Here is a 57,671-nt window from a genome sequence, read left to right on the forward strand (position 1 = left end):
TGATCCGACGCCATCGCGAGCAGGCTCGCTCCCACAGCGGGCCTGCGGTGAAACGCCAATTTCGTGAACGCCGGAAACAACTGTGGGAGCGTCAGAGTTCGCCGAGGCCGTCGATCAGCGCCTGGTTCTGCTCCGGTGTGCCAATGCTGATTCGCAGGAACTGGGCGATCCGTTCCTGCTTGAAGTGCCGCACGATCACGCCCTGCTCGCGCAGCTTCGCCGCTAACCCGGCGGCATCGTGCCGAGGATGACGGGCGAAGATGAAGTTGGCCGCCGAAGGCAGCACCTCAAACCCCTTGGTCTCCAACTGCGCCACCACCCATTCGCGATGCTCGATGACCAACCGGCAGGTCTGCTCGAAATACGCACGGTCGTCGAACGCCGCCGCGCCGCCGACGTTTGCCAGGCGATCCAGCGGGTAGGAGTTGAAGCTGTTCTTGATCCGCTCCAGCGCTTCGATCAGGTCAGGATGGCCCACCGCCAGGCCCACCCGCAGCCCCGCCAGCGAACGGGACTTGGACAGCGTCTGGGTGACCAGCAGGTTCGGGTAACGGTCCACCAGGCTGATGGCTGTTTCGCCGCCGAAATCGATGTAGGCTTCATCGACCACCACCACCGAATCCGGACTGGCCTTGAGGATCTGCTCCACCGCCTCCAGCGCCAGCAGGCAACCGGTCGGCGCATTCGGATTGGGGAAGATGATCCCGCCGTTCGGCTTGGCATAGTCTGCGGGGGCGATCCGGAACTGCTCATCCAGTGGCACCGCGTCGAACCGGATGCCGTACAGCCCGCAGTAAACAGGGTAAAAGCTGTAGCTGATGTCCGGGAACAGGATCGGCTGGTCGTGTTGCAGCAGGCCATGGAAGATATGCGCCAGCACTTCATCCGAACCGTTACCGAGGAACACCTGGTTACCCTGCACGCCGTAATAGCGGGCCACCGCGTTTTTCAGCTGGTCGCTGTTGGGATCCGGGTACAGGCGCAGGTTGTCGTTCAGCTCGGCCTGCATCGCCGCGAGCGCCTTGGGCGAGGGTCCGTAGGGGTTCTCGTTGGTGTTGAGCTTGACCAGCCGGGTCAGCTTCGGCTGTTCACCCGGCACGTAAGGCACCAGGTTCTTGACGAACGGGCCCCAGAATTTACTCATGTCAGTTCCCCTGCCCGTCAATCGACGGCTCATCAAGAATGCGGTACTCGGCGCTACGGGCGTGGGCGCTCAGCGATTCGCCACGGGCCAGCACCGAAGCCGTCTTGCCCAACTCGGACGCGCCCTGCTCGGAGCAGAAGATGATCGACGAACGCTTCTGGAAGTCATACACCCCCAGCGGCGAGGAGAAACGCGCGGTACCGGAAGTCGGCAACACGTGGTTGGGACCTGCACAGTAATCGCCCAGGGCTTCACTGGTGTGGCGGCCCATGAAAATTGCACCGGCGTGACGGATCTTCGGCAGCCAGGCCTGCGGATCGCCGACCGACAACTCCAGGTGCTCCGGTGCGATGCGGTTGGCAACCTCGATCGCCTGCTCCATGTCATCGACCTTGATCAACGCGCCACGGCCATTGATCGACGTGTTGATGATTTCGGCGCGATCCATGGTCGGCAGCAGCTTGTCGATGCTGGCGGCGACCTTGTCGAGAAACTCCGCGTCCGGGCTGACGAGAATGGCCTGGGCGTCTTCGTCGTGCTCGGCCTGGGAGAACAGGTCCATGGCGATCCAGTCCGGGTCGGTCTTGCCATCACACACCACAAGGATCTCCGACGGGCCGGCAATCATGTCGATACCCACCTGGCCGAACACGTGACGCTTGGCCGTGGCGACATAAATGTTGCCCGGTCCGACGACCTTGTCGACCCTCGGCACGCTTTCGGTGCCGTAAGCCAGGGCGGCCACGGCCTGGGCACCGCCGATGGTGAAAACCCGGTCCACACCGGCGATGCAGGCCGCAGCCAGTACCAGTTCGTTGATTTCACCGCGCGGGGTCGGGACGACCATGACCACTTCGGTCACGCCGGCGACCTTGGCCGGGATAGCGTTCATCAGCACCGAGGATGGGTAAGACGCCTTGCCGCCTGGCACGTACAGGCCGGCGCGGTCCAGGGGCGTGATTTTCTGGCCCAGCACCGTGCCGTCTGCCTCGGTGTAGCTCCAGGAGTCCTGCTTTTGCCGTTCGTGGTAGTCGCGCACCCGGGAGGCGGCTTTTTCCAGCGCTTCACGCTGGGGCACGGTGATCCGGGTCAGGGCCAGTTCCAGGCGCTCGCGCGGCAGAATCAGGTCGGCCATGGACGCCACCTGCAGGCCGTCGAACTTCTGGGTGAATTCCACCAACGCGGCATCGCCGCGCTCGCGCACGGCCTTGATGATGTCCAGCACCCGCTGATTGACCGAGTCGTCAGACACACTTTCCCAGCTCAGCAGATGATCCAGATGATGGGCGAAATCCGGATCGGCAGCGTTGAGTCGGCGAATCGAAGTGGGAGCGGTCATAGCGAGGGCCTCATTAATGGCAAATGCTCAGGCGCCCTAAGCTACCAGTCCATTCGCGTGGGCACCTGAGAAATTGGCTATGACACGGATAGACGGGCGCGACCGGAGTCGCGCAGGTGTATCAGCCGCGGTGTCGCGATTCCACTGCCTTGCGCAGGGTATCGATCAAAGCCTGGATACGGGCGTGCTGCATTTTCATCGAAGCCTTGTTGACGATCAGCCGGGAGCTGATATCGGCGATGAAATCCTGGGGCTCCAGGCCATTGGCCCGCAGCGTATTGCCAGTGTCGACCACGTCGATGATCTTGTCCGCCAGGCCGATCAGCGGCGCCAGCTCCATCGAACCGTACAACTTGATGATGTCGACCTGACGACCCTGTTCGGCGTAGTAACGCTTGGCGACGTTGACGAACTTGGTCGCCACCCGCAGACGCCCCTTGGGTTCGGTCGCACCGACTTTACCGGCGGTCATCAGCTTGCAGCGGGCGATCCGCAGGTCCAGCGGCTCATACAGGCCCTGGCCACCGTATTCCATCAGCACGTCCTTGCCGGCAACACCCAGGTCGGCGGCGCCGTGTTCAACGTAAGTCGGCACATCGGTGGCACGCACGATCAGCAAGCGCACATCGGCCTGGGTCGTGGGGATGATCAGCTTGCGGCTCTTGTCCGGATTCTCGGTCGGCACGATGCCCGCTTCAGCCAGAAGCGGCAGGGTGTCGTCAAGGATGCGGCCCTTGGACAGTGCGATGGTCAACATGGAAGACGTCAGTCCTTATCAAGGTACTCATGCCCGGTCGCAAACGGCGCCGAACAGACATCGAGGGTGCAAAGACACCCTCGATCTGAAACGAAATCAAGGCACATCCTTGTGCCCATGCAGCCAGGACTAGCCCGGTACGCGGCGGATCTTGGCGCCGAGCATCTGCAGTTTTTCTTCGATGCATTCGTAGCCACGGTCGATGTGGTAGATGCGGTCGATCAACGTGTCGCCCTCGGCAATCAGGGCCGAGATCACCAGGCTGGCCGAGGCCCGCAGGTCGGTGGCCATGACTGGCGCGCCCTTGAGCTTTTCGGTACCGGTAACGATGGCGGTGTTGCCTTCGACCTGGATCCTGGCGCCCATGCGGTGCAGTTCGTACACGTGCATGAAGCGGTTTTCGAAGATCGTCTCGATCACCGCGCCCGTGCCTTCGGCAATCGCGTTGAGGGAGATGAACTGGGCCTGCATGTCAGTCGGGAACGCCGGGTACGGAGCGGTCCGCACGTTGACGGCTTTTGGCCGCTTGCCGTGCATGTTCACTTCGATCCAGTCTTCGCCGCAGGTGACTTCGGCACCGGCTTCCTTGAGTTTTTCAAGAACGGCTTCAAGGATGGTCGGATCGGTGTCCTTGACCTTGACGCGACCACCGGTGACGGCAGCGGCCACCAGGTAGGTGCCGGTTTCGATCCGGTCCGGCATCACTTTATAGGTGGCTGAATGCAGGCGCTTGACGCCGTCGATGGTGATGGTGTCGGTGCCGGCGCCTTTGATCTTGGCGCCCATGGCGATCAGGAAGTTCGCCAGGTCCACCACTTCAGGCTCGCGCGCGGCGTTTTGCAGCACGCTGCGGCCTTTGGCCAGGGCCGCGGCCATCATGATGTTCTCGGTGCCGGTCACGCTGACGGTATCGAAGAAGAAGCTCGCGCCGCGCAAACCGCCTTTTGGCGCCTTGGCCTTGATGTAGCCGCCTTCGACATCGATCACCGCCCCCATGGCCTCCAGGCCGCGGATGTGCAGGTCCACCGGACGCGAGCCAATGGCGCAACCGCCCGGCAAGGCGACTTCTGCTTCACCGAAACGGGCGACCATCGGCCCCAGTACCAGGATCGACGCACGCATGGTTTTCACCAGTTCGTACGGCGCGACCAGGGTCTTGATGGTGCGCGGGTCGATTTCGACGCTGAGCTTCTCGTCGATCACCGGCTCGATGCCCATGCGACCGAACAGCTCGATCATCGTGGTGATGTCATGCAGGTGCGGCAGGTTGGCCACTGTCACCGGGCCATCGCACAGCAGGGTTGCAGCCAGGATCGGCAGGGCGGAGTTCTTTGCCCCGGAAATACGGATTTCGCCATCAAGACGAACGCCGCCGGTAATAATCAGTTTATCCATAAGAATCTCGACGCCCTTGGGCTCAGGTGCGCTCGGCCCAGGCCGCGCTGCTGAAAAATTTCATAGTGACCGCGTGGATGCTGCCATCGGTGATCCATGGGTTCAAATGGGCATAGACCCGCTGCTGGCGCTTCACCGGGCTCAACGCCGCCAGTTCGTCGCTGATCACGTTCAGCTGAAAGTTGCAGCCTTCACCTTCAACTTCCACCTGCGTATCCGGCAGTTTTTTTTCAAGGAAGCTCTTAACTTCTACAGCCTGCATGCTCAACCTCAATCGGCGCCCTGTGCGCGCGGGTCGCACATCATACAAAAAAGCCCCGCGCCTGCGAACCCCGCATGGCAGGACTCTGACAGGGGGCTTTTCCCAGGATGTGGATCAGGGGTGCGCCAACAGCTCGGCCAGCTCGCTGACCTGGGCTATTTCGCGCATGTCTTCGGGCATCTCGCGGATGCTCCACGTCTTGCCGGCCGCCTGGGCGTCCCGAATGAAGCACAGCAGCAGCGACAGGCCGACGCTGCTGGACTTCTGCACCTGCGAGCAATCGATGACCACTTCAGCGGCACCGATTGACTTGATCAGCGCCTGGCCCTGTTTGCGCAGGGCCGGGCCGGTGCGATAGTCGAGCACGCCGCTGAGCATCAGCTCGCCGGCTTCCCCCAGACAAACGACCGATTCACTCATTGCTGCTGCTTCTCTTGGGCGTCTACAGCGACTTCCTTGGCCTTGGCCACTTCACCGGCCCAGCTATCGATGGTCTTGTCCAGGTTGTTGCCATTGCGCTGCATGGCGTCGGCGAACTGATCGCGGAACAGCTTGCCGATATTGATGCCATTGATGACCACATTGCGAACCTTCCACTCGCCATTGATTTTTTCGAGTGTGTAGGACACTGGATAGACCGCGCCGTTGTTGCCCTTGACGGTCATGCCGACGCTGGTGCGCTCGCCCGACTCGTCCTTGGCAGGATCAACCGTGATGCCCTGGTTGTTATATTCCAGCAAGGCGTTGCCATAGAATTGGAACAGGCTGCGCTTGAAATTCTCCTGGAAGCGGGTCATTTGCGCCGGGGTAGCCTTGCGGGAGTACTTGACGGTCATGATGCTCTTGGAAATGCCGTCGGCGTCCACCACGGGACCGACGATACGATTCAGTGATTCGTAGAATGCGCCCGGGTCCTTCTTGTACTGCTCTTTGTTGGCGGAAAGATCCGCCAGCAACTGGTCGGTGGTGGTCTTGATGATTTCGTGGGCCGAAGGCGCGGCCACGGCGTTAGCCATCAACGGCAGCGCCGCGAGCAACACCAACAGGCTGCGTCGCAAGATAGAGATCATTCAGAAGCTCCTCATTTAGCGTCTTTGCTAACGGTATTGAGCAGGAATTTACCGATCAGGTCTTCGAGCACCAGCGACGACTGCGTGTCGTGGATGGTCCCGCCGTCCTTGAGCACGGTATCTTCACCGCCCACGCTGATACCAATGTACTTCTCGCCTAACAACCCGGCCGTGAGGATAGATGCAGTAGAGTCAGTCGGCAGATTATCCACGCGCTTTTCCAACTGCAGGGTCACCCGGCCGGTGAAGTCTTCGCGATTCAGATCGATTGCCGTGACCTTGCCGATGGTGACACCGGCCATGGTTACCTTGGCTCTGACCGTCAAACCGGCGATATTGTCAAAGTTGGCATAAAGTTTATAGGTATCGGTGCTTGCAGTTGGTGCCAGCCCACTGACCCGCAGGGCCAGCAACAGCAAGGCCAGGATGCCAGCCAGCAGGAAAAGGCCGACACCGACTTCCAGGGTGCGGTTTTGCATCAGAAATCTCCAAACATCAAGGCGGTCAGAATAAAGTCAAGGCCCAGGACCGCCAGCGAGGCGTACACCACGGTCTTGGTTGTGGCACGGCTGATTCCCTCGGACGTGGGCTCACAGTCATAGCCTTGAAACACGGCGATCCAGGTCACCACGAAGGCGAATACGGCACTTTTGATCACACCGTTGAGCACATCGTCGAGGAAATTGACGCTGTTCTGCATGTTCGACCAATAGGAGCCTTCGTAGACCCCCAGCCAGTCGACGGCCACCCACGAGCCCCCCCAGATCCCGACGACGCTGAAGATCATCGCCAGTACCGGCAGGGAAATGAAGCCGGCCCACAGGCGCGGGGCAACGATGTACTTGAGCGGGTCGACACCGATCATTTCCAGGCTGGACAGCTGTTCGGTGGATTTCATGTTACCGATCTCGGCCGTCAGCGCCGAACCGGCGCGCCCGGCGAACAGTAGCGCGGTCACCACCGGCCCGAGTTCGCGCAGCAACGTCAGGGCAACCATCTGCCCGACGGCCTGCTCCGAACCATAGCTGGACAAAATGCTGAAGCCCTGCAGCGCCAGCACCATGCCGATGAAGATCCCGGAGACCACGATGATCACCAGGGACATCACCCCCACCGAATGCAGTTGCCTGACCAGCAGGCCAAAGCCGCCGCCGGTCGAGTTGCGACCCAGCAGCGCGTGCATCAGGAACAGCGTAGAACGCCCCAGCACCGCCACCACGTCGATACCCGATCGGCCAAACAGGCGGATTCTTTCCAGTAAAGATTTCTTGCGCATCAGCGCTTCCCCAACAGATCGGTACGGTAATCCGTGGCCGGAAAATGGAACGCCACCGGACCGTCCGGATCACCCTTCATGAATTGGCGAATGCGCGGGTTGTCCGAGTCCTGAAGCTCCTGGGGCGTACCCTGCCCCAGCACCTGACCATCGCCGACCACATAGATGTAGTCGGCAATGCTGGCGGTTTCGGCCAGGTCGTGGGAGACCACGATACTGGTAATGCCCAGCGCATCGTTGAGCAGGCGGATCAGGCGCACGAGCACGCCCATGGCGATCGGGTCCTGCCCGACGAAGGGCTCGTCGTACATCAGGATCTTCGGATCGAGGGCAATGGCCCGCGCCAGCGCGACCCGGCGCTTCATGCCACCGGACAGCTCGTCCGGCATCAGGTCAAGGGCACCACGCAGCCCGACGGCCTGCAACTTGAGCAGGACGATGTCGCGGATCATCTCTTCCGGCAGGTCGGTATGGACACGCAGGGGAAAGGCCACGTTCTCGAATACGTCCAGGTCGGTAAACAGCGCACCACTCTGGAACAACACACCCATGTGCTTGCGTGCATCGAACAGATCGCTGCGCGACAGCAGGGGAAGATTCTGGCCATTGACCCAGACTTCGCCGGCACTGGGGCGCAGCTGTGCGCCCATCAGGCGCAGCAATGTGGTCTTGCCGCACCCGGAAGGCCCCATGATGCCGGTCACCTTGCCGCGTGGAATGCGAATATCGATGTCATTGAAAATGCTGCGCGTCCCTCGCCTGAAGGACAATCCCTTCAGCTCGACCGCGTAGGCGTTGTCGGCACTCATCTAAACTCCTTGCGATGCAGCCTCACATTCGAACGCCCCGGCCAGCCGACCAACGCCGGTACCGCCGGACATCCGAACCGGCGGCGAACTATATCACTGCAACCGTCCTGCGCCCAAGGCCCATGCCAGCGGCCAATCAGACCGCTGCCGGTTTAAAGAACACCGCTTGTGTCAAGCCCCGCGACTCATTCACACAAAGCATGACGAACTTACGTGAGGGAATTGTTCATTGCCGCTATAATCGGCGCCTTTTCATCGGGCTATACGATTTCTGACATGAGCCAATCCAGCGACCTGATTCAATCGGCACAACGCACCATCCGCCTCGAACTTGAAGCCGTACAAGGCTTACTGCCCCATATCGACGCTGATTTCGTGCGCGCCTGTGAGATTATTCTGGCCAGCAAGGGCCGTGTGGTCGTGGTTGGCATGGGCAAGTCCGGGCACATCGGCAACAAAATTGCCGCCACCTTGGCCAGCACCGGCACCACGGCATTTTTCGTCCATCCGGCCGAAGCCAGCCACGGTGACATGGGCATGATCACCCGCGACGACATCATCCTCGCGCTGTCCAACTCCGGCACCACCAATGAAATCATCACGCTGTTGCCGCTGATCAAGCGCCTGGGCATCCAGTTGATCAGCCTCACTGGCAATCCGGATTCACCGCTGGCCAAGGCCGCCGAAGTGAACCTCAACGTGCATGTCGAACACGAAGCCTGCCCGCTGAACCTGGCACCGACCTCCTCCACCACCGCCGCTCTGGTCATGGGCGATGCCCTGGCCGTGGCGCTGCTGGAAGCCAGGGGCTTTACCGCCGAAGACTTCGCTTTCTCTCATCCCGGTGGCGCCCTCGGCCGTCGCCTGCTGCTGAAAGTCGAAAACGTGATGCACGCAGGTCAAGCGTTGCCGCAAGTGCAGCGCGGCACGCTGCTCAAGGACGCGCTCATGGAAATGACCCGCAAGGGCCTGGGCATGACCGTGGTCCTGGAAGCCGATGGCAAACTGGCCGGGATCTTCACCGACGGTGACCTGCGCCGCACCCTGGACCGTACCGTCGATATCCACAGCGCAACCATCGACCAGGTCATGACGCCCCACGGCAAGACGGCCCGTGCCGAGATGCTCGCCGCCGAGGCCTTGAAAATCATGGAAGACCACAAGATCAGCGCCCTGGTGGTCGTCGACGACGATGACCGTCCGGTGGGCGCCCTGAACATGCACGATTTGTTGCGTGCGGGAGTCATGTAAATGAGCACAGATCTGTTGCAACGCGGCAAGGCCATCAAGCTGGCCGTATTCGATGTGGACGGCGTGCTGACCGACGGTCGCCTGTATTTCCTCGAAGACGGCAGCGAGTTCAAGACCTTCAACACCCTCGACGGCCAGGGCATCAAGATGCTCATGGCCGCCGGCGTGCAGACCGCCATCATCAGTGGCCGCAAGACCCCAGTGGTCGAGCGTCGCGCGAAGAACCTGGGCATCCCTCACCTTTACCAGGGGCGCGAAGACAAGCTCGTCGTCCTGGACGAGCTTCTGGGTCAGCTCAACCTGAGCTATGAACAGGTGGCCTACCTCGGTGACGACCTGCCGGACCTGCCGGTGATTCGCCGGGTCGGCCTGGGCATGGCGGTCGCCAATGCGGCCGGTTTCGTACGCGAACATGCCCACGGTGTGACCACGGCTCGCGGCGGCGAAGGTGCGGCCCGCGAATTCTGTGAACTGATCCTGCGCGCCCAGGGCCGTCTCGAAGCGGCCAACGCCGCGTACCTGTGAGCCATTTATGCTGAGCAAGAAAATTCGCACTATCGTGGTATTTGCCTGTATCGCGGCGATTTTTGCCGCAGTGGGCTACTGGAACATCAGCCCGGAACGGTTTCTCGACCAACCCGCGGCCGTGGTCGAGGAAAAAATCGACTGGTATGCCACCAACACCCATACCCTGCAGTACCTGCCCGACGGCAAGGTGCAGTACGAGATGACGGCCGACAAGGTCGACCATGTCAAGGCGACGGATATTACGCTGGTCACCACGCCAGACCTGAACATGTTCCGCGGCACCGCGTTTCCATGGCATGTGCAGAGCGAGCACGCCGAGGTCAACTCCGGCGGCACCGAAGTGGAACTGATCGACTCGGTGCGCGTCGCCCGGACCGATGAGAAAAACCGCACGACCATCATCACCAGCACACGCATGACCGTGTTCCCGCAGCAGCAATATGCGCAGACCGAGCAACCCGTTAGAATCGACGGTGCCGGCGGTGTATCGACCGGCACGGGCATGAAAGCGTATTTGAAGGAAAGCAGGATACACCTGCTATCGAACGTAAGAGGACAGTATGAAGCTCGCTAAAACCCTCCCTATTTTGCTCAGTCTGGGCGCAGCACTGGGAAGCGCGAGCGCCTGGGCTCTTCCCAACGACCGCGACCAACCTATCCGTATCCAGGCCGACGACGCCCAGCTGGACGACAAGAACGGCGTGGCCACCTATAAAGGTGACGTGATCATCACCCAAGGCTCGATGAAGGTGACCGGCAACACCGTCACCATCACCCGCACCCCAAATGGTGACATTGATGTGGTGACCTCGGTGGGCAACCTGGCCTACTTCGAGCAGTTGCAAACCGCCGGCGACACCAAGCCCGTGCAGGGCTACGGCGTGACCATCCAGTATCACGCGTCCCAGGACCGCGTCGTCCTGATCGACCGGGCCAAGGTCATCGACAAGGACAACAACGTCACCCAGGGCGAGAAAATCGTCTACGACACCAACAAGAAACTGGCCAGCGCCGGTCGCGCCACCGGCAGCAAGGTGACCGAGCAGCGTCCACGGATCGACATGGTGATCCAGCCTAAAAAGAAAACCGAGCAGAAGGCCCAGTAATGGCAACTCTGAAAGCTCAGCACCTGGCCAAGAGCTACAAGAGCCGTCAGGTCGTGCGTGATGTCAGCCTGTCCATCGACAGCGGCCAGATCGTCGGCCTGCTCGGCCCCAACGGCGCGGGCAAAACGACCTGCTTCTACATGATCGTCGGCCTGGTCCAGGCCGACCAGGGTCGTGTGCTGATCGACGACCTGGACGTCAGCCATCAGCCGATGCACGGTCGGGCCAAGGCGGGTATCGGCTATTTGCCGCAAGAAGCGTCGATCTTCCGCAAACTGTCGGTGGCCGACAACATCATGGCGATCCTCGAGACCCGCAAGGAACTCGACAAGGCCGGTCGTCGCCAGGAACTGGAAAGCCTGTTGCAGGAATTCCACATCAGCCACATTCGCGACAACCTGGGCATGAGCCTGTCCGGTGGCGAACGGCGCCGCGTGGAGATTGCCCGCGCGCTGGCCACCGCACCGAAGTTCATCCTGCTCGACGAACCCTTCGCTGGCGTGGACCCGATCTCGGTGGGCGATATCAAGCAGATCATCCACCACCTCAAGGCCAAGGGGATCGGCGTGCTGATCACCGACCATAACGTGCGCGATACCCTGGACATCTGCGAAACCGCCTATATCGTCAATGACGGCCAGCTGATCGCCGAGGGCGACTCCGCTGCCATCCTGGCCAACGACCTGGTCAAGGAAGTGTATCTGGGCCATGAGTTCCGCCTGTAAGCCAAAAATGCCTGGCGAAGCGCTGCGGGCATCGCCGATTTTATTATGGTGATGCCCTAGGCAAACACTTCAGTTTCAGGCATATAATTTGCTTAAGTTAGGCGCTCCGGCGCCCTGTAGTGGATGGCGCATGTGCGCCGGCGAATAAGGTGTTAAGCCCCTGCCATGAAACCATCGCTAGTCTTGAGAATGGGCCAGCAGCTGACGATGACGCCGCAGCTGCAACAGGCCATCCGCCTGCTCCAATTGTCGACCCTGGACCTGCAACAGGAAATCCAGGAGGCCTTGGAGTCCAATCCGATGCTCGAACGCCAGGAAGAAGGCGACGACTTCGATAATACCGATCCACTGGCCGACAACGTCGAGCAGAAAACCAACACCGAAATCCCTGAACCGTCGTACCAGGAGGCCGCCCCAACGGTGGATAACCTCGAGGAGGGCGAATGGAACGAGCGGATTCCCAACGACCTGCCCGTCGACACGGCCTGGGAAGACGTCTACCAGACCAGCGCCAGCAGCCTGCCGAGCAGCGATGACGACGAGTGGGACTTCACGACCCGGACCTCCGCTGGCGAGAGCCTGCAAAGCCACCTGCTGTGGCAGTTGAACCTGGCGCCGATGTCCGATACCGATCGCCTGATCGCCGTCACCCTGATCGATTGCATCAACAACCAGGGTTATCTGGACGAGACGCTCGAGGAAATCCTCGAAGCCTTCGACCCTGAGCTCGACATCGAGCTGGACGAGATCGAAGCCGTTCTCCACCGCATCCAGCAGTTCGAGCCGGCCGGCATCGGCGCCCGCAACCTGGGTGAGTGCCTGCTGCTGCAACTGCGCCAGTTGTCCGCCAAGACGCCCTGGCTGGCCGAGGCCAAGCGCTTGGTCACTGACTACATCGACCTGCTGGGCGGACGCGACTACAGCCAACTGATGCGGCGCATGAAGCTCAAGGAAGACGAACTGCGCCAGGTCATCGAGCTGGTCCAGAGCCTGAACCCGCGACCCGGCTCGCAGATCGAGTCTACCGAACCCGAATACGTGGTGCCTGACGTCATCGTGCGCAAGCACAACGACCGCTGGCTGGTGGAGCTGAACCAGGAGTCGGTGCCCAAGCTGCGGGTCAACCCCCAGTACGCCGGTTTCGTCAGGCGCGCCGACACCAGCGCCGACAACACCTTCATGCGCAACCAGTTGCAGGAAGCGCGCTGGTTCATCAAGAGCCTGCAAAGCCGCAACGAAACCCTGATGAAAGTGGCCACCCAGATCGTCGAGCACCAGCGCGGCTTCCTGGAGTACGGCGACGAAGCGATGAAACCGCTGGTCCTGCATGACATTGCCGAGGCGGTAGGCATGCACGAGTCGACGATTTCCCGGGTCACCACCCAGAAATTCATGCATACCCCACGGGGCATCTATGAATTGAAATACTTTTTCTCCAGCCACGTCAGCACCTCCGAAGGCGGCGAATGCTCGTCCACGGCCATCCGCGCGATCATCAAGAAACTGGTGGCGGCGGAAAATCAGAAAAAGCCGTTGAGTGACAGCAAGATCGCTGGTTTACTGGAGGCACAAGGCATTCAGGTGGCCCGCCGTACCGTCGCCAAATACCGCGAATCCCTCGGGATCGCACCTTCGAGCGAACGCAAGCGGTTGATGTAACAGGCCATGTCACAGCGTTCCAGTGGTAGGCATTTCTGCCTGCCGCTTTATGCACTGGCAACGAAGGAGAAGCTGTATGCAAGTCAACATCAGTGGACACCAATTGGAAGTGACCGAACCCCTGCGGACCTACATCGGCGAAAAACTCGACCGATTGGAAAGGCATTTCGACAAGATCACCAACGTGCAGGTCACGATGAACGTCGAGAAGCTGCTGCAGAAAATCGAAGCCACGTTGCATATTCCCGGCGGAGAGGTGGTTGCCAATGCGGAGCACACAGACATGTATGCCGCGATTGACCTGCTGACCGACAAGCTGGATCGCCAACTCAAAAAGCATAAGGAAAAGACCCAGAGCCTCCTCCAGGGCGCCACCGGTCGTTAACCCCCCCAATCCATGATCCGACTAGAAACCATCCTGACCCCCGGCCGTTCCCTGGTGAACGCGCCGGGCGGCAGTAAGAAAAAAGCCCTCGAACAAATTGCCAACCTGATCCACCGTGAAGTACCGGATCTGGAGATGCAGGACGTATTCGAGGCCCTGGTTGCCCGTGAAAAACTCGGTTCCACCGGTTTTGGCAACGGCATCGCCATTCCCCACTGCCGCCTGAAAGGATGCGCCTCGCCGATCAGCGCGCTGCTGCACCTTGAAGCGGCTATTGATTTTGACGCCATCGACGGCGCCCCGGTCGACCTGCTGTTCGTACTGCTGGTACCAGAGGCGGCGACCGATGCGCACCTTGAGCTGCTGCGCCAGATTGCCAGCATGCTGGATCGCAAGGAAGTGCGCGAAAAACTGCGCAGCGCACCGAGTAACGACGCCTTGTATCAGGTTGTCCTGGACGAGCAGAACGGTCATTAAACATGCGCATGATCATCGTCAGTGGTCGCTCCGGCTCCGGTAAAAGCACGGCCCTCAACGTACTTGAAGACAGTGGCTACTATTGCATCGACAACCTGCCCGCCGGCCTGCTGCCGGAACTGGCCGAGCGTGCGCTGATCCATACGGAGCTGGCGCAGCCGCTGGTGGCGGTGTCCATCGACGCGCGCAACCTGCCCAGTCATCTGTCGCGTTTCCCGGCACTGCTCGAAGAGGTGCGCAGCCGGCATATCCAGTGCGATGTCCTGTACCTGGATGCCGACGAAGAAACCCTGCTCAAGCGTTTTTCCGAAACCCGCCGGCGTCATCCGCTGAGCAACGCCAATCGCTCTTTGGCCGAAGCCATCGAGGATGAAACCCAGTTGCTGGGGCCGATCGCCGACCTGGCCGACCTGAAGGTCAATACCACGCACCTTAACCTGTATCAGTTGCGCGACACCATCAAGTTGCGCCTGCTGAACCAGCCGGAGCCAGGCACGGCGTTTCTGGTGGAATCGTTCGGTTTCAAACGCGGCATGCCCGTGGACGCCGACCTGGTGTTCGATGTGCGCTGCCTGCCCAACCCTTATTGGAAACCGGAATTGCGCGAGCAGTCCGGGCTCGACCAGCCGGTGATCGACTACCTGGCCGCACAGCCGGATGTCGAGGAGATGTACCAGGACATTTCCAGCTACCTGCTCAAGTGGTTGCCCCGCTTTGCCGCGAGCAGCCGTGCCTACGTCACGATTGCCATTGGCTGCACCGGTGGTCATCACCGCTCCGTCTACCTGACCGAACGCCTGGGTCAGCTCCTGCAACAATCCCTGAAGAATGTCCAGGTTCGCCACCGCGACCTCAGCTAAAGGATTCACATCGCGATGCCTGCTCGGGAAATAGAAATCATCAACAAGCTGGGCTTGCACGCCCGGGCTTCCGCCAAGTTTGTCGGCGTGGCGGGCCGGTTCAAGGAAACGACCATCCGCGTCGGACGGGCGCCCGAAACCGAAACCATGATCGACGGCAAGAGCATCATGGCCATGATGATGCTCGCTGCGGGCAAGGGCACAACGATTTACCTGGAAACTGAAGGCGAAGAGGCACAGGAAGCGATGGACGCCCTGGAGGCCTTGATCAACAACTATTTCGACGAAGGTGAATAACCCCCCTGCCATGTCGACTTGAGACTGGCTTTTGTGGCCCGAGACTTGTGGGAGCAAGCTTTGCTCCCACAGCTTTTTATCCGATGAAGATCAGCTACCTGCCACTGTCATCCGCTCGATCAGCACCGAACCGGTGCGGATGTTGCTGCGCAGTTCCAGGTCGTTCCCCACGGCAACGATCTGCTTGAACATGTCGCGCATGTTACCGGCGATGGTCACTTCCTGGACCGGGAACTGGATCTCGCCATTCTCGACCCAGAAACCTGCCGCGCCACGGGAATAGTCCCCGGTGACCATGTTCAGGCCATGGCCCATCAACTCAGTCACCAACAGGCCCCGGCCCATCCGCCGCAGCAGAGCGGCCTGGTCTTCTTCGCCATGGGTCACGAACAGGTTGTGCACGCCACCGGCATTGGCGGTGCTCGGCATGCCGAGCTTGCGGCCCGAATAGGTGCCGAGGATGTAGGACACCAGCTCACCGTCCTCCACGAATGGCTTGGCGTAGGTCGCCAGGCCATCGCCGTCGAACGCCGAGCTGCCCATGGCTTGCATCAGGTGCGGACGTTCGTCGATGGTCATCCATTCCGGGAACAGTTTCTGGCCCAGAGCGCCTTCCAGGAACGACGATTTGCGGTACAGGTTGCCGCCGGACACCGCCGACAGGAAGCTGCCAAACAGCCCACCGGCCAGCTCGGCGGAAAACAGCACCGGCACTTCGCAGGTCGGCACCGGCCGTGCGCCCAGGCGGCTGGCCGCTCGTTGGGCGGCTTTCCGGCCGATGCTCACCGGGTCTGCCAGCAAGGTGCCCTGGCGGCTCACGTCGTACCAATAATCGCGCTGCATCTGGCCATTGGCTTCGGCAATCATCACGCAGCTGAGGCTATGGCGCGTCGAGGCATAGCCGCCGATGAACCCGTGGCTGTTCCCATAGACGCGACAGCCCTGGTGGGTGTTGAGTGTCGTGCCATCGGCGTTCTTGATTCGCGCATCGGCCTCGAACGCCGCCGCTTCGCAACGCAGCGCCTGCTCAATGGCCTGTTCAGGGGTGATGTCCCAGGCGTGGAACAGGTCAAAGTCCCGCTGCTCCTTGCACATCAGTGCGGCATCGGCCAGGCCGGAGGCCTCGTCTTCGGAGGTGTGCTGGGCAATCGCCAGTGCCGCAGCGACGGTTTCCCGAATGGCGTCCGGGCCGCTCGCCGAGGTACTGGCCGACCCCTTGCGCTGGCCGACGTACAAGGTGATGCCGAAACCCTGGTCGCGATTGAACTCGACGGTTTCCACCTCGCGCTGGCGTACTGATGTCGACAAGCCCTGCTCCAACGACACCGCCACTTCACAGGCACAGGCGCCCTGGCGCTTGGCCTCGGCGAGGATCTGCTCGACCTGTTCCTGCAGGGCCGGCAACGCTTGCGGGCCGACACTCTGAACTGCACTCATTGGTTTTCTCCATCAAATTCTGCTTTCGGTAAGGCCTTCGAGCGACCGGGCCGGACAAGCGGCCCCCGACTGGTTATCATGGCGGCGTTTCTTTGCGGACTGCCACCATGGTTGATTCTTACGACGACTCCCTCTATGAGGGTGAAAAAAGCAAATCCCAGGTCAAACGCGAGCTGCATGCTCTGGTTGACCTCGGCGAGCGCCTGACAACACTCAAGCCTGACTTGCTGGCCAAACTGCCCCTGACCGACGCGTTGCGCCGGGCCCTGGCCGATGCGCCCAAGCACACCGCGAATATCGCGCGTAAACGGCACCTGCAATTCATCGGCAAACTGATGCGCGACCAGGACACGGACGCCATCCTGGTGCTGCTCGATCAACTCGACGCCTCCACCCGGCAGTACAACGAACGCTTCCATGGCCTGGAACGCTGGCGCGATCGTTTGATCGCAGGCGACGACGGCACCCTGGAAAAATTCGTCATCGACTACCCGGAGGCCGATCGCCAGCAACTGCGCTCCCTGATCCGTCAGGCCCAGCACGAAGTGGCGCAGAACAAGCCACCGGCCTCGAGCCGTAAAATCTTCAAGTACATCCGTGAGCTGGACGAGACTCAACGCGGTCTGCGCTGAGTCACGTACGCGGGTGGAGGTTTCGCACTCCACCCGATGCTCCTGTCATGCGCCCGTGCCACCCACGGTAATCGCATCGATCTTCAAGGTTGGCTGGCCGACGCCTACCGGCACCGATTGCCCATCCTTGCCGCATGTACCCACACCGCTGTCCAGCGACAGGTCGTTACCGACCATCGACACTTTGCTCATCGCTTCCGGTCCGTTGCCGATCAGGGTCGCACCCTTGACCGGTGCGGTGATCTTGCCGTCTTCGATCAGGTAGGCCTCGCTGGTGGAGAAGACGAATTTGCCGCTGGTGATGTCCACCTGGCCGCCGCCGAGGTTGGCGCAGTAGATGCCTTTCTTCACCGAAGCGATGATCTCCGCCGGATCGCTTTGGCCGCCCAGCATGTAGGTGTTGGTCATGCGCGGCATCGGCAGGTGCGCGTAGGACTCGCGGCGACCATTGCCGGTGCGGGCCACGCCCATCAAGCGAGCGTTGAGTTTGTCTTGCATGTAACCCTTGAGCACGCCGTTTTCGATCAGCGTGGTGCACTCCGTCGGGGTACCTTCATCGTCAACGCTCAGGGAGCCACGACGCCCGGCGAGGGTGCCGTCATCGACAATGGTGCAGAGTTTCGAGGCGACCATTTCGCCCATGCGGCCGCTGTAGGCTGAACTGCCCTTGCGGTTGAAGTCGCCTTCCAGGCCATGGCCCACGGCTTCGTGCAGCAGCACGCCGGACCAGCCGGAGCCCAACACCACCGGCAAGGTGCCCGCCGGGGCCGGGATGGCTTCCAGGTTGACCAGCGCCTGGCGCAGCGCTTCGCGGGCATAGCCCATGGCACGGTCTTCGCTGAGGAAATAACGGTAATCGGTGCGCCCGCCACCGCCGTGACCGCCGCGCTCACGGCGACCGTTCTGCTCGACGATCACGCTGACGTTGAAACGCACCAATGGCCGCACGTCCGCCGCCAGGCCGCCATCAGTGGAAGCGACCAGAATCCGCTCCCAGACCCCGGCCATGCTCACCGACACCTGCTGGATACGCGGATCGAGGGCACGGGTGGCCACGTCGATGCGCTTGAGCAGTTCGACCTTTTCGGCACGGCTCATGACTTCCAGCGGGTTGTCTGGCGCATACAACTGCGCCACGTCCTGGCTGCTGAAGGCCTGGACCGTGCCGTTCTGGCCGGCCCGGGAAATCGAACGGGCAGCGCGGGCAGCGGCGCCCAGGGCTTCGAGGGTGATGGCGTTGCTGTAGGCAAAGCCGGTTTTTTCCCCGGACTGGGCACGCACGCCCACGCCTTGGTCGAGGTTGAAGCTGCCCTCCTTGACGATGCCGTCTTCCAAAGACCACGACTCGGAGATCTGGCCCTGGAAATACAGGTCGGCCGCATCGATGCCCGGCCCGGCCAGGTCGCCCAGCACGCCTTGCAGGCTTTCGAGGGTCACGCCACCGGGGGCTAGAAGGTGTTCACTGACTGAGGACAACAACCCGCTCATATGTTTTACGCCTTGAATTCGTCGTCTTGGACAGGCCGCTGTCGAGCGCCCTGCGAGAAAAAGCGCCGATGGCTTTCCACCGGCATGCGCGCCCGGATGGACGCCTGTTCGCCGCTGTCGCGCTCGGCCAACAGCACGGCCTCGCCTTGATCCTGTTGTGACAGCACGCGGCCCCACGGGTCGACAATCGCGGCATGCCCGAACGTCTCCCGGGGCCCCGGGTGTACACCGCCCTGGGCGGCAGCCAGCACATAGCACTGGGTTTCAATGGCCCGGGCGCGAATCAGTACCTCCCAATGGGCGAAGCCCGTCACGGCGGTAAACGCCGAAGGCGCCGTGATCAGTTCGGCCCCGGCCGCCCGCAGTTCGCTGTAGAGCTCCGGGAAACGCAAGTCGTAGCAGACCGTCAAGCCAACCCGGCCCACCGGTGTATCGGCGACCACCACATTGGCGCCATAAGCATAGTCGTCCGACTCGCGGTAGCGCCCGCGATTGTCCGCCACATCCACGTCGAACAGGTGCAGCTTGTCGTAGCGCGCCACGATCTCGCCCTGATCATCGACCAGCAGCGAGCAGGCATGGACCTTGGCCTCGGGACTATCCACAGGCGGCAACGGCAGTGTGCCGGCGACAATCCATAACCTGAGGTCGCGGGCGACCTGTTTCAACCAGGGCAGGATCGGCCCCTGACCAATGGCTTCGGCGCGACCGAGGGCAGCGACGTCCCGCCAGCCCATGGCCGCGAAATTCTCGGGCAGCACCGCCAGCCTTGCGCCGCCAGCGGCAGCTTGTTCCAAGAGCACACGGGCCCGTGCCAGGTTGGCGAAGACGTCGCTCTGGCTGACCATTTGAATCACGGCGACTGGCATGGTGATTCCCCTCATCTGTCTTTCCCTGTGGGAGCGAGCCTGCTTGCGATAGCGGTGGATCAGTCCACGCTTCGACTACAGACACACTGCCATCGCGAGCAGGCTCGCTCCCACAAGGGTTCTCGTAAGCCATTAAAAAGGCTTGTCGAAGGTGATCTTCGGCTCCTTCCACGGCCCCTTGACGTCGTATCTTACGCTGGCGAAGCGTGCCACGCGGTCGCCGATCAGCTTGTCGATCAAGAACAGCGCCCCGCCCACCGCCGGTGCACCGACGATCAGCGCGGCGATCGGCAGGTTGTTGGTCACCGGCAGGGTGACCAACAGCTTGGCGTCGACCCGATCGGCGACCATGTCCAGCGTGCCATTGAGTTCCAGGTTGCTGGACGGCCCCGTCAGGGTAATCGGCTCACGGGTCACGTACACACCGTTGCTCGCCACCAGCAATCCCTTGACCCGGTCATAGCTCAGGCCCTTGCCGAACAGGTCGGAGAAGTCCAGACGCAAACGCCGGCCGATGGAGTTGAAGTTCAGCAGGCCAAAGACCCGCAGCGCCTGGGCGCTGCCTTCGACTTCGACGAATTGTCCTTTGCTCAGTGACGCATCGAGGCTGCCGGAAAAACGCTTGGTGGCGACCCACGCCGGCGAGCCGGGCCAGCGGCCATCGACGTCCAGGCGGAATTCCTGGCTGGTCACGCTCGGCGCGAATCCCCAGCCCTTGAGTACGTCGGCGAGGTTTTTACCGCTGATGCGGCCCTTGTACCAGCTGCTGGTGGAACCGGGCGCGCCTTCCCAGCCGGCACTGCCGTTCAAGACCATGCCCTTGAGGCCCATGTCCAGGTTGTTCAGCGCGATGCCCTTGGCGGTCGGACGCACTTTCAACGACCACGCGCCGACAAGATCGGGCCCCTGGAACAACTGGTCGATGGCAATATCCATGGCCGGGATTCGGGTAGGGTCGACCGAGGCCAGCGGGTCCGGTGCATTTTCATCGGCCTGGACCGTCGGGTCCACGGCCGGCAGGCGTACGTAATCGAGCTTGATCCCAATCGGTGCGGCCTTGGCATCCGGCAGGCTGACATTACCCTTGGCCTGCTGGCTGTCGAGGCGCAAGCCCCAGGCGTCCGGCTTGCGATCGAGCTGCACCGAAGCCTGGTCCAGGGTGGTACCCATGGCCGTCAGCTTGCCAACGGTCAGGTCGACACTGCTGAGCAATTGCTTGGCACTGCCGCCCGGATCTTGCCCGGCGTATTTGCTCGCCAGGTCCTGCCAGGGGCTCACGTCCAGCTCCGGCAAGGTTCCGCGCAATCGCAACCCCCTGGCGCCGGGCAACACCGCCTCGCCCGCGCCCAGCAACAGCTCGCCACGCCCCTCAGCTGTTTTCCCGCTCGGCGCGGCGTAGGTGAAACTGGCCAGGTCGCCATACCTCACCCAATAACGCCGTTCCGGCCCTTGCAGGGTCATGCGAAATACCGTGTCGCGCCCGACATCGGCGGCCATGCCAAAAGGCGCCGGCAGGTCCACCGCCACACCCTTGAGGCTGGAGTTGACCGACAACTGGCTGTCGGCCCCGTCCAGGATCACCTGCAACTGGTACGGAATCACGCCGGAGACCGGCAACGATTGGGTAACATTCAGCCAACTGGTGAGGTTCTTGACGTCCACTTGCCCGGACGCAGCGACCCGCGTGTTAAGCGCGCCGGCACGGCCCTCGGCAAAAATCTGCGCCGTCACGGGCCGGTCGAATGCGCGGGCGCTGATCCCCTTGCCACTCAGGCCTTTATGACTATCGAAGCGCAAATCACCCTTGAGCTGGGTCAGCTCCAGCACCGGCTCGCTGAGTTTCAACCGGGCCTTGTCGATGGCGAAGTCCACCAGGATCTTCGGTTGCTCGCCCTTGGCCAGCGGGATATCGAGCTTCAGGCTGCCTTGCAGATCGCCCTCGCCTTCCCAACCGGCGAAGGTCTCGGCCGTGCCGATGGGTGCCGTCTGGAGAATTTTCAAACCGTCGCCCAGGCCGCCGGCGAATCCGCTGTCCAGCAGCAGATGAGCACTTTGCCCGCTCGGTGCGTGGGGGATACTCACCGCAACATCCTTGACCCGGGTATCGAGCAACTGCCCCTGACTGGCGAAAATACGCACGCCGCTGTCTTCGACAAAGACATCGCCGCTGACCTTGCTGACCGAGGGCCAGCCCGGCTGGAACGCCAGCTCGGCGTCATGCACCTTGAAGAACAGGCTGATGCTGCGCGCCGCATCCTCGGCGCCGCGGTTCAGCGAGCCTTGGTACTGGAAGAAGCCCTGGTCCACCGCGCCCTTGACGATAGCGGTGCGCAGCCACTCATCCAGCGCCGGGCTGAGGGCCGCCGGCAGGTACTTGGCGGTGTAGCGCCCATCGCCGTCCAGCAGGCCGACCCGCAGGTCCATGTAATCTTCCTGGCTGTGATCGAAATGCAGGCGGATCAGGAAATCACCGGCAATCCGGCCTTCCTCGCCCAGCACCTTCAGGTACGGCGCGATCAGGGTGAAGCCTTGCTTGTCGAGCTTCCAGGTCAGCCGGGCGTTGGCTTGCAGGTATTGCCAGGGCTTGGCGAAGATCGGGTCCAGGTGCAGGGAAAAATCCTTGCTGTCCATGCGCAACTCACCGCCGCCCAGGTCGCCGCTGAGGCTGCCCGAGACGTTTCGCGCAGCCGGGGCACCGTGATAGGCATCAAAGCCCACGGTGTCGAGGTTGGTGGCAAAGCTGATTTTCTGGTCACCGGTGTTCTGCGGCCGGTAATCGAGCAGCACATTGCGCAGGCTACCGGTCACCTTGAGCCGGTCGACGACCGTCGCCACGCCTTCGGGCAGCGGCGCCAGGGCATTGAGCAACGGCGTCAGCGGCGTCAGGTCGAGGCGGTCGGCCTGCACATGCCAGCGTTCTTCAGCCTGCTCGGTGGCGTTGCTCTGCTGCAACACCAGCCGCGATTCCCAGCGGGTTTCCCCCAGATTCATCGCCAGGGAATCGAACGTTGCGGTGAACCCCTGGCTGCCGCGCTGGAAATAGCCGTTGAGGGCCAGGTTGTGGATTTGTACGGGCTTGCGCTCGGCATAGGCACCCTGGAGTTGCGGCGCGTTCAGGCGCATGGCCGCGCTTTGCACCGTGCCCGCGCCCCAGCTGAGCCAGAACTCGCCGCCGGCCTGGAGCTGGGCCACATTCCATTGACCGGTCAGGCGTTTCGGCAGCCATCTGGACCAGTCGCTTTGCGGCAGGCTCAGGTAGGCATCGGCCTCGCCATTCTTCCAATCGCTGGCGCGCAGGCGGGTCCGCAGGTTGATCGCCACGGGCTGGCCGTCGGGCAGGGTCAGGCGTGCGTCGAGACGCTGGCGGGTGGCGCCGGTGCGCAGGCTCAGGCCGACGTAGGTCAGGGTCAGCGGGGGGTGTTCAAGGGGTTGCAGGGTGACCTGGCTATCGAGTACCGACAGCAGGGTCACCACTTGCATGCGATCCAGCACCTGCTGCGGATCAAGCGGCTGATCGTCCTGCACCGGCAGGCCTTCGAGGGCCCACTTGCCGTCGGCACCCTCCTTGAGGCTGATTTTCAGGCCGCTGAGTTCCAGGTGAGCAATGCGCAGCTGACGCGCTACCAGGCTGCCCCACACATCAGGCACCGCCCGGACCTGGTCCAGGTGCAAGGCGTTCGGCCCGTCGCCGACCACCACGTCGTGCGCGGCCAGGATCGGCGCCAGCGCACTCCAGCCACCTTCCAGACTGCCGATGTGCACCGGCAGGCCCAGGGCTTGTCCGGCCCGGCTTTCAACCTCGGCGCGGTATTCAGCGACCAGCGGAACCAGCTCGCGACCGAGGCTGACATACAACGCCAACAGCACCAGCAGCAACGCACACAGGCCCAGCCCCCAACGGGTCAGCGCAGCCAAAAAGCGCGTCAGACGCTCCATGTCAGTGGCCTCCCCGGCAAAAAAATAAGCACATCTGCGGTCTCGCCGCTTCCCAGGCCCTTCAGAGCAACACCACGTCGTATTGTTCCTGGGAATACATGGTTTCTACCTGGAACCGAATCGTACGACCGATAAAGGCTTCCAGCTCGGCGACGTTGCCCGACTCTTCATCGAGCAGGCGATCAACCACTTTCTGGTTCGCCAACACTCTATAGCCGGTGGCCTGGTAAGCGCGCGCTTCGCGGAGGATTTCGCGGAAGATTTCGTAACACACGGTTTCCGGGGTCTTCAACTTGCCCCGCCCCTGGCAACTGCTGCAGGGTTCGCAGAGCACCTGCTCAAGGCTTTCGCGGGTACGCTTGCGGGTCATCTGCACCAGGCCCAGCTCGGTGATGCCGATGATGTTGGTCTTGGCGTGATCGCGCTCCAGCTGTTTTTCCAAGGTCCGCAGCACCTGGCGCTGGTGCTCTTCATCCTCCATGTCGATGAAGTCGATGATGATGATCCCGCCCAGGTTGCGCAGGCGCAGTTGCCGGGCGATGGCGGTAGCGGCTTCCAGGTTGGTCTTGAAGATGGTTTCTTCGAGGTTGCGGTGGCCGACGAATGCACCGGTGTTGACGTCGATGGTGCTCATGGCTTCGGCCGGATCGACGACCAGATAACCACCGGACTTGAGCGGCACTTTGCGTTCCAGGGCTTTCTGGATTTCGTCCTCGACGCCGTACAAGTCGAAGATCGGCCGCTCGCCAGGGTAATGTTCGAGACGGTCGGCGATTTCCGGCATCAGCTCGGCCACGAACTGCGTGGTCTTCTGGAACGTTTCCCGGGAATCGATGCGGATCTTCTCGATCTTCGGGCTGACCAGGTCGCGCAGGGTTCGCAACGCCAGGCCCAGGTCTTCGTAGATCACGCTGGGGGTGGCGATGGTCTTGATCTGCGCGTCGATCTGGTCCCAGAGCCTACGCAGGTAGCGGATGTCCATCAGGATTTCATCGGCTCCGGCCCCTTCGGCAGCAGTGCGCAGGATGAAACCGCCGGCCTCCTTGATGCCTTCTTTTTCCACGCAGTCGCTGACCACTTTCTTCAGGCGGTCGCGCTCGGCTTCGTCTTCGATTTTCAGCGAGATGCCGACATGGGCCGTGCGCGGCATGTACACCAGGTAGCGCGACGGAATCGACAGTTGCGTGGTCAGGCGCGCGCCTTTGGAACCGATGGGGTCCTTGGTGACCTGCACCACCAGGCTTTGCCCCTCATGGACCAGCGCGCTGATGCTCTCCACCGCCGGCCCTTCGCGCATGGAGATTTCCGACACATGGATGAATGCCGCGCGGTCCAGGCCGATGTCCACGAATGCCGCCTGCATGCCCGGCAATACCCGGACCACCTTGCCTTTGTAGATATTGCCGACGATGCCGCGCTTTTGCGTGCGTTCGACGTGAACTTCTTGCAACACGCCGTTTTCAACCACCGCCACGCGCGATTCCATCGGCGTGATGTTGATCAGGATCTCTTCACTCATGGCAGGGTCTCGTTCAGGCATGTTCACGATTATGGCCGCATCAAGTCAGACGGCGCCCGGGGCGCGCTCAAGGGATTGCCAACAGGGTATGCCGAAATCACCCAACAGTTGCGCGGTTTCGCACAGCGGCAAGCCAACCACCGCAGAATAGCTGCCCTCAAGCGCGGCGACGAACACCGCGCCCAGGCCCTGGATGCCATAGCCGCCGGCCTTGTCCCGGGGCTCGCCACTGGCCCAATAGGCCGCCGCTTCCGGCTCGCTGATGGCGCGAAAGCGCACCCGGCTGCGAACCACCCGGGATTCGCAGCGCTGGCCTTCCAGCACGGCAATGGCGGTCAGGACTTCATGCTCGCGTCCGGACAGGCTCATGAGCATCGCCAGGGCGTCAGACTGATCCAGCGGCTTGCCGAGAATCTGTCCATCCAGCACCACCGCCGTGTCGGCGCCCAATACACAGCCATCCGCCTCGGTGGGCAACGCCCGTCGCCCGGCCTCGGCTTTGCCGCAGGCCAGGCGCTCGACATAGGCCGATGGGCTTTCTTGATCCAGGGGAGTTTCGTCGATGTCCGCATTGATGGCGGTAAAGCGCACGCCGATCTGCGTGAGCAGTTCACGCCGGCGCGGCGAGCCTGAGGCGAGGTAAAGCGGTTTCATCAAGACATCTCCCGCTCAAACCCGAACGAATCAGTTGATTTTGAAACGCAGGCGCAAGCCACGCAAACCGAAGCTGACCCAGGGCCAGAGCAACGCGCTGACCAGGGCCGGCAGTACCAGCGCCAGCGTCGGCTGGCGATTGCCGGTCAATGCGCTGAGCCACAGCTGTACCAGCTGCGCCAGGCCGAAGATCACCAGGATCACCAGGCACTGCTGCCACATGGGGAACATCCGCAAGCGTTGTTGCAGCGACAGCACCAGGAAAGTAATCAACGTCAGGATCAGTGCGTTCTGGCCCAGCAGCGTGCCATAGAGCACGTCCTCGGCCAGGCCCAGGCACCACGCGGTGACCATCCCGACCTTATGCGGCAAGGCCAGCGCCCAGAATGCCAGCAACAGGGCCAGCCACAGCGGCCGCAGGATTTCCATGAACTGCGGCAGCGGCGAAACGCTGAGCAGCAGGCCGATGGCGAAGGTCAGCCAGACCATCCAGCCGTTACCGGATTTACTGCTCATTCTTCTCGTGCTCCCCTGGTGGCAGGTGCGGCGGCCGGGGCAACGGCCGGCGCGGCGGCGGGTGGCTTGGCCGCGGGCCGGGCATGCTGTGTCGCCGGCGCATGACTGGTCGACCGGGCCGGGGTCGCGACCGGCGCCGTGGCGGCTGGCGTCGTTGGCGCGGCCGGTGCAACCGCTGCAGCCACTGGCTTGGGCACGGTGGCCGGCACCGGCGCGCTTGAGGCAGCCGACTCATTGCCCTGGCGGTCCTGGGCTTCCTGGGCCACGGCGGCTTCGTTGGCGCGTTCTTCCGGCGTGCGGTTGTCGCTGAACACCAGCAGCAGGTAGCGGCTGCGGTTCAGCGCGGCGGTCGGCACGGCGCGGACGATGGCGAACGGCTGGCCGGAATCATGGATGACTTCCTTGACTGTCGCCACTGGGTAACCGGCCGGGAAGCGCTGGCCGAGGCCGGAGCTGACCAGCAGGTCGCCTTCCTTGATGTCGGCAGTGTCGGCCACGTGGCGCAGTTCCAGACGCTCCGGGTTGCCGGTGCCGCTGGCAATGGCGCGCAGGCCGTTGCGGTTGACCTGCACCGGAATGCTGTGGGTGGTGTCGGTCAGCAGCAGTACGCGGGACGTGTAAGGCATCAACTCCACCACCTGGCCCATCAGGCCACGGGCGTCGAGCACCGGCTGGCCGAGGACCACACCGTCGCGCTCGCCTTTGTTGATGAGGATGCGGTGAGTAAAGGGGTTGGGGTCCATGCCGATCAACTCGGCCACTTCGACCTTCTCGTTGACCAGCGCGGAGGAGTTGAGCAGCTCGCGCAACCTTACGTTCTGCTCGGTGAGGGCCGCCAGTTTCTGCATGCGCCCCTGCAGCAGCAGGTTTTCGGTCTTGAGTTTTTCGTTTTCGGCGACCAGTTCGGTGCGGCTGCCAAACTGGCTGGCCACACCCTGCCACAAGCGCTGCGGCAGGTCGGTGATCCAGTAGGACTCCATCAACACCAGCGACATCTGGCTGCGCACAGGCTTGAGCAGCGTGAAACGGGCATCGACCACCATCAGCGCGACCGATAGAACGGCCAGCACCAGCAGGCGCACACCCAATGAGGGGCCTTTGGCAAAAAGCGGTTTAATAGGCCGCTCCTCCCAGGCAAATGTTCTCTTTATTCATACGGCATCAAACCGGCCTGGAGTCGAATGACAAGATAAACGCCAACGGGCAGCACTGCAAAGTGCTGCCCGGAGCGAACAACATAGACTAACCAGCAAGGCTTATTCGCTGGAAAGCAGGTCCATGGTGTGTTTGTCCATCATTTCCAGGGCTCGGCCGCCGCCACGGGCCACGCAGGTCAGCGGGTCCTCGGCAACGATCACCGGCAGGCCGGTTTCCTGGGCCAGCAGTTTGTCGAGGTCACGCAACAGCGCGCCACCACCGGTCAGCACCAGGCCACGCTCGGCGATGTCGGACGCCAGTTCCGGCGGCGACTGCTCCAGGGCGCTTTTCACAGCCTGAACGATCGTCGCCAGGGACTCCTGCAGAGCCTCCAGGACTTCGTTGGAGTTCAGGGTGAATGCGCGAGGAACGCCTTCGGCCAGGTTGCGGCCGCGCACGTCGACTTCACGTATTTCGCCGCCCGGGTAGGCCGTGCCGATTTCCTGCTTGATGCGCTCGGCGGTGGATTCGCCGATCAGGCTGCCGTAGTTGCGACGCACGTAGGTGATGATCGCTTCGTCGAAACGGTCGCCGCCCACCCGCACGGATTCGGCGTAGACCACACCGTTGAGGGAGATCAGCGCGATTTCAGTGGTACCGCCACCGATGTCGACGACCATCGAACCGCGGGCTTCTTCCACCGGCAGGCCGGCACCGATGGCGGCGGCCATCGGCTCTTCGATCAGGAACACTTCGCGGGCACCGGCGCCAAGGGCCGATTCACGGATGGCGCGACGCTCCACCTGGGTGGACTTGCATGGAACGCAGATCAGCACGCGAGGGCTGGGCTGCAGGAAACTGTTTTCGTGAACCTTGTTGATGAAGTACTGCAGCATCTTTTCGCAGACGCTGAAGTCGGCGATCACGCCGTCCTTCATCGGGCGAATGGCTGCGATGTTACCCGGTGTACGGCCCAGCATGCGCTTGGCTTCGGTACCGACAGCCACGACACTTTTCTGGTTACCGTGGGTGCGGATGGCCACGACCGAGGGTTCATTCAGGACGATACCGCGCTCGCGCACGTAAATAAGGGTGTTGGCAGTGCCCAGGTCAATGGAAAGATCGCTGGAAAACATGCCACGCAGTTTCTTGAACATGGGAAAGGGACCCTAGGCAACGCGTGGGTAAAAAAGTGCGGCAAACTCTAACAACGACAGGGATTTTGGGCAAGGCGCCAATATGTTAAATTGGCCGCTTTTCTGCGCACCAAACCCTAAAATCGCGGCCGTAAGCCCGTAGAACTGCGGTAGTGTTCCGACAATCTAACACACGGACAGACTGCGTCCGTTCTGTTTTCCACTGGAGAATCCCATGGCGCTTGAACGCTCCGACGTGGAAAAAATCGCTCATCTGGCCTGCCTGGGCCTCGATGAAGCCGATCTTCCACACATCACTTCTGCCCTGAACAGCATTCTGGGGCTGGTCGACGAGATGCAGGCGGTCAATACCGACGGTATCGAACCGCTGGCCCACCCACTGGAAGCCAGCCAGCGCCTGCGCGCCGACGTCGTGACCGAATCCGATCATCGCGAGGCTTACCAGTCCATCGCACCAGCGGTCGAAAACGGCCTGTACCTGGTTCCGAAAGTCATCGACTAAAGGGAAAGAGCCTCTCATGCATCACATGACCCTGGCCGAGATCGCCCGCGGACTCGCCGATAAAACGTTTTCTTCCGAAGAGTTGACCCAGGTCCTGCTGGCGCGCATCGCCCAGCTCGATCCGCAACTCAACAGCTTCATCAGCCTCACCGAGGAGCTGGCCCTGAGCCAGGCCAAGGCCGCCGATGCCCGCCGCGCAGCCGGTGAAAGCGGCGCCCTGCTCGGCGCGCCGATTGCCCACAAGGACCTGTTCTGCACCCAGGGCATCCGCACCAGCTGCGGCTCGAAGATGCTCGACAACTTCAAGGCCCCGTACGACGCCACCGTGGTCGCCAAGCTGGCCGCCGCCGGCGCCGTGACCCTGGGCAAGACCAACATGGACGAATTCGCCATGGGTTCGGCCAACGAGTCGAGCTACTACGGCGCGGTGAAGAACCCGTGGAACCTTGAACACGTACCGGGCGGTTCGTCCGGCGGTTCCGCCGCTGCGGTGGCCGCGCGCCTGCTGCCGGCCGCCACCGCCACCGACACCGGCGGCTCGATTCGCCAGCCGGCGGCGTTCACCAACCTCACCGGCCTCAAGCCGACCTACGGCCGCGTTTCGCGCTGGGGCATGATTGCCTATGCATCGAGCCTCGACCAGGGCGGCCCACTGGCCCGCACCGCCGAAGACTGCGCGATCCTGCTGCAAGGCATGGCCGGCTTCGACCCGAACGACTCCACCAGCATCGATGAGCCGGTGCCGGACTACAGCGCCGGCCTCAACGCTTCGCTGCAAGGCCTGCGCATCGGCGTGCCGAAGGAGTACTTCAGCGCCGGCCTCGACCCGCGCATCGCCGAGCTGATCCACACCAGCATCAAAGCGCTGGAAAAGCTCGGCGCAGTGATCAAGGAAATCAGCCTGCCGAACATGCAGCACGCCATTCCCGCGTACTACGTGATCGCCCCGGCGGAAGCCTCCTCGAACCTGTCGCGTTTCGACGGCGTACGCTTCGGCCATCGCTGCGAGAACCCGCAAAACCTGATCGATCTGTACAAGCGCTCCCGTGGCGAAGGTTTCGGTGCCGAAGTGCAGCGTCGGATCATGGTCGGGGCCTACGCCCTGTCCGCCGGTTACTACGATGCCTACTACCTCAAGGCGCAGAAAATCCGCCGACTGGTGAAGAACGACTTCATGGCCGCCTTCAACGAGGTCGACATCATCCTCGGCCCGACCACGCCGAACCTGGCCTGGAAACTCGGCGCCAAGACCAGCGATCCGATCGCCGAGTACCTGGAAGACGTCTACACCATCACCGCCAACCTCGCCGGTTTGCCGGGCCTGTCCATGCCGGCCGGTTTCGTCGATGGCCTGCCGGTGGGCGTGCAGTTGCTCGCGCCGTACTTCCAGGAAGGCCGTCTGTTGAACGTTGCCCATCAGTATCAGTTACACACTGACTGGCACACCCGCACACCAACCGGCTTCTGAGGAGAAACACATGCAATGGGAAGTCGTGATCGGGCTGGAGATTCATACCCAGCTCACCACCCGGTCGAAAATCTTTTCCGGCAGTTCCACCACGTTCGGCTCCGAGCCCAACACCCAGGCCAGCCTGATCGATCTGGGCATGCCCGGCGTGCTGCCGGTGCTCAACGCCGAAGCGGTGCGCATGGCGGTGATGTTCGGTTTGGCCATTGACGCCGAGATCGGCCAGCACAACGTGTTCGCCCGCAAGAACTACTTCTACCCGGACCTGCCCAAGGGCTACCAGATCAGCCAGATGGAACTGCCGATTGTCGGCAAGGGCCATCTGGACATCGCCCTGGAAGACGGCACGGTCAAGCGCGTCGGCATCACCCGTGCGCACCTGGAAGAAGACGCTGGCAAGAGCCTGCACGAAGAGTTCAACGGCGCCACCGGCATCGACCTGAACCGTGCCGGCACGCCGCTCTTGGAAATCGTCTCCGAACCGGACATGCGCAGCGCCAAGGAAGCCGTGGCCTACGTCAAGGCGATCCACGCGCTGGTGCGTTACCTGGGCATCTGCGACGGCAACATGGCCGAAGGTTCGCTGCGCTGCGACTGCAACGTGTCGATCCGTCCCAAGGGCCAGGTCGAGTTCGGCACCCGCTGCGAGATCAAGAACGTCAACTCGTTCCGCTTCATCGAGAAGGCAATCAACAGCGAGATCCAGCGCCAGATCGAGCTGATCGAGGACGGCGGCAAGGTCATCCAGCAGACCCGCCTGTACGACCCGAACAAGGACGAAACCCGTCCGATGCGCAGCAAGGAAGAAGCCAACGACTACCGCTACTTTCCCGACCCGGACCTGCTGCCGGTGGTCATCGAGGATTCGTTCCTCAATGAAGTGCGCGCCACTCTGCCAGAACTGCCACCGCAGAAACGCGAGCGTTTCCAGGCGCAGTTCGGGCTGTCGAGCTACGACGCCAACGTGCTGGCCACCAGCCGCGAGCAGGCCGACTACTTCGAAAAGGTCGTGAGCATCGGCGGCGACGCCAAGCTGGCGGCCAACTGGGTGATGGTCGAACTGGGCAGCCTGCTGAACAAGCAAGGCCTGGAAATCGACGAGTCGCCGGTGTCGGCCGAGCAACTGGGCGGCATGCTGCTGCGGATCAAGGACAACACCATTTCCGGCAAGATCGCCAAGATGGTGTTCGAAGCCATGGCCAACGGCGAAGGCAGCGCTGACGAGATCATCGAAAAGCGCGGCTTGAAGCAAGTCACTGACACCGGGGCGATCAGCGCCGTGCTCGATGAAATGCTCGCGGCCAACGCCGAGCAGGTCGAACAATACCGTGCGGCAGACGAAGCCAAGCGCGGCAAGATGTTCGGCTTCTTCGTCGGGCAGGCCATGAAAGCTTCCAAGGGCAAGGCCAACCCGCAACAGGTCAACGAACTGCTGAAAAGCAAGCTCGAGGGCTGACTTGCAGACGGTGATCGTTCCCACGCTCTGCGTGGGAACGCCTCACTGGACGCTCCGCGTCCGCTTTTGTGACGCAGAGCGTCACGGGCTGCATTCCCACGCAGAGCATGGGAACGATCATGGGGTCATAGAATGAAGCGTCTGCTCGGCGCCTGCGCCCTGCTGTCCCTGCTGGCCGGTTGCGCCAGCCAGAGCGGGACGGTCGATCCACACGGCTACGACCAGACCGGCCTCGCCTCTTATTACGGCTCCAGGCACCACGGCAAGCGCACCGCCAGCGGCGAGCGCTTCGACCCGCACAGCCTGACGGCCGCCCATCGCCAGTTGCCGTTCGGCACACGGGTGAAAATCACCAACCTGAGCAACAATGACAGTGTCGTGGTCCGCATCAATGACCGCGGCCCGTATACTCGGGGGCGCTTGATCGACGTGTCCCGCGAAGCGGCCGAGCAACTGGGCATGTTGCGCACCGGCACCGCGCGGGTGCGCGTGCAAGCCCTCGACGATTGATAACGGAGTCCGGCCATTTCCCTACTCACCGCCCTACCGCTGCTCAGCCTGCTCGAACTGTTCGGCGGCCTGCTGTTGCTGATTGCCGGTGCCGAGCTGCTGGTGCGCGCCGCGATCGGCCTGGCGGCACGGCTGCAGGTGCGGCCGCTGATCATCGGCCTGACCGTCGTCGCCATGGGCAGCAGCGCGCCGCAGATGGCCGTCAGCCTGCAAGCGACCCTGGCGCAAAACGCCGACATCGCCGTGGGCAGTGTGATCGGCAGCAGCGTCTTCAACATCCTGGTGACCCTCGGGCTGTCGGCGCTGATCATTCCGTTGCGCGTCTCACGTCAGTTGGTACGCCTGGACATCCCACTGATGATCGGCGCCAGCCTGCTGGTGTTCGTGCTGGCCTTGAACGAAGAACTGACCCGCCTCGACGGCACGTTGCTGCTGATGGCCCTGGTGGCATACTTGGGTTTGCTGCTGCGTCAATCCCGGCATTCGGCCCGCCCCCATGCGGCGGGCGTCGACAGGGCGGCTCGGATGTCCTGGCCCAGGAGCCTGGCGCTGATCGTGCTCGGCCTGGCGATGCTGATTTTCGCCGGGCACCTGCTGCTGGGAGCTGCGGTGGAAGTGGCGACGGACCTCGGGTTGTCGGAGCGCATCATCGGCCTGACCATTGTTGCCGTCAGCACGTCGTTGCCGGAGCTTGCCACGTCGCTGATCGCCGCCCTGCGGGGCGAGCGCGATATTGCGGTGGGCAACGTGATCGGCAGCAACCTGTTCAATCTGCTGGGGGTGCTGGGGGTGACCGCCCTTATCGCACCCACGCCGCTTTCGGTCTCGCCGAATGCCCTGGATTTCGACTTGCCGGTGATGCTCGGCGTGGCCGTGTTGTGCCTGCCCGTGTTCTATTCCGGCTACCGCGTTACCCGCGCCGAAGGCCTGCTGTTCCTGGGCCTGTACCTGGCCTACGGGCTGCACGTGGTGTCGTTCACCACCGGCATGCCCTTGGCCGGTCTACTGGAACGACTGATGCTGTTCTACGTGCTGCCGGCCCTGCTCGCGTTTTTGTTGTTCACCTCCGTGCGCGCCTGGCGCCGCCAACACCACAAGAGGGATTTGCCATGACCGACACTCCGAAGACTGGCCTCGACATGCGTCGCCAGGTCATGGGCGATGCATTCGTCGACCGCGCCCTGGGCAATGCCACCGATTTCACCCAGCCCTTGCAGGACTTCGTCAACGACCATGCCTGGGGCAGCGTCTGGAGCCGCGAAGGCCTGCCGCTGAAGACCCGCAGCCTGATCACCCTCGCCGCCCTCACCGCCCTCAAATGCCCGCAGGAACTGAAGGGCCACGTGCGCGGGGCGCTGAACAACGGTTGCACGGTGGAGGAGATTCGTGAGGCGCTGCTGCATTGCGCGGTGTATGCCGGGGTGCCGGCGGCGATCGATGCGTTTCGGGCGGCGCAGGAAGTGATCGAGGCGTACGAGCCTTAGGCATAGACGGGAATCGACCACAGGCGTGAACGTGTCACGCCTATCCGGACCTATCGGGTCAGTGCCAGATTCGAACACTTTCGGCTTGGAAAAACTCGACCTTGTGAGCGCCCAGATAAGCCTGGGTCCGCCCCTTCATTAAAGTATTTTCTTCGCTGCACTCATCACCATAGACACTCACAAAAACCCGATACACCCGGCTCCATTTTATTTGATCGAAAATATGCCTGTCGTTGGCGTCGAACGAATGTCCGTAAATGAATAGCACGCCTTCTAAGCCGCCCAGCCGATCAAAACAATAGCTGAGGTAGGGGTTATGCTGGATCCTGACGCGTTTGCGTTCATGGGAAGGTTCTGAAACAAAAGTAGGGAACCTCTTGTTTTCCATGTTCCACTTCACTTGCTCGATGATAGACTCGCCTTGCTCGTTAAAAGCGTGTTTCTTGACGCCGGCCTGCGTGTCATAGATATGCAGGCCACCATGAAGAAAATGCACGTTCTGCGTAGGGGGCCCTTCCCATATCCGGCCGGATCGAAAACCATCATCTGTCTCATAATCGGGTTCGAGACGATCCTTGTTCCTGGCCCAATAGAACAGCAGGTCGTAATTCAGGGTAAACACCTCATCGAATGGCTTGAGAAACTTCCTGACCGATACGTACTGCGAATCGGTGACTTCATGGGGCAACTCGGGATGAGTTTGGGAGATAACTTCGATCAAGGCAGTCTTTATGATTTCCTGATCCCTTTGGACTTCATGTATAAGCCTGGGATCGGCATTATAGATCTTGAGGATATCCTCAGTCGCAATCAGTTTTTTCATGACCTTTTCGAAGTCAAAGGTTCTGAAATTATCGAAAATGCGCCGGATAACCTCAGTCCGCTCCCCAAAATCAGCGCTTGAAAAGAGGCTTTTATAGCTGAATATATTTTTGTTCCAAGCCTAAGAAAATCCATTGGCCAAGAGAATGGATCGGCTGTCGTCGCCGATTGACGAAAAAGCTTCTTCGAAAGTCATCACGTCTACGGATCCTTGTGGCGGTGCGGTCAAGTCCTGCCACAACAATACCAATATGCCATCACTCAGACCAACCTTTCCTCTGCGAGCCACTCTGCAGGAACTAAATCCGCTTGAGCACGGGAGGAGCACCTGCATGAGACAACGACATATCCGGACAACATCGGGGCATCAATCGAACGTGCCTATCGAAGTGTCGTGGGCCAAACTGGCGGCCCCGTTCATGGACGCTTATCCACAAGGAGCCCCTCATGCGGAAATTCCCGCTACGCCTCGTATCGGCCATCGTCATGGCGCTTGCCTCGCTTGCCTCGCTTGCCTGCGCTGCTGCCGCGCAGCCTTTTCAGCACTGCCCCGGAGCAGAATCCGCTGATTTCAGCGAGGTGCTGGCGTGTTACAAGAAAAAACAGGACAGCTACCCGCTCAATTACCATCATGTCGAAACCCAGCAGTTGCCCGGCCTGGAGAAACGCAGCTTTCGCCTGGACTCGCAGGACTGGTCCCCCCGCGAGCTGGTCAGCCCCGCACGTTGGCGGCACACGGTAGATATCTACATTCCCGGCGACGCGATCAAGCACCGCGCACTCCTGGTGACCAACAACGGCATCAGCATCCCCGCTCCAGGCAAGCCATCCGCTCCCGCGACGGACTTCACGGAAGCGACGCTGCAGGAAATCGCCCGCGAAAGTCGCACCATCGTGATTTCGGTCAGCGACGTGCCCAACCAATACCTAACCTACTCCGATGACCAGGTTCCTCGCCGCGAGGACTCCAGCGTGGCCCACAGCTGGCAACTTTTTCTCAAGGCGCCGGAATCCAATCCGTTCATGACCCTGCATTTGCCCATGGCGGCTACGGTGGTCAAGGCCATGGACCTGGCCCAGGCGGAACTGAAGGATTGGCAAATCGACACGTTTGTCGCCACCGGCACCTCGAAGCGTGCCTGGGCGGTATGGTTGGCCGCGATCGTCGACCCGCGGGTCAACGCCATCGTCCCGTTCGTGATAGACATACTGAACATGGACCATGTCCTTGAACACACCTGGCGCACCTACGGCAAACAGTGGCCAATGGCGTTTCGTGACTATCACGAGCAAGGCATTACCCGGCAACGACACACCTCCGCCTTTGCCCAACTGCGGCAAATCGAAGACCCGCTGGCCTATCTGGACAGTGCGTATGCCGAGCGCCTGTCGATCGACAAATACATCGTCAATGCCAGCGGCGACGACTTCTTCGTCCCGGATAACGCACGTTTCTATCTCGAAAGGCTGCCCGCGCCGACCGCCCTTCGCGTGGCTCCAAATAGCAGCCACTACGGCATTTCGGCATTTACCGAACAGACCTTGATCACCGCGCTGGGGCGCTGGCAGAGCGACCGGCCTTTGCCCGTCGTGCGCATCGAACAGCTTACGGTGGCGCAAAAACCGATGCTTGATGTGAAGTTTTCCGAGGCGCCGTCAACGGTCATCCAATGGACCGCACATAATCCGCTAGCCCGCGACTTCCGCCATTCTTGCGGCATCCGCTACGTATCGAAACCATTGCAGCCCGGTGGTGAACCGCTACACCTGCAAGTACCGCTTGCCACACCAGACAGCGGTTGGAGCGCCACGTTTGTCGAAGCAACATTTGCCGATGGATTCGTCTCGACCACGCCCGTCTTCATTACGCCGGACAGCTACCCTACGGTTGCTCCACCCGTGATCGAGCCCGCCTGCAAGACGTTGGCTGACCACTGAACAGGCGAGGGTCTAGATCCACCCACCCCACTGCAACACAAAAATCCCCACGTTGGTGGTGATCGCCGCCATCAACGTGGTGATGACGATGATCGCCGCCGCCAGTTCATGGTTGCCATCGGCCGCGCGGGCCATCACAAAGCTGGCGGCGGCGGTGGGGCTACCGAAGTACAGGAACAGGATCCCCAGTTCCGCGCCGCGAAAGCCCCAGAGCCAGGCGCCCAGGGTGGCCAGCGCCGGCAGGCCGACCATCTTCACCAGGCTCGAACTCATGGCCATCTTGCCGCTCTTGCGCAGCGCCGCCAGCGACAGCGTGCCGCCGATGCAGATCAGCGCCAGGGGCAAGGTCATCTGCGCCAGGTACTTGCCGGACGTCTCGAACCAGTTCGGCAGGCCGATCTGCCAATAGGCGAACGGCGCGGAGACGATCACGCTGATGATCAGCGGGTTGCTGAACACGCTTTTGCAGATGCTCCACGGGTCCGACTTGATCACCGGGCTGTACACCGCCAGCACGATGGTCGACAAGGTGTTGTAGAACAGGATCACCAGCGCCGCGAGGATCGCCCCCAGGGAAATCCCGTAGTCGCCGTACATGCTCGCCGCCAGGGCCAGGCCGATGACCCCGTTGTTGCCGCGAAATGCACCTTGGGTGTAGATGCCGCGATCTTCGCGCGGGCAACGCCAGATCGCCCAGCCCCAGGCCATGGCGAAACTCACCAGGGTGGCAATGGCGAAATAGATCAGCAGGTCGGGCTGCAACGCCGCGTGCAGGTCGGCATGGAGGATGCCGAGGAACAACAGCGCCGGCATGGTGACGTTGAACACCAGGGACGAGGCAATGTGGATGAAGTTGTCGTTGATCCAGTCGATGCGCTTGAGCAACACCCCCAGAAACAGCATGGCAAACACCGGCGCGGTGATGTTCAGGGTTTCGAGGAAAATTGCCAGCATGCCGGGAACCTTGAGAGGGGTGTCGTTAGGTGGCTAATGATAAGCCACTTTCCCACTGATCGTTCCCACGCTCTGCGTGGAAATGCCTCAACGGACGCTCCGCGTTCGGCTCTCGGGACGCAGAGCGTCCCTGGCTGCATTCCCACGCAGAGCGTGGGAACGATCGACAGCGTTGGATCAGGTAATCGGCGCTGGGTTGAACAGGGTGATGTCGTTGTAGATCCTGTGCTGCTCGGCCCAGGTCTGTTTCTTGCCGCTGGCCACGTCCAGATAGTAGTGGAACAGCTCCCAGCCCAACTCCTCGATCGAGGCACGGCCGGTAGCAATACGACCGGCGTCGATGTCAATCAGGTCTGGCCAGCGCTGGGCCAGTTCGGTGCGGGTCGAGACCTTTACCACTGGCGCCATCGCCAAGCCGTACGGCGTGCCACGGCCGGTGGTGAACACGTGCAGGTTCATCCCCGCCGCCAGTTGCAGCGTACCGCAGACAAAATCGCTGGCCGGCGTGGCGCAGAAGATCAGGCCCTTTTGCTTGAACCGCTCGCCCGGGCCGAGCACGCCGTTGATCGCGCTGCTGCCGGACTTGACGATCGAGCCCAGGGATTTTTCGACGATGTTCGACAGCCCGCCCTTCTTGTTGCCCGGCGTGGTGTTGGCACTGCGGTCCGCCTCGCCCTTGGCCAGATAACGGTCGTACCAGTCCATCTCGCGCACCAGTTCCTCGGCGACTTCCCGGGTTTGTGCCCGAGAGGTCAGCAGGTAGATCGCATCGCGCACTTCGGTGACTTCGGAAAACATCACCGTCGCCCCGGCGCGCAACAACAGGTCCGAGGCATAGCCCAGGGCCGGGTTGGCGGTGATGCCGGAAAACGCATCGCTGCCGCCGCACTGCATGCCCAGGATCAACTCCGACGCCGGCACGGTTTCGCGGCGGCGCTGGTCGAGTTTCTTCAGGCGGGTTTCGGCCAGCGCCATGATCTGCTCGATCATTTCGCTGAAGCCGTGGCTGGAGTCCTGCAAGCGATACAACCACGGCTCGCTGAGGTCCACCGAGCTGTCGTTATCGTGCATCACCTGTCCGGCCTGCAATTTCTCGCAGCCCAGACTGATCACCAGCGCCTCGCCACCCAGGTTCGGATTGCGCGCCAGGTTGCGCACGGTACGGATCGGGATGTACGCGTCGGTGGCGGTGATCGCCACGCCGCAGCCGTAGCTGTGGGTCAGCGCCACCACGTCGTCGACGTTCGGGTACTTGGGCAGCAGCTCGTCCTTGATGCGCTTGACCGCATGGTCGAGCACCCCGGTCACGCACTGCACGGTGGTGGTGATGCCGAGGATATTGCGCGTGCCGACGGTACCGTCGGCGTTGCGGTAACCCTCGAAGGTATAGCCTTCCAGCGGCGCATCGGCCACGGGCACGTCGGTGGACAGCGGCAGGCTGTCCAGCGGCGGCGCGGTGGGCATGCGCAACTGGTCTTCCTTGACCCAGCTGCCACGGGGAATCGGTTGCAGCGCATAGCCGATGACCTGGCCGTAGCGAATCACTTCGCCTCCCTCGGGGACGTCCACCAGGGTGACCTTGTGGCTCTGCGGTACGAAGTCCACGGTGACCAGGCCGTCCGGGAACTCGGTCCCGGCCGGTACGCCCTGGTCATTGACGACGATCACCACGTTGTCCCGCTCATGCAGTCGGATGTAACGCGGCGAATCGGCATGTTCAATCAGTTGCATTGACGCCGCTCCTTCAGGATTTAGCTTCAGACAGGCTGGAGATGTCGGCATCCTTGGCCGTGGGCTCCTTGAGCACGACACGCTTGATCGGCCCAACGATGACCAGGTAGCTGAACACTGCCACCAACGCGTTGCAACCGACAAACACCAACGCCCACTTGAACGAACCGGTAGCACTGATGATGTAGCCGATGACGATTGGCGTGGTGATCGAGGCCAGGTTGCCGAAGGTATTGAACAGCCCGCCACTCAAACCGGCGATCTGTTTCGGCGAGGTGTCGGACACCACGGCCCAGCCCAGTGCGCCCACGCCTTTGCCGAAGAATGCCAGGGCCATGAAGCCCACCACCATCCATTCGATCTCCACGTAGTTGCAGGCCACGATGCTGCTGGACACCAGCAGGCCGGCGATGATCGGCGCCTTGCGGGCGAAGGTCAGCGAGTGGCCCTTGCGCAGCAGGTAGTCGGAAATCACCCCACCGAGCACTCCCCCGATGAAACCGCAGATCGCCGGCAAGGACGCAATGAAGCCGGCCTTGAGGATGGTCATGCCGCGCTCCTGCACCAGGTACACCGGGAACCAGGTCAGGAAGAAGTAGGTAATGCCGTTGATGCAGTATTGACCCAGGTACACGCCGAGCATCATGCGGTTGGTCAGCAGTTGGCGGATGTAGTCCCATTTCGGACCGTCGCCTTTGGCTGTCTTGCCCTTGTCCTGGTCCATGTCGACCATCGCGCCGTTGGCAGCGATGTGGTTGAACTCGGCTTCGTTGATCATCGGGTGCTGGCGCGGGCTGTGGATCACTTTGAGCCAGATCAGCGAGAACACGATGCCGATCACGCCCATCACGATGAACACGTGCTGCCAGCCGAAGCGGTAGACGATCCAGCCCATCAGCGGTGCGAACAACACGGTGGCAAAATATTGCGCCGAGTTGAAGATCGCCGAGGCGGTGCCGCGTTCTGCAGTGGGGAACCAGGCGGCGACGATGCGTGCATTGCCCGGGAAGGACGGCGCTTCGGCCAGCCCCACCATGAAGCGCAGCATGAACAGCGCAACCACGGCCGTGGACATGCCGAATTCACCGACATAGCCTTGCAGCACGGTGAACAGCGACCAGGTGAAAATGCTCAAGGCATAGATTTTTTTCGACCCGAACCGGTCGAGCAGCCAGCCGCCCGGAATCTGTCCGGCCACGTAGGCCCAGCCGAACGCGGAGAAAATGTAGCCGAGGGTCACGGCATCGATGCCGAGGTCTTTTTGCAGGCTCGAGCCTGCGATTGCGATGGTGGCACGGTCGGCATAGTTGATCGTGGTCACCAGGAACAGCATGAGCAGGATCAAATAGCGGACGTGTGTCGGCTTGGTCGCTTGCATGTAGAAGTACTCCCACTATTTATTTTTATGCGGGTCAGCAGATTGTGCGACCGGGCTGGTTAGCCAGCCCGGTCGGTGTTGCAGTTAAGAGCCGATGTAAGAGGTCTTCACCACGGTGTAGAACTCTTGCGCGTAGCGACCTTGCTCGCGCGAACCATAGGACGAGCCTTTGCGCCCGCCGAACGGCACGTGGTAATCCACGCCGGCGGTTGGCAGGTTGACCATCACCATGCCCGCCTGGGAATGGCGCTTGAAGTGGTTGGCGTACTTCAGCGATGTGGTGGCAATACCGGCGGACAGACCGAACTCGGTGTCGTTGGCCATCGCCAGCGCCGCCTCGTAGTCGGCCACGCGCACGACGTTGGCGACCGGGCCAAAGATCTCTTCGCGGCTGATGCGCATCGACGCTTCGCTGTCGGCGAACAGAGTCGGTGCCAGGAAGTAACCTTCGGTGTCGCACGTCACCAGTCCACCACCGCTGACCAGCCGCGCACCTTCGCTCTGGCCGATGTCGATGTACTTCATGTCCTGGTTGAGCTGCGCTTCGGAAACCACCGGACCGATGTCGGTACCGGCTTTCAGCGCATGGCCGACCTTGATCGATTTCATGCGTTCAGCCATGGCTTCGACGAACTTGTCGTGGATGCCGGCGGTGACGATCAGGCGGCTGGAGGCCGTGCAACGTTGGCCGGTGGAGTAGAACGCGCTCTGCACCGCCAGTTCGACCGCCTGCTTGAGGTCGGCGTCGTCGAGGATGATCTGCGGGTTCTTGCCACCCATTTCCAACTGCACCTTGGCCTGGCGCGACACGCAGTTGACGGCGATCTGCCGGCCCACGCCCACGGAGCCGGTGAAGCTGATGCCGTCGACTTTCGGGCTGTTGACCAGTACTTCGCCGACGACGCGGCCGCTGCCCATCACCAGGTTGAACGCACCGGCCGGGAAACCGGCGCGGGAAATGATTTCCGCCAGGGCCCAGGCACAACCCGGCACCAGCTCGGCGGGTTTGATCACCACGCAGTTGCCGTAGGCCAGGGCCGGGGCGATTTTCCACGCGGGGATGGCGATCGGGAAGTTCCACGGGGTGATCAGACCGACCACGCCCAAGGCTTCGCGGGTCACTTCAACGTTGACGCCCGGGCGTACCGACGGCACATAGTCACCGGACAGGCGCAGGCATTCACCGGCGAAGAATTTGAAAATGTTGCCGGCGCGGGTCACTTCGCCAATGGCTTCGGGCAGGGTCTTGCCCTCTTCCCGGGCCAGCAGTTGGCCAAGCTCTTCACGGCGGACGAGAATCTCGCTGCCGACTTTGTCCAGCGCATCGTGACGCGCCTGGATGCCCGAGGTCGACCAGGCCGGAAAGGCGGCGCGGGCGGCTTCGATGGCGGCATTGACCTGTGCTGCGTCAGCCTTGGCGTATTCACCGATGACATCGGACAGGTCAGACGGGTTGATGTTGGTGCAATAGTCGGCACCGGCCACCCACTGACCGTTGATGTAGTTATCGAAACGCTTTGCATCTGCCACTGAGCTACTCCTCACAAAAAGCCTGTCTGGTTCCGATCGTTGGTTCCGATCGTTCCCACGCTCAGCGTGGGAACGCCTCAACGGACGCTCTGCGTTCGGCTTTTGGGGACGCAGAGCGACCCTGGCTGCATTCCCACGCAGAGCATCGGAACGAAAGCCGCTGATTGCTCAGCGGCTTTGTCGGGTCTGTTACTGCTTGCCTTGCTTGTCGATCAGCGCGGCCAGTGCTTCGTATTCTTCTGGCAGCAGGTCGGTCAGCGGCGTACGCACAGGGCCTGCGTCATAGCCGGCGATTTTCGCGCCCGCCTTGACGATGCTCACGGCGTAGCCAGCCTTGCGGTTGCGGATGTCCAGGTACGGCAGGAAGAAGTCATCGATGATCTTGCCGACGGTCTCGTGATCGTCGCGGGCAATGGCGTGGTAGAAGTCCATCGCGGTTTTCGGGATGAAGTTGAACACCGCCGAGGAGTAGACCGGTACGCCCAGAGCCTTGTAGGCCGCGGCGTAGACTTCAGCGGTCGGCAGGCCGCCCAGGTAGCTGAAACGATCGCCGAGGCGGCGACGGATCGACACCATCAGTTCGATATCGCCCAGGCCGTCCTTGTAGCCGATCAGGTTCGGGCAACGCTCGGCCAATTGTTCCAGCTGGGTAGCGTTCAGGCGGCAGACGTTGCGGTTGTACACCACCACGCCGATCTTCACCGATTTGCACACCGCTTCAACGTGTGCGGCAACGCCGTCCTGGCTGGCTTCGGTCAGGTAGTGCGGCAGCAGCAACAGACCCTTGGCGCCCAGGCGCTCGGCTTCCTGAGCGTACTCGATGGCCTGGCGGGTGGCACCGCCGACACCAGCAAGGATTGGCACGCTGGTGGCGCAGGTATCGACGGCGGTCTTGATGACTTGCGAATACTCGCTGGCGGCCAGGGAGAAGAATTCACCGGTACCGCCGGCGGCGAACAGGGCGGAGGCGCCGTACGGGGCCAGCCACTCGAGGCGCTTGATGTAGCTGTCGCGATTGAAATCGCCAAGGGCCGTGAAATCGGTGACCGGGAACGACAGCAGGCCAGACGAGAGGATGGACTTCAGTTCTTGTGGATTCATTATTCGAACACCCTGGGACGCAAATTATGTGTGAGAGAGTTAAGCTTCGGCCAGAAGTTGTAGGTCATCGTACAACTTAAATAACCTGCGTCAACTGCATTTCGTCATCAAAGGGTAAAAAAGCCAGGCGCACCGCTCGTCAGCACTGTCGACTCTGCCAGTAGGCAGCCTTCCAGGCAGTGGTCATAACTGCGCAGGTGGCCGTTCACGGCCCGATCTCACAGGGAGCGACACCATGACGACGACATTCGAAAAACCCACCCTCAAGGATTTTCCAGCCGGTTCTTCCGGGGAGGTAGCGATCAGCCTGGCGAAGGCCGGCAAGACATTGACCGTGCAGATTCCGGATTCGAACATCTCACCGAACGCATCCGTGCACCTGACCCTCGGCGCGGCCTCGAAACCGCCGGAATGGACGGGCAACCTTGAGCCGATGATGGTCAACAAGACGCCTGAGACGCACCCGGATGACTTCGAGGTGGCGGAACTGCGCAAGGGGGTGACGTTAGCGGTGCCCGGCGACACGCTGAAAACGTTCAGCGGCCGCTTGGTCGAGCTGCGCTACACGTTTACTTACGAGAGCGGCGGTGCTGATACGTCCAAGCCACTGAATGTGCGGATCAAGGCGTAGGTGCGGTGACATTCAAATCAATGCCATCCCGTGGGAGCAAAGCTGTGCTCCCACGGGCTCTGTGTTCGCCCCTGGATGGATCCGAGTGCCTCAGCCCTGCGCCTGCGCTTCTTCATGAGCCTGGCGCAACCGCTCGCGGCTGTTGGTCAGGTGCAGGCGCATGGCGGCGCGGGCCGCGTCGGAGTCCTGGCGGGCGATGGCTTCGTAGATTTCCTCGTGCTCGCGGCTCAGGCGGTCCATGTAGTGCTGCTGGTCGTCGTGGGCCAAGCGCGCCGAGTTCAGCCGGGTGCGCGGGATGATGCTGGTGCCCAGGTGGGTCATGATGTCGGTGAAGTAGCGGTTGCCGGTGGACAGGGCGATTTCCAGATGGAACGCGAAGTCCGACGCCACTGCATCGCTGGCGTGGGCCGCGCTTTCCTTCAACGCGTCGAGGGCGGCGCGCATGGTCGCCAGTTGCTCGTCACTGCGACGTTGCGCCGCCAGGCCCGCGGACTCCACCTCCAGGCTGATGCGCAATTCCAGGATCGCCAGCACATCGCGCAAAGTGACCACCGTGGCCGGATCGATGCGGAAACCGCTCGGGCTTGGCGTGTCCAGCACGAAGGTGCCGATGCCATGCCGGGTTTCCACTTGACCGGCGGCCTGCAACCGGGAAATCGCCTCCCGCACCACGGTGCGGCTGACGCCATGGGCTTCCATGATCGCCGACTCGGTGGGCAATTTATCGCCACGCTTGAGCAGGCCGTCGCGAATCTGCTCGGTCAGCACCGTCACCAGCTCCTGCGCCAGGCTGCGGCGCTTGCGGGGAAGGCGGGGTACGTCGATCGGGTTTTCCATGGGTCTGTGTCTCGGCAAGCGGCTGAATGCGCATCATCATAGCGCAAGGTGGTTGTACGATCACCGTTGATGCGGTGGTGAATGCAATGCTGAAACCGAGTTGCCTTCATCGCGAGCAGGCTCGCTCCCACAATTGGATCGGTTGTGGACATGAGCATCCGGTGCACCACAACCCCTTGTGGGAGCGAGCCTGCTCGCGATAGCGGCGGGTCAGCCACAGCAATCCGACTGATCTGCCGCTATCGCGAGCAAGCCCGCTCCCACAGGTTTTATGGTGGTCAGGCGGTTGCGGTGCGCTCCAGCAGTTGGCCATTTTCAATACGCACGTGTCGCGGATGGAAACGTTTCAAACTGCTTCGGTGGCCGACGCTGACGATACTCAGGCCCGGCAACTGGTCGATCAGCGCCTGGTACAGCGTCGCCTCATCTTCTTCATCCATCGCCGACGTCGCTTCATCCATGTACAACCACTGCGGTGCGTAAAGCAACGCGCGGGCAAAGGCCAGCCGTTGTTGCTCGCCAGGCGAAAGCATGCGCTGCCAGTGATTGCTTTCATCCAGACGCGCAATCAAGTGCGGCAACCGGCAAGTCTCCAACACCTGTGCATAACGTTCGTTGGGGTAGACGTCGCCGGCTTGTGGATAACTCAGCACCTCGCGCAGGCTGCCAATGGGCAGGTAGGGCTTTTGCGGCAGGAACAGATAGCGCGCCGACGGCAGCAGGATATTGCCATGCCCGGCCGGCCACAAATGCCCCATCGCCCGGAACAGCGTGGACTTGCCACTGCCCGACCGCCCGCTGAGCATCAGCCGCTCACCCGGTTGCACGGTCATCTCAGCGTTGCTGAGCAGATGACGACCATCAGCCAGGTCCAGCCCCAGGTTGTTCACCTTCAACACACTGCCCTGGTTCTGCACGTCGATGGCCGGCACGCGGTCTTCGTTGTCGCTCATGGCCTGGCGGAAACTCAGCAGTCGGTCGCAGGTGGCGCGCCAGGCGGCGAGTTGAGCATAGGCATCGATGAACCAGCTGAAATTCTCCTGCACATTGCCGAAGGCCGAGTTGATCTGCATCAGTTCGCCGAGCTGGATCTTGCCGGCGAAATAACGCGGCGCGGCGACGATGAACGGGAAAATGATCGCGATCTGGCCGTAGCCGGAGGTGAAGAAGGTCAGGCGCTTGGACACCCGCATGATGTCCCAGAAGTTATGCCAGACCAGCCCGAAACGTTCGCTCAAGCGCCGGTTCTCGTTGGGCTCGCCGTTGTACAGGGCAATACTCTCGGCGTTTTCGCGCACCCGCACCATGGAGAAACGCAGGTCGGCTTCGAAGCGCTGCTGGTTGTTGTTCAGGCCGATCAGGCGACGACCGATCAGGTGGGTCAACCAACTGCCCACCACCGCATACACCAGCGCGCTCCAGAACATATAGCCGGGAATGGTGTAGCCGAACACCTCGATGCTGCCGGACACGCCCCACAAAATGATCGAGAACGACACCAGGCTGACCACGGTGCGCAGCAAACCCAACCCCAGGCTCAGGGTATTGGTGGTGAAGCTGTTGAGGTCTTCGGAAATCCGCTGGTCCGGATTGTCGGTATAACCGCCCTGCTCCAGCTGGTAGTAATTCTTGTGGTTGAGCCAGCGGGCAAAATGCTGCTCGGTCAGCCAGGCCCGCCAGCGAATGGTGAGCATCTGCGTGAGGTACAGGCGATACACCGCACCGAGGATCGCCACCGCGGCGATGCCACAGAAGTACAGGATCAACTGCCAGAACGCCGTGCTGTTCTTCTCTTGCAGGGCGTTGTAGAAATCCTTGTACCAACTGTTGAGCCACACCGAAATCGCCACGCTGAACAGCGACAGCGCGATGACGGCAATCAACAGCGTCCAGGCCTTGCCCTTCTCCTCACTGCGCCAGTACGGCGTGGTCATTTGCCAGACACGGCGGAAAAACTGCCCGCGCACTGCGTCATTGACCGCGGAATATTCAGCGTTCTGATTCATGGTTAAGGCTCGATAGAAAAGAGAACAGACTCGGGCCGATCATAGTGCAACGGCCCGATTTATCGCGAGGGTGTGGGCAACATCCGTTCAGCGCAGGTTCAGCGACGCACCGGGCGCTTCTGCAATTTGCGCTGCAGGGTCCGCCGGTGCATGCCCAGGGCGCGAGCGGTGGCGGAAATGTTGCCTTCGTGCTCGGTCAGCACCCGCTGGATGTGCTCCCACTGCAGGCGATCCACCGACATCGGGTTTTCCGGCACCAGGGTGTCGAGGTCGGCATGTTCGGACAGCAGCGCCGCCAACACGTCATCGGCGTCCGCCGGTTTGCACAGGTAATTGCAGGCGCCGCGCTTGATGGCCTCGACCGCGGTGGCGATGCTCGAGTAGCCGGTGAGGATCACCACGCGCATTTCCGGGTCCAGCTCCAGCAACTTGGGCAGCAGCACCAGGCCCGAATCGCCATCCATCTTCAGGTCGAGAGCGGCGTAATCCGGCAGGTCGGCCTGGGCGATGGTCAGGCCCTCTTCGGCGGAACCGGCGGTGCTCACGCGAAAGCCGCGACGGGACATGGCCCTGGCCATGACGCGGGTGAACGTGGCGTCGTCATCTACCAGCAACAGGTGCGGCAGTTCTTCGCCGTCGACTTGGATTTCGTCACTCATGCTTCGTCTCCTCGGTCGGCATGGGGCAGGCGCAGCTCGGTCAGCGTGCCGCCGCTCTCATGGGGGTAGAGTTTCACCGAGCCGCCAGCGCGTGTCACGCTGGCTTTGCTCAAAAACAGGCCCAGGCCCAGGCCTTTGCCCTTGGTGGTATAGAACGGTTTGCCGATCTGCTCGGCAATCGCCAACGGCACACCGGCGCCGTGGTCACGAATACTGATGGTCAGCTCATAGGCGTTCCAGTCCAGCGCCACTTCCAGCCCTTCGGGGCAGGCATCGGCGGCGTTGTTCAGCAGGTTCAACAACGCCTGGGTCAAATCCGGTGGCGGCGCCATGCGCGGCACCGGCCCCTGGCCCAGGCGCTGGAAGCGATAACTGGCTTCCGGGCGCATCAGGTGCCAGCGGTTCAGGGCTTCGTCGAGCCAGTCGGTGACGTCCTGCATGTCAATGGCCAGCCGCCGATTGGCCTCGGCGGCCCGCACCAGATACTGCAGGGTCTCCTTGCAGAGCTTGACCTGATCCTGCAACACGCTGAGATCGTCCTGCAGCGCCGGGTCTGGATGGTCCTGTTGCATTTCCTTGAGCAGCACGCTCATGGTCGCCAGCGGCGTGCCCAACTCATGGGCAGCACCGGCCGCCTGGGTTGCCACGGCCAGCAACTGCTCGTCCCGCAGGCCCTCTTCACGACGAATGGCCCGCAGCTCTTCCTGGCGGCGCAACTCCTCGGCCATGCGCGCGGCAAAAAACGTGATGACCGCTGCGGCCAGGGCGAAACTCAACCACATGCCATAGACCTGCAGGTTTTCCCGGGCGATGGGGAAGGTTTCCAGGGGGTAGAAGCGCACCAGCAGCAAGGTGTACAACGCCAGGGCGATGCCGGACAGGATCAGCGAAAAGCGCCACGGCAACGTGACGGCGGCGATGGTCAACGGCACCAGGTAATAGGACACGAAGGGGTTGGTGGAGCCGCCGGAAAAATACAGCAGGGCGCTGTGGATAAACAGGTCACCGGCCAACTGCACCGCGTATTCCAGCTCGGTCACCGGCCATGAGGCCCGCAAGCGAATCGCCGTCAGCGCGCACAGCACCGAGGAACAGACCAGGGTGATCGCCAGTTGCAGCCAGGGCAGCGGCAGCAGGTTGAACCAATAGGCCAGGCCCACCGACCCGGCCTGGGCTGCCAGGACCAGAATGCGGATGAACGTCAAGCGCCAGAGGTTCTGGCGAGAAGCGGAAGTCAGTAGCAAAGGGGCGAGCATGAGCTCTCCTGATGAGCGCTCCAGGCGAATCGCACGGAGTATAACCAACGCACGGCTTGCGCAGGCAGCTCTGCGGCAAAGCGCCACAGCTGCAAGCCAGAGGCTAGACTTACACTCTTTTACTTGCAGCTTGAAGCTTGCCGCTTGAAGCTGCTCTTTTTCCAAGGAGCTTTCATGCACATGTTCAGTCGCCCCGCCGCCCTGCTCGCCCTCAGCCTCGGCACCGTCGCCAGCCTGCCGGCCCTGGCCGCCGATGAGCTGCACTACAACCAGATTTCCCTGCGTGCCGAAGCCAGCCAGGAAGTGGCCCGCGACCTGATGATCGTCACCCTCTACACCGAGGAACAAAACACCGACCCGGCCAAACTTGCCGCCGCCGTCAGCACCACGCTGAACAACGCCATCGGCCAGGCCAAGCAGGTCAAGGACATCACCCTGAGCCAGGGCAGCCGCAACAGCTACCCGATCTACGACAACAAAGGCGGGAAAATCACCGGCTGGCGCGAACGCGCCGAACTGCGCCTGGAAAGCGCCGACTTCGCCGCCCTGTCCAAACTCACCGGCGAGCTGCTGACCGACATGAAAATGGGCGGCATGGACTTCGCCATCTCCACCCCCACCCGCCAGAGCAGCGAAGACGCCTTGCTCAAGGACGCCGTCAACGCCTTCAAGGCCCGCGCCCAACTGGCCACCGAAGCCCTGGGTGGCAAGGGTTACAAAATCGTCAACCTGAACCTCAACACCAACGGCTACCCACAACCCTTCATGCGCGCCCCCATGATGATGAAAGGCGCCTCCATGGACGCCGAATCCGTCACGCCTGAAGTGGAAGCGGGCACCAGCAAAGTGAGCATGACGGCGGATGGCGCGATTGAAGTGTTGATGCAGTAACCCGCCTGATCATTCCCACGCTCCGCGTGGGAATGCCTCCTCGGACGCTCCGCGTTCGGCTTTGGAAGGGACGCAGAGCGTCCCGGACTGCATTCCTCACAGCACGTAGAACGATCAACGCACCTCGCTTTACTTCAGCAACGCCACGGCGGAGCGGGCGAGGTTGATGAACAACTCATCATCCTGCGCATCAAAATCGCCATCCCCGTCGGCGTCACCTTTTACGTCCACCTTGTCGTATTTTCCGTTCTTCGATGAAGAAGAAACCGACGTCGAAAAGTCCAGTTCCTTGCCCGTGTAGAACTCGAACAGCACCTCAGGGTTGCTGTCGCGATCAAGGTCTTCAATTGAAATGCGGATTTCTTTAGCAGCCATGGTCACACCTCATCCAGAGAATTAGGTCAGTACGGCGCCGCTACTCGGGTCAATGCGCAACGGCATTCACCATACTAACCACGCCCCCCGGGCCGTCTACTGTCAGAAATGTCAGGTGGATACCCGCACAGTGATATCCGAAGCGCTAGTGTGGCGAAGGGCTTTAACTCCTCGCCACAGGTTACTGTCTGACCTGATGCAACGCCTGCGCTACACCTCGGCCGGACTGGCTTGCGCCTCAAGCTGATCCAGCGCCTTGTCCACCAACAACTGGCACAACTCCACCAACTGCTGAATCCCCAACGCCACACTGCGCCGGGTGCCCTCCACTTCGAAAGCCAGGTCTTCGGCCATGGCTTTGACCGAGGCCAGGGTTTCGGAGGTGCTGGTCAACAGCGTGTCGGTGTCGGCTTTGGCGGTGACGGAGAACAGGCTGTCGATGCGTGGGTCGGTGGGTTGCTCTGGCGATTTGGGATTGAGGTAGTGGTCCAAGACGCGTTCGGCGGTTGCGCGGTCCTTGAGTAGATCTTCGATGGCGTCGAAGCCGGAAAGAGGATTGGTTTTGTTGAAGGGTGGGTCGGGAATCAACTTGTCCATATATGCTCCTACTAAAGATTGGAGCCATCCTTGTGTCGTTTCCACGCGACAATAAGGTGGCAGCGGTGCGCGGGGTGGAAATACCGGTTAGTAGTACCCGGCCAGACCGAAGCCTGCCCACGCACAGCTGCCGCGACGCAGTTTGCAGACGAAACGAGACGTCGGCAACACTGTTCAGCCATGCCACTACTAAGGATCAGGTTTCCACACCCGGTCGCTGATTAGGCAGCGACACTCAAAGGTTAGAGAGCCCGCTTCCGACGGACAACCTTAAAAACTCGTGGGACATTTCGTTGCGGAGCAGGTGATCCGTCCTACGCACATGAATGATTTGTACTCGGGGGGCGCTCACCGCAGGGCGGGTTCCCAGCCAATCATTACGTCCCTTAAAAAAGCTTTTGACACTGGTAAAAGCAGCGTGCGAGTGTTGTCCACGTTTTATGGAACGTGGACAACCAGAGAACAGCCTGCCATGAAAGGTCAAGATTTATGAGATTAAGGTAATTTCACTATAACGACCTCATCAGAACCTTTGGGCAGTTCCAGAAGGTACTTCCATTTCTCTAGGATCTTGCGCCACTCTTGCAAGGTAAACCTGCTGTCTGGCTGAGCGGTCCATTCTTCGTTAACCAAAATATCAACTTGTACGCCTGAGGCGCCCATGTTTAATAGGACATCATTCCCCCCTGTACTTGTCGACTCCTGCGAACCGTCTTCAACCGAAGAGAGATGAGCCAGTAACTGATCACAACGTTTCGGGGTTTGGGCGATTGCACCAAGAACACTACAGACATAAAGCTCATAGCGCTCCATATTTTCCTGACCAGGGATAACTTCCGCCACCGGATGAAACACATCTCCAGCTATTGGGTGGAACCCCATTGCCGCATGATAGAACTTCAATTCCACGTTACGTCCCTCTAATTTAAGGCTTGTACACAGGATAAACTGTTGTCCTGGGTGAAATATACCCTTGAACCGATACTCCCGAGGGCGTTACAGATCGCCACATTGTGCCCGTAACTACTTTACGAGGACTGTTCCACGCGGCATCCACTTCATGAACCAGCCTTTCCTTATCCCAAGCAGCAGGAAACATAGTATTCACCTCACCATTAGCAGGCTTGACGATCCACTGTCCAGGATTTCTTAGGTCAGGTACTTCTACGGTAGCCTCATAGACACCGTAGGGATCAGGTGCCGTTTGAGTCCCCGGCACTATCCTCACGTCACCATTCAACAAAGTATGACCGCCGGTAGGTGTGCCGTTCGTTTTATAGTCCGCTCCAATAATATGGTCGTAATCCACTGGACTGCTATACATATTCCCCGGCGATAAGCCCCCATCCACCGCAGGCGAAGTGGTGCTCCAGCCACCGTTATTCTCGATCGTACTTCCCCCGGTACTGCCAGACCCTGAAGGCAGTACGATGGAGCCACCCGAGCTAACAGGATGAAGCGAGTCGTTATTTTCTGCCGGAAAATCCAGCAAACCATATTTAGGATCAAGCAAATGAACCGGAAAAGTAGTTTTAAAAATGAACAACCACAACTCTGCCGACATGCTCAACTGTTGTTGTCCGGAGTAACCTGCCTCATCTAGAGATGATATGACTGAATTCGCCGCCACCCGCATGTTTTCTTGGTTTTGTGGTGAGCTTTCAGTTGACAGCAATGCCGCCCCTAAAGCGGCAACGGCGCCGCCGGCCAGCAGGGGAATTGGTACGAAACTTGATACTCCAGGATGAGGGTTCTGTAACCGCTGAAGCAACACCAACATCCCGTACGCCTGATCGGGATTCTGACCTGCAATGTCGGCTATTTTTTTAGCAAGAGCCCGCACCTCAGCCGTTTCCGGACCTTTAGTAATGCCGAGTAATGCATCGCCCGCGGCGGCTGCTCTGCGCTCGGCATCACGGCTACCGAGCTGGCGTTTAAAGGCTCGGACTACAGTGACTTTGTTTGCATCGTCAAAACTATGGCCCACCGCAATATTCGCAGCGCCAAAGAGCAAGTCCGTTAAAATATTTAACGACTCAAGACTATTTTCGCCGTAGTTTTCAACGCTTTTTTCCCATTTATCGAGTGTCTTTTTCGGATTGAGTACCGCTTCGACAGAAGTACCGGACGCATACAACTCCGTCCGATGCTCCTCATCCCGAGTCACCTCGTACGCCTTGCTCACATCCCGATTCAGCCCCGCTGTGGAGTCGGCGCCCGTGACCTTGTCGTCACGCACCACAATCTCGCCTTCTCCCACCGTGGCACGAAGAATCTGCTCACGGTCCTTGTTGTAGTTGTAACCCTCGACCGCCCAGCTGTTCTTCTCTTTACCTTCCATGCCTTTGTTGGGTTTGTCAGTTTGCGAGCCGCTACCGGCGTTGTAGCTACCACTGACGCTGAGGTAATAACCATGCTCGTTGTCTTTACCGGTAATATCGCGGAAACCCAACGTATCGGTATCGAATTTCAGGTTGCCGTTGTCTGCAGCCAGTACCGCCCCATCCAGTTGGGTATGGTCCTCGGTACGAATGTCGACCTTGTTCTTGCCGCTGATAACGGTCTGGTTCTCGACCCAATTGGTTTTGCCGTTGGTCTGGCCGTAGCCCACCGAGCCGCTGACAGTGACGCCATAGCTCACGGCCACTGTGAGGCTGGCATCGAACTCTTTACCCTCGGCTTTGCCTGTATTCGGTACGGACGTTACGGTGAGGTTGCGACCGACATCGCCGATTACTTCATCCCCACGCAAGGTGGCACCGGCGACGGTGGTGTCGCGACCGCTTTCGAAGTTCAGTTGGTTACCGGCGTAGAGGTACGCCTCCTGCTGCTGGACCCCTTCACGCTCAAGGTTTCCCAGGCCGATGTTGACGCTGCCATAAACACCGACACCGTCTTGCCCGAGGATGAGGCCGCCTTCGGTGCCCCAGCTGCGTCGATTGCTATCACTGCTGGAGGCATTCTGCGCAGACAGGATTTTCAGGTCGTTACCTGCCTTGAGCTTGATATCCCGCTCAGCAGTTGCCTCGGTGCCAATCAGGGTGAGGTCATTTTTGGCGTTCAGGTTGATATCACCGCCGGCATTGAGCTGCGTCGCCGTGGACGTGCCCTGCATCGACTCATCCTCGCCACCCGCGGCGCTCAGGCCGACACCCAGCTTGAAGCCACCCGTGGTCCCGCCCTTTACACCGCCCTTGCTTTGGGTTTGATGACTATCCGTACTTTGCGAACCGTGGGCCACGTCGAGTGTGATGTTGCGCCCACTCACGTTGATGTCACGTCCGGCGTCGAGCCGGCCGCCACTTGCGCTCACATCGTTGCCCGCCTCAAGGCTGACATCGTTGCCTGCCGAAAGGCTGGAGGGGCGATTAGTCAGCGAAGTTTGAGTCTGGCTCTGGCTGGTACTTGAACCGCCCATGTGCCCGTCGAACTTGGGACCGCTGAAGAACTGATCGAGGGCGTCAACGGTTTTCAGAACGCTCGAAGTTTTACTGACGCCATCTTCGCCTTTGCCCGTCCCGCCCAAGGCATCGATCGTGTTGCCAACGTTATAGGCGACAGTGGTCGTGGTGCCGTTCCGCTTTACACTTTCGGTGGTGGTGACTTGGCTCCGCTCGTTGGCGGCAAGGATGTTGATGTCGCGTGCTGCTTTCAACTTGATGTCGTTGTCAGCCTGGAGGTCGGACCCCATCTGATTGATATCGCGTTTGGCGTCAATCCGTACATCATGTCCTGCGTCAACAAGGCTGCCTGCGGCGGTATTACCGTCGGCATCACGTCCTTTCTTGATCGTTTCATTGCCGACGAACGTGGTGTAACCGTTGTTGTCGACGTCCTGCTTGATGCCGTAGCTTTTATCGGTTTTCCAATCCTTGCTTCTGTGTTGATTGGTGCCGGCAAGTATGTTCACGTCGCGCCCGGCATCAAGCGTTGCATTTCGGTCAGCGCTTACGCCGCTGCCAACGATATTGATGTCTCGGGCAGCGTCCAGCACGGCATCGTTCCCGGCGCTGATCTGACTTCCAACGCTGGTGCTGCTAACAACTTCACGGCCTTTTTTCTGCGATGAACTCAGGGTGATATCCGCGCCCGCCCCCGGCGTACCGGCAAACAGACCTACGGTGTCCTTGAGGGACAGGCCAACCTTTTTCTTGTATTCCTCAGTTCGGCTATAAGCCTGGTCATCGGCTGCGGTGAGATCGATATCGCCTGTTTTGTCGACTAGACCGGCGTGCAGCTCAGCATTGTTCTTCGCGGTGATCTCACTGGCTTGCATTGTGATGTCATGGCCGGCAACGAGGACCACGTCGTTAGCAGCGCTCAACTCGCTGCCCACCTGAGTCACGTTGGTCTGCAGTTGGCTTTTGCCACTTTTGGACAGGCCAAACAAACCGGTTTTTGTCTTTTTGCTGTACGCCCCGCTTTCTTCCGTAGCGGAGAGCACCGCCACGTCATTGGTGGCACCGACGATCAAGTCACTCCCGGCCTTCAACTCGCTGCCCATGACCGTGACATTCCGCCCGCCATTGAGACTGACGTTGCCGTCTCCGTCCAAAGCGGTATTGACGGTGAGATCTCGTCCTGCCTCGATGACAGACGCCACATTAGTACTGCTGTAACTTTGCCTCTCAGTCGTTTTGCTACGTCCGAACGAACCTTTCTTTTTCTTGTAGTAATAAGAGGAAGCCTCGTCTTGCGCGGAGGCGATGACGACGTCTTGATCGGCGTTCAGGCTGACATCATCCGTGGCCTTGATCCGGCTAGCGATGATGCCGAGGTCATTACCCGCATTCAGCGCGATGTCGCGGCCTGCATTTAATACCGACGACTGCTGGGTGACGCTATGCGTTTCATTCGCCCGCCTTTTGCTGCGCGAGACGTAATCGCTCTCGTTGGCGGCTGAAGTGATGACAATGTCATTACCGGAATCGACAATGAGATCACGCTTGGCATCCAACCGACTGGCAACAACAGCAACATCGCGATCAGCACTGATCGACAAGTCCCGTCCGGAAGTCACTTCAGCTGCATGTTGGGTAATGGTCTGGTTGAGGAAGTTGCTGCCACGGGAATCGGTACGACGGTCCTCAACCGAAGTGATATTCACATCCTGACCCGCGATAAGCTTGAGGTCTTCCCCGCTTCGCAATACCCCACCGATATTGCTGATGTTGCGCCCGGCATCGATCTTGAGATCATTGGCCGCCTCAATCCGCGCGGCATTGTTCAGGATATCCCGGTGCTGAAGCGTCCCACCGTAGTTGGTATCAAAACCGTATACGTCCCGCTGATTGATCACATCACCCTTGGTAGCGGTCAAACTGACGTCGCGGCCGGAAATGATGCCACCGGCGCTGTTGATAATGTTATTTCCAGCCTTAAGCGTCAGGCGCTCGCCAGCCTCGATCAATCCGCTGTTGGTGAGGTTGTTGCCCGCCTCGGCCGAGAGGTTGTTAGACGCACGTAGCGTGCCGGCGTTGTTCAAATCCGCACCGGCAATCAAGGTCACATCACCGCCCTGAACCAATGCACCGTTGGGGGCCAGGCGATTATTGGCCTGTGCCAGGTAGAGCACCGGCACAAGCACCTTCTCTCCATTCACTTCGTGCTCTTCGAGCCAGACGATGTCATGCGTCAGGGCTGCCACTTGCTGGGAGGACAACGTCACACCCAGGGACAGGTTGAGCTGCTCCTTGCTGGCTATGGCGTTGTTCATCAGATACTTGAACATCGCTTCATCGGAGGTTTGGCCATCAATCCAGCGCTGACCGGTGCGGGCGACCACCGCTTGTTGCACCAAACGCTGTTCGAACAGGCCATCGCCGAGACGTTTGGCGCTGGTGTCCGGGTTGTAACCCAGTTTATCCAGTAGGTAGTCCGAACTCATGAACTGCTTGAGGTCGGTCAGCGCCGGGTTGGTTTCGATCAGGTATTTTTGCGGGTTGGTGCGCACGCTGCTGTCGGGAAGCCCCTGGACATGCGTTATATCAAAAGCACCCTCGTCGCGGTTGGGCAACAGCACACCAACCGGGCCGTCGCCAGCGCTTGCATTGACATTGATAAGGGCTGTCTTATCGGCAAGGTTCAACGATGGCCGAGCGGCCAGGATCAAGTCGCGTTTGTTTATTGCAACCGGATCGTTCTGATCGAACTGCAAAGCAGTGGCAGGCCTTGCTGGATATCCAACAGAGCGCTCAGCAATCGTGCCAGTAATCGAGCCAATGGTACGGCCTTCGCCTGGAGCAGTCGTCTGCTCGCTTGCACCTTTGCCGCTGAGGCGGAACAGACCATTGTTTCCTACCGGCAGGGTGAAGCCCGGCAATGCCAGTGGATTGACTTGCTGTTGAGCCAAGTCCGGTGGCAATTGCGGGTTCAAGAAGACTATGGTTGGTTTGACGGCGCTGTTGACCCCTGTATCAGCCGAGGCTTTGGCTGTGCCATTAAAGTTGGTGTAAGGGTTGAGGTTACCGTTGTTGATCGTGGTCTTGGCGTTGATTTCTACGGTTTGTCCAGCCTGCACGATGGACGAAACGCTGCCGCCGCCGTTGGTAAAAATACGATCGTCCTTTCTTAGCTCACCAGACAAAATCTGGGTGGGTATTGCAACTTCGGAACCTATGCCGAACTTAGCGTTGACATCGTTGAGCTTCTGTTTGTCAAGCGAGTTGTATTCCCAAAAGCTGCCGCCCTTGTCCGGCTCATGCCACGTTCTAATGTAGTCATACTGATTTCTTGAGTTTCGATTTGCATAACTTTGCAGACTTGAACTAATCCAACTTGTTTGCTTATTTGGCAATCCGCCCAGTTTGTAAATCCGCGAACGGGTAAAGCTGCCAGACTGAAGGCCAAAGTTATCGAAA

At 60.9% G+C, this 57,671-nt stretch carries 52 protein-coding genes and 1 pseudogene (1 of these 53 running past the window's edge); 20 read left to right on the forward strand and 33 right to left on the reverse strand.

Annotation, left to right across the window (positions count from 1 at the left end):
* Positions 1 to 91 precede the first annotated feature (91 nt).
* The 10 genes from hisC to J7E36_RS01990 form a co-directional block, all read right to left on the reverse strand.
* Complete coding sequence (hisC, locus tag J7E36_RS01945) at positions 92 to 1,144, reverse strand: histidinol-phosphate transaminase (RefSeq protein WP_214999356.1); 1,053 nt, start codon at positions 1,142 to 1,144, stop codon at positions 92 to 94.
* A 1-nt stretch (position 1,145) separates the two neighbouring features.
* Positions 1,146 to 2,483, reverse strand: coding sequence for a histidinol dehydrogenase (gene hisD / locus J7E36_RS01950; RefSeq protein WP_214999358.1), 1,338 nt, complete (start codon positions 2,481 to 2,483; stop codon positions 1,146 to 1,148).
* Positions 2,484 to 2,604: 121 nt separating this feature from the next.
* On the reverse strand, positions 2,605 to 3,240 hold the full coding sequence (hisG, locus tag J7E36_RS01955) for an ATP phosphoribosyltransferase (RefSeq protein WP_214999360.1): 636 nt from the start codon (positions 3,238 to 3,240) through the stop codon (positions 2,605 to 2,607).
* Between the two features lie 129 nt (positions 3,241 to 3,369).
* On the reverse strand, positions 3,370 to 4,635 hold the full coding sequence (murA, locus tag J7E36_RS01960; protein ID WP_214999362.1) for a UDP-N-acetylglucosamine 1-carboxyvinyltransferase: 1,266 nt from the start codon (positions 4,633 to 4,635) through the stop codon (positions 3,370 to 3,372).
* Between the two features lie 22 nt (positions 4,636 to 4,657).
* Positions 4,658 to 4,897, reverse strand: coding sequence for a BolA family protein (locus J7E36_RS01965; protein ID WP_214999364.1), 240 nt, complete (start codon positions 4,895 to 4,897; stop codon positions 4,658 to 4,660).
* Between the two features lie 114 nt (positions 4,898 to 5,011).
* Positions 5,012 to 5,317, reverse strand: a complete 306-nt coding sequence (locus tag J7E36_RS01970) for an STAS domain-containing protein (protein ID WP_214999366.1) — start codon at positions 5,315 to 5,317, stop codon at positions 5,012 to 5,014.
* Complete coding sequence (locus J7E36_RS01975; RefSeq protein ID WP_214999368.1) at positions 5,314 to 5,967, reverse strand: MlaC/ttg2D family ABC transporter substrate-binding protein; 654 nt, start codon at positions 5,965 to 5,967, stop codon at positions 5,314 to 5,316. The genes J7E36_RS01970 and J7E36_RS01975 overlap by 4 nt, the downstream gene beginning before the upstream one ends.
* Positions 5,968 to 5,978: 11 nt before the next feature.
* Positions 5,979 to 6,446 (reverse strand): outer membrane lipid asymmetry maintenance protein MlaD, encoded by a 468-nt coding sequence (mlaD, locus tag J7E36_RS01980; RefSeq protein WP_214999370.1) that lies wholly within the window; start codon positions 6,444 to 6,446, stop codon positions 5,979 to 5,981.
* Entirely contained in the window at positions 6,446 to 7,243 is a 798-nt protein-coding gene (gene mlaE, locus J7E36_RS01985) for a lipid asymmetry maintenance ABC transporter permease subunit MlaE (protein WP_214999373.1), read from the reverse strand. The genes mlaD and mlaE overlap by 1 nt, the downstream gene beginning before the upstream one ends.
* Entirely contained in the window at positions 7,243 to 8,052 is an 810-nt protein-coding gene (locus J7E36_RS01990) for an ATP-binding cassette domain-containing protein (protein ID WP_214999375.1), read from the reverse strand. Before J7E36_RS01990 ends, mlaE begins: the two co-directional genes overlap by 1 nt.
* 276 nt (positions 8,053 to 8,328) lie before the next feature.
* Here J7E36_RS01990 and J7E36_RS01995 point away from each other — a divergent pair, with 276 nt between their 5' ends.
* The 10 genes from J7E36_RS01995 to J7E36_RS02040 all read left to right on the forward strand — a co-directional run bounded on the left by J7E36_RS01995 (position 8,329) and on the right by J7E36_RS02040 (position 15,340).
* Positions 8,329 to 9,303, forward strand: a complete 975-nt coding sequence (locus tag J7E36_RS01995; protein ID WP_214999377.1) for a KpsF/GutQ family sugar-phosphate isomerase — start codon at positions 8,329 to 8,331, stop codon at positions 9,301 to 9,303.
* Positions 9,304 to 9,828 (forward strand): KdsC family phosphatase, encoded by a 525-nt coding sequence (locus J7E36_RS02000; RefSeq protein ID WP_042729880.1) that lies wholly within the window; start codon positions 9,304 to 9,306, stop codon positions 9,826 to 9,828. It begins immediately after the preceding gene.
* 7 nt (positions 9,829 to 9,835) lie between these two features.
* Positions 9,836 to 10,405 carry an LPS export ABC transporter periplasmic protein LptC gene (lptC, locus tag J7E36_RS02005; RefSeq protein ID WP_214999379.1) on the forward strand — a complete coding sequence of 190 codons (570 nt, stop codon included), beginning with the start codon at positions 9,836 to 9,838 and terminating at the stop codon, positions 10,403 to 10,405.
* Complete coding sequence (gene lptA / locus J7E36_RS02010; RefSeq protein WP_214999382.1) at positions 10,392 to 10,937, forward strand: lipopolysaccharide transport periplasmic protein LptA; 546 nt, start codon at positions 10,392 to 10,394, stop codon at positions 10,935 to 10,937. The genes lptC and lptA overlap by 14 nt, the downstream gene beginning before the upstream one ends.
* Complete coding sequence (lptB, locus tag J7E36_RS02015) at positions 10,937 to 11,662, forward strand: LPS export ABC transporter ATP-binding protein (RefSeq protein WP_214999384.1); 726 nt, start codon at positions 10,937 to 10,939, stop codon at positions 11,660 to 11,662. Before lptA ends, lptB begins: the two co-directional genes overlap by 1 nt.
* 165 nt (positions 11,663 to 11,827) lie before the next feature.
* Entirely contained in the window at positions 11,828 to 13,321 is a 1,494-nt protein-coding gene (locus J7E36_RS02020; protein ID WP_214999386.1) for an RNA polymerase factor sigma-54, read from the forward strand.
* Between the two features lie 76 nt (positions 13,322 to 13,397).
* Positions 13,398 to 13,706 carry a ribosome hibernation-promoting factor, HPF/YfiA family gene (gene hpf, locus J7E36_RS02025; RefSeq protein ID WP_003178005.1) on the forward strand — a complete coding sequence of 103 codons (309 nt, stop codon included), beginning with the start codon at positions 13,398 to 13,400 and terminating at the stop codon, positions 13,704 to 13,706.
* 12 nt (positions 13,707 to 13,718) lie between these two features.
* Positions 13,719 to 14,183, forward strand: a complete 465-nt coding sequence (gene ptsN / locus J7E36_RS02030) for a PTS IIA-like nitrogen regulatory protein PtsN (RefSeq protein WP_214999388.1) — start codon at positions 13,719 to 13,721, stop codon at positions 14,181 to 14,183.
* A gap of 2 nt (positions 14,184 to 14,185) precedes the next feature.
* Positions 14,186 to 15,043, forward strand: a complete 858-nt coding sequence (gene rapZ / locus J7E36_RS02035) for an RNase adapter RapZ (protein ID WP_214999390.1) — start codon at positions 14,186 to 14,188, stop codon at positions 15,041 to 15,043.
* Between the two features lie 15 nt (positions 15,044 to 15,058).
* Complete coding sequence (locus J7E36_RS02040; protein WP_214999392.1) at positions 15,059 to 15,340, forward strand: HPr family phosphocarrier protein; 282 nt, start codon at positions 15,059 to 15,061, stop codon at positions 15,338 to 15,340.
* Between the two features lie 90 nt (positions 15,341 to 15,430).
* Here the strand turns inward: J7E36_RS02040 and pmbA are convergent, their stop codons facing one another.
* On the reverse strand, positions 15,431 to 16,777 hold the full coding sequence (pmbA, locus tag J7E36_RS02045; protein ID WP_214999394.1) for a metalloprotease PmbA: 1,347 nt from the start codon (positions 16,775 to 16,777) through the stop codon (positions 15,431 to 15,433).
* 107 nt (positions 16,778 to 16,884) lie between these two features.
* Here pmbA and yjgA point away from each other — a divergent pair, with 107 nt between their 5' ends.
* Entirely contained in the window at positions 16,885 to 17,409 is a 525-nt protein-coding gene (yjgA, locus tag J7E36_RS02050; RefSeq protein ID WP_214999396.1) for a ribosome biogenesis factor YjgA, read from the forward strand.
* Positions 17,410 to 17,454: 45 nt separating this feature from the next.
* Here the strand turns inward: yjgA and tldD are convergent, their stop codons facing one another.
* The 8 genes from tldD to mreB form a co-directional block, all read right to left on the reverse strand.
* Complete coding sequence (gene tldD / locus J7E36_RS02055) at positions 17,455 to 18,897, reverse strand: metalloprotease TldD (RefSeq protein WP_186710681.1); 1,443 nt, start codon at positions 18,895 to 18,897, stop codon at positions 17,455 to 17,457.
* A gap of 5 nt (positions 18,898 to 18,902) precedes the next feature.
* The gene (locus J7E36_RS02060) at positions 18,903 to 19,766 is read right to left on the reverse strand and encodes a carbon-nitrogen hydrolase family protein (protein WP_214999444.1); all 864 of its coding nucleotides are present in this window, start codon (positions 19,764 to 19,766) and stop codon (positions 18,903 to 18,905) included.
* 132 nt (positions 19,767 to 19,898) lie between these two features.
* A complete protein-coding gene (locus J7E36_RS02065) occupies positions 19,899 to 23,702 on the reverse strand; it encodes a YhdP family protein (RefSeq protein WP_214999399.1) in 3,804 nt (1,267 codons plus the stop codon).
* 61 nt (positions 23,703 to 23,763) lie between these two features.
* Positions 23,764 to 25,221, reverse strand: a complete 1,458-nt coding sequence (gene rng, locus J7E36_RS02070; RefSeq protein WP_214999401.1) for a ribonuclease G — start codon at positions 25,219 to 25,221, stop codon at positions 23,764 to 23,766.
* A gap of 45 nt (positions 25,222 to 25,266) precedes the next feature.
* Positions 25,267 to 25,875: a Maf family protein gene (locus tag J7E36_RS02075; protein ID WP_214999403.1), complete on the reverse strand. Its 609-nt coding sequence runs from the start codon at positions 25,873 to 25,875 to the stop codon at positions 25,267 to 25,269.
* Positions 25,876 to 25,905: 30 nt separating this feature from the next.
* The gene (mreD, locus tag J7E36_RS02080) at positions 25,906 to 26,391 is read right to left on the reverse strand and encodes a rod shape-determining protein MreD (RefSeq protein WP_042730611.1); all 486 of its coding nucleotides are present in this window, start codon (positions 26,389 to 26,391) and stop codon (positions 25,906 to 25,908) included.
* Positions 26,388 to 27,509 carry a rod shape-determining protein MreC gene (mreC, locus tag J7E36_RS02085; RefSeq protein WP_214999446.1) on the reverse strand — a complete coding sequence of 374 codons (1,122 nt, stop codon included), beginning with the start codon at positions 27,507 to 27,509 and terminating at the stop codon, positions 26,388 to 26,390. Before mreC ends, mreD begins: the two co-directional genes overlap by 4 nt.
* Before the next feature lie 138 nt (positions 27,510 to 27,647).
* Complete coding sequence (gene mreB, locus J7E36_RS02090) at positions 27,648 to 28,685, reverse strand: rod shape-determining protein MreB (protein WP_015093487.1); 1,038 nt, start codon at positions 28,683 to 28,685, stop codon at positions 27,648 to 27,650.
* A gap of 214 nt (positions 28,686 to 28,899) precedes the next feature.
* Here mreB and gatC point away from each other — a divergent pair, with 214 nt between their 5' ends.
* From gatC to J7E36_RS02120, 6 genes are all read left to right on the forward strand, one after another.
* On the forward strand, positions 28,900 to 29,187 hold the full coding sequence (gene gatC / locus J7E36_RS02095; RefSeq protein ID WP_214999405.1) for an Asp-tRNA(Asn)/Glu-tRNA(Gln) amidotransferase subunit GatC: 288 nt from the start codon (positions 28,900 to 28,902) through the stop codon (positions 29,185 to 29,187).
* A gap of 16 nt (positions 29,188 to 29,203) precedes the next feature.
* Complete coding sequence (gatA, locus tag J7E36_RS02100) at positions 29,204 to 30,655, forward strand: Asp-tRNA(Asn)/Glu-tRNA(Gln) amidotransferase subunit GatA (RefSeq protein WP_214999407.1); 1,452 nt, start codon at positions 29,204 to 29,206, stop codon at positions 30,653 to 30,655.
* Between the two features lie 10 nt (positions 30,656 to 30,665).
* Positions 30,666 to 32,111: an Asp-tRNA(Asn)/Glu-tRNA(Gln) amidotransferase subunit GatB gene (gatB, locus tag J7E36_RS02105; RefSeq protein ID WP_214999409.1), complete on the forward strand. Its 1,446-nt coding sequence runs from the start codon at positions 30,666 to 30,668 to the stop codon at positions 32,109 to 32,111.
* Positions 32,112 to 32,243: 132 nt separating this feature from the next.
* Positions 32,244 to 32,621, forward strand: a complete 378-nt coding sequence (locus J7E36_RS02110; RefSeq protein WP_214999411.1) for a septal ring lytic transglycosylase RlpA family protein — start codon at positions 32,244 to 32,246, stop codon at positions 32,619 to 32,621.
* 48 nt (positions 32,622 to 32,669) lie between these two features.
* Positions 32,670 to 33,734 carry a calcium/sodium antiporter gene (locus J7E36_RS02115; protein ID WP_214999448.1) on the forward strand — a complete coding sequence of 355 codons (1,065 nt, stop codon included), beginning with the start codon at positions 32,670 to 32,672 and terminating at the stop codon, positions 33,732 to 33,734.
* Entirely contained in the window at positions 33,731 to 34,105 is a 375-nt protein-coding gene (locus J7E36_RS02120; RefSeq protein WP_214999413.1) for a carboxymuconolactone decarboxylase family protein, read from the forward strand. Before J7E36_RS02115 ends, J7E36_RS02120 begins: the two co-directional genes overlap by 4 nt.
* 58 nt (positions 34,106 to 34,163) lie before the next feature.
* On the opposite strand, the pseudogene J7E36_RS02125 reads toward J7E36_RS02120, so the two are convergent.
* Positions 34,164 to 35,036, reverse strand: a pseudogene (locus J7E36_RS02125) (DUF4917 family protein); the annotation flags it as partial.
* 338 nt (positions 35,037 to 35,374) lie between these two features.
* Here J7E36_RS02125 and J7E36_RS02130 point away from each other — a divergent pair.
* Positions 35,375 to 36,865 carry a PhoPQ-activated pathogenicity-related family protein gene (locus J7E36_RS02130; protein ID WP_231286526.1) on the forward strand — a complete coding sequence of 497 codons (1,491 nt, stop codon included), beginning with the start codon at positions 35,375 to 35,377 and terminating at the stop codon, positions 36,863 to 36,865.
* Between the two features lie 12 nt (positions 36,866 to 36,877).
* On the opposite strand, the gene J7E36_RS02135 is transcribed toward J7E36_RS02130, so the two are convergent.
* The 5 genes from J7E36_RS02135 to kdgD all read right to left on the reverse strand — a co-directional run bounded on the left by J7E36_RS02135 (position 36,878) and on the right by kdgD (position 43,559).
* Positions 36,878 to 37,819: an AEC family transporter gene (locus J7E36_RS02135; protein WP_214999415.1), complete on the reverse strand. Its 942-nt coding sequence runs from the start codon at positions 37,817 to 37,819 to the stop codon at positions 36,878 to 36,880.
* Between the two features lie 177 nt (positions 37,820 to 37,996).
* Positions 37,997 to 39,550 carry a galactarate dehydratase gene (garD, locus tag J7E36_RS02140; protein WP_214999417.1) on the reverse strand — a complete coding sequence of 518 codons (1,554 nt, stop codon included), beginning with the start codon at positions 39,548 to 39,550 and terminating at the stop codon, positions 37,997 to 37,999.
* A 13-nt stretch (positions 39,551 to 39,563) separates the two neighbouring features.
* Entirely contained in the window at positions 39,564 to 40,928 is a 1,365-nt protein-coding gene (locus J7E36_RS02145) for an MFS transporter (RefSeq protein WP_214999419.1), read from the reverse strand.
* An 84-nt stretch (positions 40,929 to 41,012) separates the two neighbouring features.
* Complete coding sequence (locus tag J7E36_RS02150; RefSeq protein ID WP_214999421.1) at positions 41,013 to 42,458, reverse strand: aldehyde dehydrogenase family protein; 1,446 nt, start codon at positions 42,456 to 42,458, stop codon at positions 41,013 to 41,015.
* Positions 42,459 to 42,647: 189 nt separating this feature from the next.
* Positions 42,648 to 43,559, reverse strand: coding sequence for a 5-dehydro-4-deoxyglucarate dehydratase (gene kdgD, locus J7E36_RS02155; RefSeq protein ID WP_214999424.1), 912 nt, complete (start codon positions 43,557 to 43,559; stop codon positions 42,648 to 42,650).
* A 235-nt stretch (positions 43,560 to 43,794) separates the two neighbouring features.
* On the opposite strand from kdgD, the gene J7E36_RS02160 reads away from it, so the two are divergent.
* Positions 43,795 to 44,190, forward strand: a complete 396-nt coding sequence (locus J7E36_RS02160; RefSeq protein ID WP_214999426.1) for a hypothetical protein — start codon at positions 43,795 to 43,797, stop codon at positions 44,188 to 44,190.
* Between the two features lie 90 nt (positions 44,191 to 44,280).
* Here J7E36_RS02160 and J7E36_RS02165 read toward each other — a convergent pair whose 3' ends face one another.
* The 4 genes from J7E36_RS02165 to J7E36_RS02180 all read right to left on the reverse strand — a co-directional run bounded on the left by J7E36_RS02165 (position 44,281) and on the right by J7E36_RS02180 (position 48,948).
* Positions 44,281 to 45,027: a FadR/GntR family transcriptional regulator gene (locus J7E36_RS02165; RefSeq protein WP_214999428.1), complete on the reverse strand. Its 747-nt coding sequence runs from the start codon at positions 45,025 to 45,027 to the stop codon at positions 44,281 to 44,283.
* 278 nt (positions 45,028 to 45,305) lie between these two features.
* On the reverse strand, positions 45,306 to 47,033 hold the full coding sequence (locus tag J7E36_RS02170; RefSeq protein WP_214999430.1) for an ABC transporter ATP-binding protein/permease: 1,728 nt from the start codon (positions 47,031 to 47,033) through the stop codon (positions 45,306 to 45,308).
* Positions 47,034 to 47,131: 98 nt separating this feature from the next.
* The gene (locus J7E36_RS02175) at positions 47,132 to 47,692 is read right to left on the reverse strand and encodes a response regulator transcription factor (protein ID WP_003177957.1); all 561 of its coding nucleotides are present in this window, start codon (positions 47,690 to 47,692) and stop codon (positions 47,132 to 47,134) included.
* Positions 47,689 to 48,948: an ATP-binding protein gene (locus J7E36_RS02180; protein WP_214999432.1), complete on the reverse strand. Its 1,260-nt coding sequence runs from the start codon at positions 48,946 to 48,948 to the stop codon at positions 47,689 to 47,691. Before J7E36_RS02180 ends, J7E36_RS02175 begins: the two co-directional genes overlap by 4 nt.
* Before the next feature lie 174 nt (positions 48,949 to 49,122).
* Between J7E36_RS02180 and J7E36_RS02185 the strand changes: the two genes are divergently transcribed.
* A complete protein-coding gene (locus J7E36_RS02185) occupies positions 49,123 to 49,839 on the forward strand; it encodes an SIMPL domain-containing protein (protein WP_214999434.1) in 717 nt (238 codons plus the stop codon).
* 129 nt (positions 49,840 to 49,968) lie between these two features.
* Here J7E36_RS02185 and J7E36_RS02190 read toward each other — a convergent pair whose 3' ends face one another.
* The 4 genes from J7E36_RS02190 to J7E36_RS02205 form a co-directional block, all read right to left on the reverse strand.
* Positions 49,969 to 50,214 carry a hypothetical protein gene (locus J7E36_RS02190; protein ID WP_214999436.1) on the reverse strand — a complete coding sequence of 82 codons (246 nt, stop codon included), beginning with the start codon at positions 50,212 to 50,214 and terminating at the stop codon, positions 49,969 to 49,971.
* Positions 50,215 to 50,424: 210 nt separating this feature from the next.
* The gene (locus J7E36_RS02195) at positions 50,425 to 50,811 is read right to left on the reverse strand and encodes a DUF6124 family protein (RefSeq protein WP_214999438.1); all 387 of its coding nucleotides are present in this window, start codon (positions 50,809 to 50,811) and stop codon (positions 50,425 to 50,427) included.
* 495 nt (positions 50,812 to 51,306) lie between these two features.
* Complete coding sequence (locus tag J7E36_RS02200) at positions 51,307 to 51,720, reverse strand: hypothetical protein (protein ID WP_214999440.1); 414 nt, start codon at positions 51,718 to 51,720, stop codon at positions 51,307 to 51,309.
* Positions 51,721 to 51,736: 16 nt separating this feature from the next.
* Positions 51,737 to 57,671 carry part of the coding region annotated (locus J7E36_RS02205; protein ID WP_214999442.1) for a hemagglutinin repeat-containing protein on the reverse strand (this coding region is incomplete at its 5' end). 6,024 nt of the annotated region lie beyond the right edge of the window, so 5,935 of the 11,959 annotated nt are shown.

Source organism: Pseudomonas fluorescens, assembly GCF_018614775.1.
Taxonomy (GTDB): Bacteria; Pseudomonadota; Gammaproteobacteria; order Pseudomonadales; family Pseudomonadaceae; genus Aquipseudomonas; species Aquipseudomonas fluorescens_BY.

Coding starts and splice junctions, on each gene's coding strand:
- J7E36_RS02195 (WP_214999438.1), bottom strand. CDS start 50,811: ATGGACAAGTTGATTCCCGACCCACCCTTCAACAAAACCAATCCTCTT.
- J7E36_RS02170 (WP_214999430.1), bottom strand. CDS start 47,033: ATGAATCAGAACGCTGAATATTCCGCGGTCAATGACGCAGTGCGCGGG.
- J7E36_RS02175 (WP_003177957.1), bottom strand. CDS start 47,692: ATGAGTGACGAAATCCAAGTCGACGGCGAAGAACTGCCGCACCTGTTG.
- J7E36_RS02180 (WP_214999432.1), bottom strand. CDS start 48,948: ATGCTCGCCCCTTTGCTACTGACTTCCGCTTCTCGCCAGAACCTCTGG.
- J7E36_RS02065 (WP_214999399.1), bottom strand. CDS start 23,702: ATGGAGCGTCTGACGCGCTTTTTGGCTGCGCTGACCCGTTGGGGGCTG.
- J7E36_RS02060 (WP_214999444.1), bottom strand. CDS start 19,766: ATGCCAGTCGCCGTGATTCAAATGGTCAGCCAGAGCGACGTCTTCGCC.
- J7E36_RS02075 (WP_214999403.1), bottom strand. CDS start 25,875: ATGAAACCGCTTTACCTCGCCTCAGGCTCGCCGCGCCGGCGTGAACTG.
- ptsN (WP_214999388.1), top strand. CDS start 13,719: ATGATCCGACTAGAAACCATCCTGACCCCCGGCCGTTCCCTGGTGAAC.
- kdgD (WP_214999424.1), bottom strand. CDS start 43,559: ATGAATCCACAAGAACTGAAGTCCATCCTCTCGTCTGGCCTGCTGTCG.
- mreB (WP_015093487.1), bottom strand. CDS start 28,685: ATGTTCAAGAAACTGCGTGGCATGTTTTCCAGCGATCTTTCCATTGAC.
- J7E36_RS02120 (WP_214999413.1), top strand. CDS start 33,731: ATGACCGACACTCCGAAGACTGGCCTCGACATGCGTCGCCAGGTCATG.
- J7E36_RS02020 (WP_214999386.1), top strand. CDS start 11,828: ATGAAACCATCGCTAGTCTTGAGAATGGGCCAGCAGCTGACGATGACG.
- garD (WP_214999417.1), bottom strand. CDS start 39,550: ATGCAACTGATTGAACATGCCGATTCGCCGCGTTACATCCGACTGCAT.
- J7E36_RS02135 (WP_214999415.1), bottom strand. CDS start 37,819: ATGCTGGCAATTTTCCTCGAAACCCTGAACATCACCGCGCCGGTGTTT.
- yjgA (WP_214999396.1), top strand. CDS start 16,885: ATGGTTGATTCTTACGACGACTCCCTCTATGAGGGTGAAAAAAGCAAA.
- mreD (WP_042730611.1), bottom strand. CDS start 26,391: ATGAGCAGTAAATCCGGTAACGGCTGGATGGTCTGGCTGACCTTCGCC.
- J7E36_RS02145 (WP_214999419.1), bottom strand. CDS start 40,928: ATGCAAGCGACCAAGCCGACACACGTCCGCTATTTGATCCTGCTCATG.
- hisG (WP_214999360.1), bottom strand. CDS start 3,240: ATGTTGACCATCGCACTGTCCAAGGGCCGCATCCTTGACGACACCCTG.
- J7E36_RS01990 (WP_214999375.1), bottom strand. CDS start 8,052: ATGAGTGCCGACAACGCCTACGCGGTCGAGCTGAAGGGATTGTCCTTC.
- mlaE (WP_214999373.1), bottom strand. CDS start 7,243: ATGCGCAAGAAATCTTTACTGGAAAGAATCCGCCTGTTTGGCCGATCG.
- murA (WP_214999362.1), bottom strand. CDS start 4,635: ATGGATAAACTGATTATTACCGGCGGCGTTCGTCTTGATGGCGAAATC.
- J7E36_RS01995 (WP_214999377.1), top strand. CDS start 8,329: ATGAGCCAATCCAGCGACCTGATTCAATCGGCACAACGCACCATCCGC.
- tldD (WP_186710681.1), bottom strand. CDS start 18,897: ATGAGCGGGTTGTTGTCCTCAGTCAGTGAACACCTTCTAGCCCCCGGT.
- J7E36_RS02160 (WP_214999426.1), top strand. CDS start 43,795: ATGACGACGACATTCGAAAAACCCACCCTCAAGGATTTTCCAGCCGGT.
- gatC (WP_214999405.1), top strand. CDS start 28,900: ATGGCGCTTGAACGCTCCGACGTGGAAAAAATCGCTCATCTGGCCTGC.
- J7E36_RS02110 (WP_214999411.1), top strand. CDS start 32,244: ATGAAGCGTCTGCTCGGCGCCTGCGCCCTGCTGTCCCTGCTGGCCGGT.
- J7E36_RS01975 (WP_214999368.1), bottom strand. CDS start 5,967: ATGATCTCTATCTTGCGACGCAGCCTGTTGGTGTTGCTCGCGGCGCTG.
- gatB (WP_214999409.1), top strand. CDS start 30,666: ATGCAATGGGAAGTCGTGATCGGGCTGGAGATTCATACCCAGCTCACC.
- mlaD (WP_214999370.1), bottom strand. CDS start 6,446: ATGCAAAACCGCACCCTGGAAGTCGGTGTCGGCCTTTTCCTGCTGGCT.
- J7E36_RS02040 (WP_214999392.1), top strand. CDS start 15,059: ATGCCTGCTCGGGAAATAGAAATCATCAACAAGCTGGGCTTGCACGCC.
- J7E36_RS02130 (WP_231286526.1), top strand. CDS start 35,375: ATGCGGAAATTCCCGCTACGCCTCGTATCGGCCATCGTCATGGCGCTT.
- hpf (WP_003178005.1), top strand. CDS start 13,398: ATGCAAGTCAACATCAGTGGACACCAATTGGAAGTGACCGAACCCCTG.
- J7E36_RS02185 (WP_214999434.1), top strand. CDS start 49,123: ATGCACATGTTCAGTCGCCCCGCCGCCCTGCTCGCCCTCAGCCTCGGC.
- hisC (WP_214999356.1), bottom strand. CDS start 1,144: ATGAGTAAATTCTGGGGCCCGTTCGTCAAGAACCTGGTGCCTTACGTG.
- rng (WP_214999401.1), bottom strand. CDS start 25,221: ATGAGTGAAGAGATCCTGATCAACATCACGCCGATGGAATCGCGCGTG.
- J7E36_RS01965 (WP_214999364.1), bottom strand. CDS start 4,897: ATGCAGGCTGTAGAAGTTAAGAGCTTCCTTGAAAAAAAACTGCCGGAT.
- J7E36_RS02190 (WP_214999436.1), bottom strand. CDS start 50,214: ATGGCTGCTAAAGAAATCCGCATTTCAATTGAAGACCTTGATCGCGAC.
- lptA (WP_214999382.1), top strand. CDS start 10,392: ATGAAGCTCGCTAAAACCCTCCCTATTTTGCTCAGTCTGGGCGCAGCA.
- J7E36_RS02000 (WP_042729880.1), top strand. CDS start 9,304: ATGAGCACAGATCTGTTGCAACGCGGCAAGGCCATCAAGCTGGCCGTA.
- J7E36_RS02165 (WP_214999428.1), bottom strand. CDS start 45,027: ATGGAAAACCCGATCGACGTACCCCGCCTTCCCCGCAAGCGCCGCAGC.
- J7E36_RS01970 (WP_214999366.1), bottom strand. CDS start 5,317: ATGAGTGAATCGGTCGTTTGTCTGGGGGAAGCCGGCGAGCTGATGCTC.
- gatA (WP_214999407.1), top strand. CDS start 29,204: ATGCATCACATGACCCTGGCCGAGATCGCCCGCGGACTCGCCGATAAA.
- pmbA (WP_214999394.1), bottom strand. CDS start 16,777: ATGAGTGCAGTTCAGAGTGTCGGCCCGCAAGCGTTGCCGGCCCTGCAG.
- hisD (WP_214999358.1), bottom strand. CDS start 2,483: ATGACCGCTCCCACTTCGATTCGCCGACTCAACGCTGCCGATCCGGAT.
- rapZ (WP_214999390.1), top strand. CDS start 14,186: ATGCGCATGATCATCGTCAGTGGTCGCTCCGGCTCCGGTAAAAGCACG.
- lptB (WP_214999384.1), top strand. CDS start 10,937: ATGGCAACTCTGAAAGCTCAGCACCTGGCCAAGAGCTACAAGAGCCGT.
- lptC (WP_214999379.1), top strand. CDS start 9,836: ATGCTGAGCAAGAAAATTCGCACTATCGTGGTATTTGCCTGTATCGCG.